Source organism: Senimuribacter intestinalis (assembly GCF_943192965.1).
GTDB lineage: Bacteria > Bacillota > Clostridia > Peptostreptococcales > Anaerovoracaceae > Senimuribacter > Senimuribacter intestinalis.
Map to the genome: position 1 here is coordinate 1 of NZ_CALPCF010000022.1, position 41,857 is coordinate 41,857.

A 41,857-nucleotide genomic window follows, 5' to 3' on the forward strand; every position below is an offset into this window, starting at 1 on the left:
AGCTTCATCAGCTTGAACATGGTTTCAAAGCTGACCTGGCGATAGCCGATATCGATGATTTCTTTGATATGAGAAGGAACCAATTGCGGCTCTGCCGGTGTGATGGCAATGTTTAAATGACTGTAAATACCGGTGTGTGCTAAGGATTCATCGAAAGCAATCATATTGATATGGCTGATGCCCACCTCGTAAAAGGAGTTAAGTGTATCAAGGGAGCTGTTATAGGAGTCATTGACGATGAGGACATCGGTTCCAGCTGGGATTTTGGAAATTTTTTTGAGCGCTTCACGCTCCGGACTTCTGGTGATTTTGATGATTTTGTTGAAATCTCTGATGTAGGCGGAGGCCTGCTGGTAAATGTATTCGTCAATGGCAAGAAAAGCATCGGCATGGAGTTTCTGTCCATCTGCCAAATCGTTTAAGTAGCAGTTGGTGAATACGATATGTTCGCCAAAGATGTCCTCCAGATTATTTTTGATAAAATCAATAGCGTTCTTGTTGTTGGACGTTCTATATATAATGATAACTCTTTTTGAATTGTTCATGAAAACACCTCGCTTGAGCAAAAAATGCACGGGATAATTTAATAAGAATAGTATAGCCTAAAACGAGCAAAAACAAAAGGGAAAATGTGGTGAAATATGATTTAATAGGATTATAACACAAAATACTGGAAGAAGCGTGATGAAAAAGGGGGAAAACAGCGATATAAAAAAATTGAATACTGTGGTAAAATTGGCATATAAATTGCTCTTTAAATTAAGACAGCCTAAAAAATAAGGAGAAGTAACAATATGGACAAAAAGATTGGAGTGTTAGGCGGCATGGGACCGATGGCATCGCAGCTCTTTTATAAACTTGTAACAGAAAAGACTGCTGCAGATTGCGACCAGGATCATGTAAGGATGGTCATTTACAGTGATTCATCTATGCCGGATCGAACTGGCGCCATTTTAAGCGGTGAATATGATAAAGTGTATTCTCAGCTTTTGGAAGACGCAAAAGTTCTTGAGAACTGCGGGTGCGAAGCGATTTGTATTACCTGCAATACAGCACATTTCTTTGGAGAAATGATGGTAGATCAACTCAAGGTTCCTTTTATTCACATGATTAAAGAAACTGTTGATGCCATTGCAAGAGAAACGCCGGGCGCAAAAGTTGCTGTCCTTGCAACGGATGGGACCATCAAAACAGGACTCTATCAAAAACATATGGAAGCGGCGGGGCTTACAGCTTATGCGCCGTCTGAGGAAATACAAAAGGAAGTCATGTATCAGATTTATGACCGAATTAAGAGTGGACTTGTCTGGGATGCAGCCTCTTGGGATAGAATTGAAGAAGCGGTAAAGAGTGCCGGCTGCCAAAAAGCAATTATGGCATGCACGGAACTGTCCGTCATCAAAGCCGATAACGGATTGTCAGATTTTTATGTAGATCCGATGGAAGTGCTTGCTGAAAAAGTGATTTTGTTCAGCGGAAGAAGATTAAAATGAGTTGAAACAGGATTTAATTATTAATGTATCCTATTATGGGGTGCATTAAGGATAGAAAATCGTTAGAAGTACGTCAGGAATTTAGATAAATAAGTTTGGCATAAAAATTGCTGTTTATATATGCAAATAATCTGTCAGATTATTTTTATAAGTTCGAATGACGTATGGACAGACAAAAGGAAAGACAATGAAACAGGATAAAGAAGTATTGAATCAGTATTTAGAGAAGCTTTTTCAGGAAAAAGGATATGCGGGCATGGCTGTATCCCTTCGCGGACCAGAGGGACCCATCTTCGAAAGAGGCTTCGGATATAGAAGTATAGAAAAGAATTTGCCGACAGACGAAAATACGGTTTTTGGCATAGCCTCTATGAGCAAATCCATGACAGCGCTGGCATGTTGTATTCTTCATGCAGAAGGCAAGCTGAGCCTGGATGATCCGATTACCAAGTATTTTCCAAGTTTACATATTCCAGGCGCACCGGATGAATGCGTGACACTGAGAGTCATCGCTATGCACAGAGCAGGTATTCCGCCTCTTCCTCCGCTGGAATGGTCCATCGCGATGAACAGTGCCGAAGAGGACAATGACTGGTATCGCCATATGGTAAAAACAGCGCCGAACAAGATGGAAACCATTGATCAGCTTGTGGATTATCTGGCACAGGGCGATTATACGCCGCTTGGTGCTCCAGGCGAATTCATGAGTTATTCCAATGACGGCTATGCACTGCTCTCCTATGTAGTGGATATGGCAGCAGGAATCACCTTGGAAGAGTTTTTGACTGAACGGATATTTAAACCTTTAGGCATGACTCGCTCTGTTCTGGATCTCGACGCAAGTGAGGCAAAGATTTTGGCACAGGGTAATATTACCAGTCTTTTTGAAAAAGACTATGAAGAAAACAAAATGTACGAGGATGACAATTGGTCGGTGCTTCCGCCTTTCCGCGGCTGCGCCTGTGTAAAGTCCACAGCAAGCGATATGACCAGGTATTACAAGATGCTGGCAGATTACGGTATGTGGGAAGGCAGCCAGGTTATCCCGAAAGAAGCAGTAGAACTGATGGTGGGAAGAGAATTCCCACTTAGGAAGGAACCCTTCTATTGTTTAGGTCTTACGAAAAATCTGATTGGAGGTATGCAGATTTGCCAGCACACCGGCGGACTTCATGGCGTATCTTCTATGGGTGGATTTACAGAAACCGGCTACAGCGGCACTGTCCTTTGCAATCAGGGCGATGTCGATGTAGAGGAATTTTTGTGGGTGTTATATAATTTTGCACTAGGACTTCCGCTGGAAACAAAACATCATTGGACCGTGCCAAATGGCAAAGAGTTCAGCCAGCCGGAAATGCTCTGCGGGGATTATTTCAGCAATGAAGGCCTGCCGGCACATACCATCGTTACTTATGAGGACGGCATATTAAAGGTGGATTATAACGGGATGAAAGGAATCCTGAAATACTGCGGCGGCTTGGCATTTGCGGTATTTGCTGAAAAGGATCCGACCCGAAGAGTCAGTTCCTTCCGCTTTTTCCTTAGAGATGGGAAAGCATGGGGCGTGAGATGCTACAACAGAATTTATCAGAGAGTGTAAGGGGAATTTTATTTAGCTCTTTGTATGTTATATTTAGCAACAAATAAAGAAGGGAGATGTAATTATCAGAAATTATACTATCAAACGAATTCTGCAGGGACTGCTTTTAGTTATCTGCGTATCTTTCCTGGTTTTCAGCTTAATGTACATGATGCCAGGTGATCCGGTAGATATGGTCGTAGACCGTAAAGTGTCGGAAGAAAGAAAAGCAGAAATTGCCCATGAAATGGGCTATGACCTGCCATTTTTTACCCAGTACAAGAACTGGGCGTCAGACATTCTCCACGGAGATTTCGGAACATCCACAAGATACAAGAGTGATGTTTGGGATTTAATGAAACAGAGGATTCCTTACAGTTTAACGCTTTGTGTATGGTCGCTGATTTTGGAGCTTGTGATTGCCTTGCCACTGGGACTGTTGTGTGCGGTAAAGAAAGACGGTTTTTTTGACCGATTTACAGTTAACTTTTCGCTGCTGCTCACCGCAGTGCCGTCGTTCTGGCTGGCAGCGCTATTCATCCTGTTCTTCAGTGTAAAGCTTGGTGTACTTCCAATTAGTGGTTATGCACAGCCTGAAAACTGGGTACTTCCAATTGCAGTAACCGTACTTACCGGTATGGGGGGGACGCTCCGTATCACTAAAACAGAAGTATTGGAAGTTTTTAACGAAAAATATGTAACCACAGCCTATGCAAAGGGACTTCCAAAGAAAACTGTTTTGATTAAGCATGTACTTAGAAATTCATTAATTCTGGTTACTACACTGGTGTTCATGTCAATTCCTTGGCTGATTTCTGGTGCCGTTATCATCGAAAAAATATTTGGTTTGCCAGGTATGGGAAACCTCCTTCTCAACTCTATTATCGTTCAGGACATGCCGGTTGTACAGGCGGTATTGCTTTTGATTGCGATTTTGACCGTAATCTGCAACTTGCTCAGTGATATCATCATGGGTATCCTGGATCCGAGAATTAGATTATCATTGAGCGGAGGTGACAACTAAGATGAACAAAAAATGGAAAGAAAGACTCTATGAGTGCTGGAAGAACAAAAACTTCATGATTGGTTTGTTCGTTCTGGTTTCCCTCATTATTATAGCAGCTTTTGCAGACGTGATTGCGCCATACGGTGTCAATGAACACGGCGTTGGCGGTCGCTATGAGGCGCCAAGTGCAAAATGCTGGTTTGGTACAGACGCACTGGGGAGAGACTTGTTTTCTCGCGTTATCTACGGAAGCAGACTGGCTCTGTGGGTAGCCTTCCTGGGCGGCAGTATTCAGCTTGTTATCGGCGTTGTTGTAGGTCTTGCCTGCGGTTTCTTTGGAAAATGGGTTGACAGAATCCTGTCCTTCCTGACAGATTTGACCTGGTGTATTCCGGGAACCATTCTGGCGCTGGCTGTAGTTACCTTAATCGGTAAAGGCTTGACCAACACTATTATCGCAATTTCCCTCGTTGCATGGGCAAGTTATGCGCGTGCAGTAAGAGCAAAGACCTTATCCCTTAGAAATATGGCGTTTGTTGAAACCGGAAAAGCTTTTGGTGAAAGCAACGCTGCTCTAATGGTCAGATACATATTGCCAAATGTAGTTCCGTCTCTGATTGTTCTGGTATCCTTAAACCTGCCGGGAACTATCATGTCGACAACTACGCTGTCTTTCCTGGGACTTGGCTCACAGCCGCCGTCACCGGACTGGGGACTTGCAATTTCTGAAGGTATCAAATCCATTACCAGAGCGCCTTGGCTCAGTTTGTACCCTGGTATTGCACTGGTATACACTACGTTTGGCTTTAATCTGCTGGGTGAAGGTCTTAGAGACCTCCTCGATCCGCATATGAAGTCACAGTAAAGCAAGAAAGGAGTATGGAAATGAGTGAAGAATTATTAAAGCTTGAACATCTGTCCATCGACTATAAAGTAAAGGATGGATACCTTTCTGCTGTCAATGATGTAAACTTTACAGTAAATAAAGGCGAGGTATTTGCAGTAGTCGGTGAATCTGGCTGCGGTAAATCCACCGTTGCCCACAGCATCATGAATCTGCTGCCGGGTGGCAACGAGGAGATGCATGGAAAAATTCTGTTCAAAGGCAAAGATCTGCGCACCTGTACACAGCAGGAAATGGAGTCTATTCGCGGAAAAGAAATCGGTATGATTTTCCAGAATCCGCTGGATTCCCTAAATCCAGTGTACACCGTAGGCGGACAGATTGCAGAAGCAATCCAGCTTGACAAAGTAGATAAAGTAGAAGCATGGAACAGAGTAACTCAATTATTTAAGGATGTTAAGATGCCGGATGCGGAGGAACGCGTAAAGAGCTTTCCCCATGAACTGTCCGGCGGTATGCGTCAGCGTGTCATGATCGCTATGATGTTATCCAGAAATCCGGAGCTGCTCATTGCAGACGAACCGACCACTGCTCTTGATGTAACGATCGAGGCGCAGATTCTGGAAATCATGAAAGAATTGAAAGATAAATATAATACGGCAATTATGCTGATTACCCATAACTTTGGTCTGGTAGCAGAAATTGCAGACAAGATTGGTATCATGTATGCCGGTGAAATGGTAGAAAGCGGAGACGTATTTGAAATCTTTGCAAACCCAACTCACCCGTACACTCGTCTTCTCATGCAGGCATTGCCTAGCAAGACCAAAGCGGAGGGGCGTTTGCAGACTATCACGGGTTCTGTTCCTCGTATTACCGAGAAGAAACCGGAATGTCGTTTTGCAAACCGCTGTCCGTTTGCAGAGGAAGTGTGCTTCAAAGAAGCACCTCCGATGAATTATGTAAGTGAAAGCCATTTCTGCCGTTGTCATTTGGCTGGAAAGGAAGAAAAGTAAGATGGAGAAAGTGATGATTAAACTGGATGGCCTAAAAAAATACTTTTCTATTTCTAAAGGCCTTGTAAAAAAGACAACTACCTACGTAAAGGCAGTAGATGATATTTCCCTGGAAATTGGAGAAGGTGAGATTGTCGGTCTGGTTGGAGAATCCGGCAGCGGAAAAACGACACTGGCGCGTGTAATTTTGAACCTGACTAAGATGACCGGCGGTAACATTACCATCAACGGAATTGACCTTGCAAATGCCAGCAGGGCTGAGATGAAGCAGCTTCGCAGCGAAATTGCTGTCGTGTTCCAGGACCCGGCTTCCAACCTGAATCCGAGACAGACTGTAGAAAGCTCCATCATGCGTCCGATGATTATTCACGGCGTGCCAAAAGCCGAAGCAAAGCAGAAGGCTAAGGAAGTACTGGAAATGGTAAAGATGGACCAGAGATATCTGGACAGCTTCCCACACCAGTTATCCGGCGGTCAGCTGCAGAGAATTGCTATCGCAAGAGCGCTGGCACTGAATCCAAAAGTGATGATTCTCGATGAGCCGACCAGTGCTCTTGACGTATCCGTGCAGGCACAGATTCTCAACCTGTTGCTTGACCTGCAGGAACAGTTGAATCTGACCTATTTGGTAATCACTCACGATTTGAACGTCATCAAGTACATTAGCGATAAAATCGCTGTCATGTATCTGGGACGTCTGGTGGAATTCGGACCAACCCTTGAAATCGCGGAACATGCAAAGCATCCGTACACAAGAGGATTGCTTAACGCAGCGCCGATTCTTGACCCGAATCTTCGTGACAGAAAGAAAGAGGTCATGGGCGGCGATCCGGGCAGCCTGATCAATATCGGAGTCGGCTGCAGATTCTGCGACAGATGTAAATATGCGACTGAGGAATGTAAGACAACGATGCCAAAGGATACGATAATCGCACCGGGACATCAGGTTTCCTGCTTCCATCCGCTTGCTGATTAAGTGGAAATTAAAGATGGTTGTAATATAAATTGCAATATATATTGCCCTCGGTAGAGAAAAAACTAGAGGGTATCCTAACCCAATGAAAAGAGGAGGACAACATGAAAAAGAAATTATTGGTATTGAGCCTGATTGCTGTATTTGTATTCAGCATGACCGCTTGCGGCGGTGGCGATGGCGGAGATGAGGCTTCTGCAAAGACTGAGCTGACCATTATTGACGGTGAATGGTACGGACTGGATACTTACCAGCTGGACAGCACTGCAGGCGGACAGGGACTGAACTCAGCTTCTTTATTCCAGTGGAACGCTGAAACAGGCGATGTAGCTGACAACGTATGCACTAACTGGAAAGTAAGCGAAGATGGAAAGACTGCTACCTTTGATGTACCGGAAGGAATGCTGTATTCCACTGGCGAACAGGTTGAACCGGAAGACGTAATCGCTTCCATCGAACACGGACAGAAAGTCAGCCCTTATAACGATGGTTATGACAACATCGAATCCATGGAATGGGAAGGCAGAACAGTTACACTGCACCTGTCCGAATTCCGTTCCGACATGCTGTATTACTTCTGTGCTGGTTTCGTAATTGTAATCGACAAAGATGAACTGGACAATATGAGTGACGAAGAGCTCATGTGGGGATGCCACCCTTACGGACTGTATGCGCTGGCTGAAGACGGATATGTATCTGGTTCTGAAGTAAATCTTGTAAGAAACGAAGGCTTCAAATGCGCAAATCCGCTGGTAAAAAACCAGGGCGCTGGTAAATTTGAAACGGTAAAGGTAAGATTTAATGTAGAAGAATTTACCCAGACAGAAGATCTGAAGGCTGGAAACGTAGACATTCTGATGTCCGTAGGCAGCGACCAGTATCTGGAACTGCAGGACAATGAAGATATCGAAATGGTTGATACTACATATCCGAACATTGCTTACTTCGAAATGAACACTGACCACGATGTATTCTCCGACATTAACGTTCGTAAAGCATTAGCGTTGGCTATCGACAGAGACGGTTTGGCAGAATCTGTTGACGGACTGATTGCGCCTGCTTATTCCATGATTTACGATACAGTACAGAACTTCAATCAGGATGCAAAAGACTGGTTCCAGAAGAATCTGGCAAACGATCCTGAACAGGCTAAGCAGCTCCTTGAAGAAGCTGGCTGGAAAGAAGGCAAAGACGGCATCCGTGAAAAGGACGGTAAGAAATTAGAGTTCACATGGTATGCTTGGACTGATGCTACCACCATTCCTGAAGCTATGGCTAAACAGCTGAGACAGGTTGGTTTCCAGATGAACATCGAAGCAATTGACTGGAACTACGTATACGAAAACATCAGTGCTGACAAGTATGACGCTGGTATCGAATGGCTGTCCTGGGCAGAACCAATGCTGGTACTGAATGCTTGCCACTATGACAAGAACGCACCAAGCAACACAGACGAATACTTTGATATGGTTAAAAAAGCAGCTCACGAAACTGACGGTGAAGAAAGAACTAAGATGGTTGGTGATATCCAGATGTATCTGTTTGAAAATGTAAACATGATTCCTATGTACGCTGAACTTTCCTTCTCCGCTATGAACAAAGATCTGAAGGGCTTCAACGTATTAGCTGACGGTTCCACTCCGCTCAATGATCTGGCATACTAATCTGTAAAATATAGAGCATTATGCTAACATGAAGTAGTGAATGAGGAGCCGCTATCTGGGCGGCTCCTTTTTTCAGAAAGGATGCTTTCTGAAATGCAGGAACAAGTTGAAACGAGATGAAATAAGATAGAAACACATCATGCAAATGGGTGAATCGCTACTCTGTGTGCTTTTACAAGCTTTTGGGCGATATGTCAATTGGCACAAAAATTGCATTAACTATGGTTTGTAAAAGGACACATAAAATAATAGAGGAGGGCAAAGAATGGGCTTGCCAAAGGATTGCAAAGTAGATTTGCAGAACAAGTTTCCGAAAGGAAAAAGAAACTTGATTAGTGATGTTCCCGGCGTAAAGGTTGGGCATGTCACGCTGAAAGACGACGAAAAATTTATACATACCGGGGTTACAGCAATCCTGCCTCACGAAGGAAACCTGTTTCAGGAGAAGGTTGCTGCCGGTGCATGTGTCATCAACGGATTCGGTAAGAGTGCGGGTCTTGTTCAAATTGAAGAACTGGGTACCATCGAGACACCGATTTTGATGACGAATACCCTCAGCGTAGGCGCTGGATTAAATGGATTAATTCAGTATATGCTGAAAGATAATGAGGATATTGGCGTATCTACGGGAACCGTAAACTGTGTTGTAACAGAGTGTAACGACGGCGAACTGAACGACATTCGCGGCATGCACGTGAAAGAAGAGCATGTGCTGAAAGCTTTGGAAAAGGCTGACGAGGAATTCACCGAAGGCGGTGTCGGCGGCGGTACAGGTATGTGCTGTATGGGGCTGAAAGGCGGAATCGGTTCCGCTTCCAGAATTATCACATGCAACGAAAAAGAATACACTCTTGGCGCAATTGTCATGTCAAACTTTGGTGTACTAGGCAATCTCAGAATTGACGGAAAGCGTATTAAGACGGAGCTTCCAAAGGAAGACAAACCTGAAAAGGGATCTATCATTATTGTACTTGGTACAGATATCCCGCTCAGCGACAGACAGCTGAAACGTATTGCAAAGAGAGCAACTGTCGGTCTTGCCAGAGTCGGTTCTTTCCTTGGAAATGGAAGCGGCGATATCGCCATCGCATTCTCCAATGGAAATAGAATTCCGCATTACAGCAAAGAAGATGTTCTGGAAACTAAGATGTTTCATGACAACGCTATGGATAAACTCTTCGACGCTACTGCAGAGGTAGTAGAAGAAGCTGTTATCAGCTCCATGTACCATGCAGAAACCACAAAGGGAATCAGAAACAAAGTTCTCTACGGACTGCGTGAATTCATCTAGGATGAGGTTATAAGATGAGAAAGATATTTATTAGTGCAGATATTGAAGGAATCACCGGAGTAACTGGCTGGTGTGAAACCCGCTATGGCGGTCAGGGCTATGACGCAGCATGCAGACAGATGAGCCTGGAAACTGCAGCAGCATGCAGGGCAGCTCTAGATGCAGGATACGAGGTTGTAGTTAAGGACGGTCATGAAGACGGGCTGAACATTGACGCTAACCTGCTGCCAAAGGGAACCCAGCTGATTCGCAGCTGGATGTCGGATCCTTACGCTATGATGGCAGGTCTTGATGAAAGTTACGATGGCGCAATTTATATCGGTTACCATGCAAAAGCGTGGTCCAATGACAGTCCTTTGACCCATACCATTGAAGATTATCTCTTCAACTGGATTAAAGTCAATGGAGAACTTGCCTCTGAGTTTTCCCTCAATGCGCTTCTTGCCGATGAAATGAGTGTACCTTCCATTTTCCTTTCTGGAGACAAAGGCATTTGCGATGATGCAAAATCTCTGTATCCATCTATGGAGACTGTGGCTGTAAAGCACGGCACAGGGAATGCGACCTGGAATATTCATCCGGAAGAAGCTATCGCACTGATTGAAGACGGTGTAAAAAAAGCCCTGGCTGCAAAGCATCAGTCGAGGTCACTGGCAAATGAGTATCGTATGGAGATTAACTTCAAGAAACATCAGAAGGCCAGACATGCTTCCTGGTATCCGGGCGCAAAGCAGATTGACTCCAATACTGTAGAAATCACCGCGAAGACACCGACCGACCTTGCCATTGCAAGAATGTTTATGACAGGGGTATAAAGGCAAAGGGTCTACAAAATAGAAATTACCATTCCAGTAATATACATTTTTCTTAACCTAAAGAACGCTGCAAGACGTGCTATCGCGCCGGTTTGCAGCGTTCCGCTTTTTTGATATTTGGTGGAGCGGCGGTTTGATGGAGTTTACTTTGGAGGTGCTGGGTATTGTGCATATTTTCGAGAAAAGGTTTCAAAATATGCACGAGGCTGTGCATAGATTTCGAAGAAACTCCAAAAATATGTACATTTCACTTGAAAATCGGGAGCCATATTCAGATAATCTGCATATATTTGCTGATTATCACGAAAATATGCATAGTTTGAAAAGGTGATGTGCATATTTTCGAGAAAAGATTTCAAAATATGCACGCAGTTGTACGTATTTTGAAAAGAAATGCTTAAAATATGCACACTCATGTGAATTGCTGCAATGGCAAAGAGCTGCAGTAAATGCAGCTCTTTGTGAATGAAAATGAAAAGATTTTAGTCTTGGTATCGCTATTTTGTTTCGGCGTTGTCAGCCAGCTCAGCTTGCTCGACAAGAGCCTTGGTGGTTCTGCGGATAAAGTCTTCGTACATAGGGACATCGACTTCGTTTGAGGCGAAGCAGACAACAAAAGGCTGTTTTGCATAGACAATGCCTACATCGTGGGCTTTATCTTCTTCGTCGCCGGTTTTGTGCGCCATAGGATAGTCCATAATCAGATGACCGCCCATCTTGTGGTTTATTTGCTGCTGCCTCATGATATCGTCCAGCCAGATGGAAGATTCCTCATTGACTAGAGTCTTATGGTATATCTTTTCCAGGAGAATGCCGATTTCTTCGGGAACAAAGTAGTTGTTGATTCCGCGGGCTTCTCTCTCTAAATCCCACAATTCTCTGTTAAACTGGGTTCCGATTAAGCCAAGTTCCAGAAAAGCTTCTCTAATCTTTGGGACGGTATAGTGACGCAGCAGTGCGTTAGTTGCTGTATTGTCACTAATGGTAATCATCAGTTTTCCCAGCGTTTCCATATCCAAAGTCACCTCACCGGTCATGTGCTGTACTGCGCCGCAGCCGGGCACTTTCTGATCCTGATGAATTAGAATTTCTTCTCGAAAGTCTGCTTCCCCACGGGAGCGGAGCAGGAGAATAGCTGCCATTAAAGGGAGCTTTACGACACTTGCCGGAAGAAATGGTTCTTTTTCGCGGTAGCCGTAAGTCTCGCCAGTGACTAAATTATGGTAGTAAAATCCAACTTTTCCCTCCATCTGAGAGAGTTCATTTAAGATTTGTTCTTTCATTATAGGGTTTCTCCTCTTTTCAAGATAGCGCCAGCTTTTGCGCCGGTGTGTCTGCCGTCTTTCGCTGTCAGCACGCCGTTTACGTAGACACGGCGAATGCCTTTGCATGGCTGCTTAGGATTATTAAAGGACGGAGTGTCTTCAATTTCATCAAAGTCAAAGAGGACTAAGTCCGCCTGCATGCCTTCCTTGATTAGACCTCTGTTGTTAATGCCCAGACGGTTTGCAGGAAGTCCGGTCATTTTGAAAATGGCAGTTTCCAGCGGGAAGAGCTTGCGCTCTCTGCAGTATTTGGAGATTACGCGCGGGAACGTACCAAACCAGCGAGGGTGCGGTTGTCCCGGATAATCCATGGAAGCAGCTTCACCGTCGGAGCCAATCATCACATATGGCTGTGGCATGATGTATTCGATATCTTCTTCGCACATGCCGTAGTTGACCTCGTTGACACGACCACGCTCTTCTAAAATCAAATCAAAGCATGCGTCTTCCGGATCAACGCCACGAATTTCTGCAATTTCTTCTATATTTTTACCTACCACCCAAGCGTTTTTTTCGCTGGCAACGTAGGAGACGCAGATGTCTCCCCATCTGCCCAGGTGACTTTGCCTGGCTTCTTCTTTTAGTTTTGCTCTAGTCTCTGGATTCCGAAGTCGTTCAAAGAGAGCTTCCATGCCGCCGTCAAATGCCCATAAGGACACATTACTGTCCAAAGTAGTGGCAGAAGCATTGTATGGATATTGATCCACTTTTACGTCAAGACCTTCGCGTCTAGCTCTGTCAATCATGGCAATAGTAGTTTTGCAGCTGACCTGCCAGCCGGATTTGCGGGTGCATTTGTGGTGAGATACCTGCAGCGGTGCGCCGGAGCGTTTTGCGATTTCCAGCGCTTCGGAAAGCGCTTCCACCAGATAGTCACCTTCGTCTCTCATATGGGTTGCGTAGAAAGAACCGAAAGGAACTAGTTCTTCTGACAAAGCTGCCAGCTCGTCTGCGTCTGCATAGCAACCCGGCGGATAAATCAGTCCGCTGGACATAAAGTATGCACCGTCTTCTAAAGCTTTGCGAAGGAGTCCGCGCATTTGTGCAAGCTCTTCGCTGGTCGGTTTGCGTGCATCGAATCCCATAGCCGCCAGTCTGATGGTGCCGTGTCCGACAGCGGTTCCAAAGTTAACGCTCAGCTTATGCTCCTTCAAAGTATCTAAATATTCTCCAACGGTTTCCCAGTTGTATGTTAAATCACCAACATAATCTTTTAACTGTTTTTTTCTTTCAGGGTCAGCGCTGACCGGAGCCACGGACATGCCGCAGTTGCCGCCGATTTCGGTGGTGACACCCTGCAGAATTCTGCTTTCTGCAAGGGGATATTTCGGAAGAGAGGTGTCGCTGTGAGAGTGAAGGTCGATAAAGCCAGGCGCAAGATATAAATCTTCTCCGTCTACGATTTCCGCTGCGTCGTTTTCTTCTTCGGCAGTACATGTACCGATTTTATGGATGCGTCCATCCTTGATGGCGACGCTGCCCCGATACCAGGGAGCGGAAGTGCCGTCAATGATACGGACGTTTTTTATGATACAGTCAAACATAAATGAGATTCCTTTCTTTTGAAATCCTGCTGAACGTTTTCTACGCATATAACTTGCAAGAATAGTGCCAGAATTTGCAGGGGAAGAAAGCAGGGAAAAAGGCTGAATTGAGAGGATTTGAGAAGTGAAAAAACAGGAGGAAATGTGGATTAATAGGTTTTAATATGATTGTTAAGGTTTTGTTGGATTTTGGTTATGGCAAATCATCAAATTAGGGTGATTTGTCATAACCGTTGTGACCGTCATGTCTGCAGAAAATAATCGCTATTTACCAGTCTGCCTTTCATGCCGAATGTGGTTTCAGGCTTGATAAAATCATAAACCAGTAAACCCTCAGAATTCAATACAGCCTCTTTCTTGATTTCGCCGTTATAATCAAAAATAGCGGTAGGAGCGGTCTGGAAACGAGAGATACTGTTGACTGAAACTATTGTCATAACATTTTCGACAGCACGCGTAATGAGATGAGATTTAATGATATTGTAGCGGTCCGGTAGAGGAGTTTCACTGGTATCCGAAAAGGATACAAAGCAAATATCTGTATTTTCTTTGTACAGTTCTCTAAAAGGTTCAGGGAATCGAACATCAAAACAGATGCGGAATCCGACCTTTATATTGTCGATTTCAAAGATACCGGGCTTTGTTCCTCTGATAAAGTGGTCTGTATCCCTGCCCCATAATGCAGTTTTGTCATAATAGCCCATCAGCGTTCCGTCATCAGCAAAGAGACCAATGGAATTAAATCTGCCTTCGGTGTCAAATCTTACAGTTCCGACAGCTACGAATATTTTATACTGTTTGGCAAGTTCAGATATGTGCAGCAGAGCTGCGTCTATTTCCTCTTTAGGAATATTGTCAATGTTTTGCTCGATAGGAGGATACCCACATAGTGCACATTCATGAAAAACAATCAGTCTGACACCCTGTTCGGCGGCAAGGCAGATGGCATTTCTTATAGTTTCTAAGTTATTTCTGATACTGTTTGTGCTTGAAAATTGATAAACGCCTATTTTCATTGGGTTGCGTACCTCCTTGATATATTTCAATCATTATATCACACTTCAGTGAGTTTCAGTATTGTTTTTTAAAATGTTTGTTAGAATCCCGTGTTTCACAGTAAATAAGACAATCGCAAAAAACTTTATCTTTATAAATGTTGAAAATAAGTTTTACAAAACTGTTTGAACTTGTTTTCAACATATGTTATAATAAGTTTGACAGTACAAAAGGAGAGTTGTTTATGAATGATTTCGCATTGTGTACAGACATTGAAATTGTAATGGAATTATTAGATATAACTGCAAAAGAACTTGCAGATGATATCGGCGTTACTGCAACAACTATTTCTCGGTGGAGAAAAAATGAGGAACAGATTTCTTCATCCAATCTGAATGCCTTTTACAACTTTGCCTTCGGTAAAGGTATCCGGCTTAACAAGATAAAAGAGCAGCTTTTTAAAGAAGATTGCAGCAGTAATTCTACCATACTTTTTCACGGCGCCAAAACATACATTGACGGGAGGGTTTCAATTGAGAGATCTAAAAATACCAATGATTTTGGCAGAGGCTTTTACTGCGGAGAAAGTTTGGAACAATCGGCTATGTTTGTTGCCAATTATCCGGAGTCCTCACTCTATGTTTTAGAGTTTAATAAAACGGCTTTGAGTTATACGCAATTAAATGTTGATAGGGATTGGATGTTGCTTATTGCCTATTTCCGAAACAAATTAACCGACTATGCGAATCACCCTATTATACAGGATTTACTTGCAAAGCTTGAAGGGGTCGACTATATTATTGCTCCGATTGCCGACAATAGAATGTTTGAGATTATCGACAACTTTATTGACGGTGAAATCACAGATGTTCAATGTCAGCATTGTCTTTCCGCAACTAATCTCGGTAATCAATATGTTTTTGTTACTGATAAAGCACTAAGTCAGTTGCGGATATTACGCCATTGTTATTTAGCATCCGATGAAAAGCGGTATTATCTTTCGTATAAGCAGGAAGAGTCACGTATCGGTAATGATAAAGTAAAAGTCGCCCGTAGGCAATACAGGGGTCAGGGCGAATATATAGAGGATATTTTGAAATGAGAAAAATTGATGAAATCGGTTTAAAGTTATGTAAAATACAAGGAGATGTTTTTTCTGCTTCGGTAAAAGAAACAGAATGCAGTTCACCAATATTTATGAGAAGGTTTATGCATTCTCAGGTGGCACAGCGTATGGATTTTGGCGGTTTTTTGTTTGAAGCCTGTGATACAAATCAGATTTTTGATGAAGTAAATATAGAATTTGGCAAAAGCTCCTATGGCAAAGAAAAATATTCCGAAGCAGAGTTGTATTGGATTGGGTATATTTATCGCTATTGGTCTTACACATATCAAAAGACAAGCAAACAGGTATACAAGTTCATCAAACCGAAAGAACTTCGAGGTCTTTACTATCCGTATCATTCTCTTGACCCCTCACAGGCGATTGAAAGAATTTTAGAGGCTAAAGGAGTAAATGAAAGAGATTTGACTGCAAGAGGCGTAAAAATTATGCGAGATATCATGAAAAACGAGAATAAGCAGTAAATCTTAAGTTCGCTTTAACGGTATTACGCTTTCAACTGGATGCTGACACTGACCAAAAACAAATTTATGAAATCTTAACTTCTTTCACTGCGGGGTGAAGCATATCTATGAAGCAAAACTGTATGATGTAATTCTTTAAGAATCTTGCGCTAGAGGAGATTTTTAAAAATGTTTTCATTGTCGAATAAGCTGGATTTAGAATTGGAAACAGCCGTCAGCTACTGATGGCTGTTTTTGTGTGGGCAAATGTTTAAATTAACTTAATCTTGACAAAAATATGTCGGGGGGGGGTATCATATTTAGGGGAAATCTCCCCAAAGATGTTAAGATTTTTTTAAGAAAAGCATAAGATTTCTTTTCGGGTTTATTTAAGAACTGTACCTTATGATAGAGATGTAAACAAACAAAGGAAGGGTAAAGATGGAGACATTAGAGAACTGTAGGGAATGGGAAAAGAGAATAGGACAGGCAGGGGCGGAAATACTTCCGTATCTTTTACTGACGGGACTTACATTTCTGCTTCTCTATTTGCCTGTCGAACAGGGAGCAATCTTTGGATCAGAAGGGGATTGGTACAGTCAACATGTAGGAGCTGCGGAGGCGCTGAGGCAGACCATGCTTTCAGCAGGGGGGATTTTCCCGCAGTTTGTCGGACTCGGCGGAGGGATTAACGCATACGATTTAGCTTACTACGGACTGCTCAGACCGGACGTGCTTTTGTCCTGTCTGCTGCCAAACGTTGAGATGAAAGAGATTATTTCCGTCTACGCGGCGGTAGGAGCAGTGGCAAGTGTTAATATCACTTATCTCTGGCTAAAGGGGAAAAATTTTACCGTTCGCTTAGCAGCTACAGGAGCAATCTTAATGGCAGCAGCCACATGCTTCTTCCATGCACATCACCAGATTATGTTCATCAATTATATGCCATTTTTGGTGCTGGCGCTGCTGGGAATCGACCGGATTTTAGCGGGAAAAAATGGTTTGCTTTTGACAATCGCCTTGTTTTTCATCTGCATACATAGTTTTTACTATGCGCCGACCTGTATGGTGGTATGTTTTCTATATTATTTACATCAGCTTGTAAATTCGGGAAATACTACGAAAGAGGCATTGAAAATGACAGGGAAAACTGCATTTGCAGTCACTCTCGCTATCTGCCTTGCTGCGGTGCTTCTGATTCCAACCGGACTTGCCATTTTATCGACGGAAAAAGATGCTGGAAGTTTTGCGCAGGAGTCCATCGAAACTATCAACTTATCTTTCAGCGGACTTTTATATCAGCCTTACAGCTGCGGCATGACCTTGATTTCTTTGTATCTGCTGCTATTGTCTCTATGGGATAAGAAAAAACGCTGGCTGACGGCAGTGGTGCTTCTGATTCTTATGGTGCCAGCTGTTTGGTACGTACTGAGCGGATTTCTCTATGCTAGAGAAAAGATTCTGATTCCGCTGGTTCCGTTGATTGTCTGGATTTGCACAGATACGCTGGCAAGGATATTAGAGGGCAAGCAGAAAGCGCTGATGTTGCCGGCGCTGCTTTGTGCCGTACCAATTGTGCTAAGAAAAGAAGACGCGTGGGCGCTGCTAATCTTGATAGATGGACTTGTGGTATTGGCATGGGTGCTCGTTCAGAGAATGGGGAAAATTCCCCAAAGAACAAAGCATGTGCTTACGGCATGTCTGCTGTTGCTTCCTCTCTGTGCCAACTTTGGGGTGAACAAAGAGTTAGAGCACTGGCTGCAGAAAGATGATATGCGACAAAGCTGGTTTTCTTTCGGAGATATTACCATGTTTGCTTCAGAGCCGTTATACCGTTTTGACTATCTCAGCAATAACTACGTCAACAGTAACGTGTTGCCGGACGGTAGTCTGAACAAGACAGCCATGTATTCTTCGGTGACAAGCAGCACCTATGGGAAATTTTATTATGATACGATGGGAAACCCAATCAGCATACGAAATCGGGTAGTTCTCATGCCAAATCAGAACAGCCTATTCAATTACTTCATGGGAATAAGGTATGTTTTGACCGGAGAACAACAGGTGCCTTACGGCTATGAGCCGATTTTCAGGCGAAACGGTTACGTCCTTGCCGAAAATCCCGATGTGCTGCCCATGTGTTACGGCACCGACAAAGTGCTTTTACAGGAGAAAGCAGAGCGTGGGGGAATTAGTGAATTTCCAAAGACTTTGGCACAGCTTTGCGGTGTGAGTGCAGAAGCGCAAAATCCAGAGGAACTCTTTGAAGAAGCATTTCCAACGGTTTACGATGAGAGTGTGCAAGGAAAACAGACGGTACACCTGAAAGAAACGCTGAAGGGCAAAGCCCTTGTCATCAGCCTTCATATAGACAGGAAGGACGACAGGCAGGTGCTCATCAATATCAATGGAATGGCGAATAATCTGTCTTCATGGTATGCGCCGTATCCTAATGAAAACTACGACTTCACTTATGTACTGTCGGATTCTGCAGGACTTTCGGAGCTGGAAATTGCGATGAGCAGGAGCCGCTACAATATCGAGGATATCAAAGTCTACACTTTGGATATTCCGACAGCAGAAGCGCAGGACATTGCGGTGCCGACTCTCGCAGAGGATTTTCAGGCAAACGGCAGCGATATATTTCAGGGAATCGTAACGATGAAGCAAGATGGCTATTTTGTTACATCTTATCCATATAAGAAGGGCTTTCAGATTTTGGTGGACGGGAAAGCGCAAAAGGCTGAAAAGGTCAATACCGCTTTCGTGGGATTTCCACTGGAGAAAGGAAAGCACAGCATTCAAATCAGTTATAAAGCGCCGGGGTTTGCAGCAGGAGCAGCACTCAGCGCAGCGGCGATGGCAATGCTGCTGTTATCACAAATTATAGTATTTTTAAGGAAAAGGAAAAGAGAGAAATGAAGAAATTGCAGGAATCACAAATTGTTCGTTACATTATGACGGGCGGCATGACAACAGGGGTTAACTATATCATTTACATCGGACTAATGGCACTTTCTGTCAACTATTTAACAGCAAACACGCTTGCATGGCTAGGCGCAGTAACTTTCGCCTACTTCGCCAACAGGAAAGTGGTCTTCCACTCCAAAGGAGATAAAAAACAGGAGTTTCTTCAGTTCTTTTCGCTTCGGGCGGCAACTTTGGTCATTGAGAATTTACTGCTGCTGCTTCTGGTAGACTGCATTGGCGCAGGAAGCTTTGTGTCAAAGGTTCTCGTCAGCGTTATCACAGTGGTACTTAATTACTTTGCTTGCAAGTACAGCATTTTTAAACAAAGGGGTGTTTCACATGAATAAGAGAGATTTAATCAGTGTTATTGTGCCTTGCTATAATGAAGAGGAGTCTTTACCTTTATTTTACATTGAAACTGGGAAAGTACTGCGTCAGATGACGGAGGTGGACTATGAGATTATCTTTGTAGATGACGGCAGCAGTGATAAAACCAGAACTATTATGAAAAATTTGGCAGAAAAAGATGAAAAGGTCCGCTATGTAGTTTTTTCCAGAAATTTTGGGAAGGAAGCTGCGATGTACGCCGGGCTCAAAGAAGCCAGAGGGGATTATAGCGTGATTATGGATGCAGATCTGCAGCATCCACCAGCGTTGCTGCCTGAGATGTACAAGGTTGTCAGCTGCGAGGACTATGACTGCTGCGGCGGGCTCCGCCTGAGCCGCGAAGGGGATGGTTTTCTGCGCAGTCTGTTTTCTAAAGCCTTTTACAAAATCAGCAAAGGGCTCACCCACATGGATATGACCGACGGACACGGCGATTTTCGTATGATGAACCGCACGGTGGTTAATGCCATTTTGGAAATGAAAGAATATAACAGGTATATGAAGGGACTTTTTTCCTTTGTAGGATTTGATACCAAGTGGATTGAGTACGAGGGTGTGGAGCGTGCAATGGGATGTACCAAGTGGAGCTTTAAGAGTTTGTTTGCTTATGCATTTGAGGGAATACTTTCCTTTTCAACGGCACCGCTGAAAGCGGCAGGTCTAATGGGAATTTTCCTCTTTCTCGCCGGTATGGTGTTCATGGGATGCAACCTGATACAGAGTATCTGGGTTCCGGGGGCGGTGAGCAGTCTGGACGTGATACTCTTTGTGGTACTGCTTCTGGGCAGCCTGCAAATGTTGTTCATCTATATTTTGGGAGCCTACCTGTCTAAGGATTACCTAGAAAACAAGAGACGCCCCATCTACATCGTAAAGGAAAAAAGCTGCTGATGCAGTAATTACAAGGATTCCAGCGCATCCAGACTGTGGACAGGGCTATAGCATACATGGTTTCGGCAGAGGTAAAAGTCGCTGCCTTCTTCCGGAATCTCATAATTTTTCAGATAAGGAGATACTTTATGCAGTGTCTCCTCTGTTTTTCTTGTTTTCAGCACTACGTCCATCTGAAGATCCCAAAGTCGGCACAGCGTGTCTGTGGATAGGTTTTCTGCGTCAGGCATAGTGCAGATGAGTTTGCCCTCTTCAAAAAGATCCTGGCTGACACTCCAAAGGTAAAAACTATTACCAAAGGGATAATCACTGCAGGCTCTGTCCATGAAAGCAGACTGCTTGTCAGCAATGTCCTCCCAAAAGCTTTCACCGGTAAGAAATGCCAGTTTTTTTGTAATATGAGCGGCGACGGCATTGCCGGAAGGCATAGCCCCATCATAAGTTTCCTTAGGGCGCAGAAAAAGTGCCTCACTGTCGGCAGCATAAAGGTAAAAGCCGCCCTCTTTAGAGTCGAAAAACAGTTTTATCATGGTGCGGCCAATCCGGTCTGCGCGTTCCAAAAAGATAGGATTGAAGGTCGTGCTGTAACATTCCAAAAGTCCCCAGATGTAGCAAGCATAATCGTCCAGCGTTCCCGAAAAGGCATAGTGACCCTGCCGCCATCTGGCAAAAAGTTTTCCCTCATCTTGGAGATGTTTCCAGATAAACTCCGCCGCGGAAAGAGCAGCTTCCAGATAATCAGCATTTTTCAGCTGTCTTGCAGCTTTTGCAAAGGCGGCGATAGCAATTCCATTCCAGCTGGTGAGAACTTTGTCGTCCTTATGGAGTTTGGTGCGTTCTAACCGGTAGTCGTATAAAATTCGCAGCACGTCTTCGTCGGGCAGAAGACCGTGGTCTTTGGTACTCAGAAGATTGGGGATATTTTTCCCCATAAAATTGCCTTGTGGTGTGATGTCGTATTGAGAACAGAAGGCTGCCGCAGGTTCCAGATGAAGAACACTGCGAATTTCCTCCGGTGTAAAGAGGTAATAGGTGCCCTCTTCACCGTCGCTGTCGGCATCTTGTCCACAGTAAAAGCCGCCTTCTGGATCTTTCAGTTCTCGCAGCATGTAGGAGGCGGTTTTATTTGCTACAGTCAGATAAAGGGGAGATTTTGTCTCATAGTAACATTGGCTGTACGCCATGAGCAACAGGGCATTGTCATAGAGCATTTTTTCAAAATGGGGAATAAGCCACTTATCGTCGGTTGCGTATCGGCAGAAGCCGCCGCCAATGTGGTCAAAAATGCCGCCCAGATACATTTGGGTTAGGGTCTTTTCTGCCATAGCCAGGTATTTGTCACCTTTTTTACTTTTCTGCGCCATGAGAAACAGTAGGTTGTGCGCTGCGGGGAATTTAGGACTGCTGCCAAAGCCGCCATACTTTCTATCGAAGTTTTTTACAAAATATGACAGGGCTTCTGCAATAGAATTTTCTGGATTCTGTTTTGTCTGAGGTGCAGCGGCTTCCTGCTTTTGAAGAAAGGCAACTATTTGACTGCCCTGAGTAAGGAGGGAGTCTCTGTCCTCGGTCCATTTTTGAGAGACTGCGGAGAGCAGTTCTAAAAGACCGATTTGACCGTATTTGGTATGTTTTGGAAAATAGGTTCCGGCGAAGAAAGGTGTCCTTTCAGGCGTCATGAAGATAGTAAGCGGCCAGCCGCCGGAACCGGTCATAGCCTGAGCAGCGCGCATGTAGACGCTGTCGATATCGGGGCGCTCTTCACGATCCACCTTGATGGAGATAAAATGGTCGTTTAAGAAAGCAGCAACCTCTTCATCCTCAAAGGATTCGTGTGCCATGACATGGCACCAGTGGCAGGTGGAGTAGCCGATACTTAAGAATATGGGAAGGTCCTTTTCTGCAGCGAGGTCAAAGGCCTCTTCACACCAGGGATACCAGTTTACCGGATTTTCAGCATGCTGAAGAAGGTAAGGAGATTTTTCGTGTTTCAGATGATTCATAATAAAAACGTCCTTTCAAAGCTTTTTATATTCCTTAGTATGACCGATTTAGGGAAATTTAGACAGGAGAATAAAGTGGAGGCTGGTTAAATGAAGACAAAAAAAGAGGCAATCAACAAGACTGCCTCTTAGTTCTTTATTAATTAGCGAATCAGTGTATAAATTCTGATTGCGAAAAGTAATGCGGATATCCACATAACCCAAGGAATATCTTTTACTTTTTTGGTGAGGACCTTCAGAATAACCCATGCCAGAATGCCGAACATGATTCCGTTGGCAATGGAGTAAGTGAATGGCATGAGTACCAGGGCGAGGAACCCGCCGACCACGTCTGCAATGTCACCGTCAAAGTGCATATTTTTCACAGCGCCAATCATCAAAAGCCCAACCCAGATGAGAGCAGGTGCTGTTGCAAATCCCGGAATTGCAAGGAAAATTGGGGAGAAGAATAGTGCAGCAATAAAGAGAACAGCAGTGGTTACTGCAGTCAGACCGGTTCTGCCGCCGTTAGCAACACCGGCACTGGATTCTACATAGCTTGTAACAGTGGAAGTGCCCAGACATGCGCCGACGATAGTACCGCAGGCATCCGCCATGAGAGCGCCTTTTACCTTAGGCAGATTTCCCTTTTCGTCCAGCAGATTGCCTTTGGAAGCAACGCCGATTAAAGTGCCGACAGTGTCAAACAGGTCAACGTAAAGGAAAGAGAATACGATGACAAGGAACTGCACCATGTTTTCGCCAATCCATGCAAAGTCAAAAGAGAAGAATGCAGGGGCAGCTGGGATAAAGCTTGCACCGGAAAAATCAGGGAACAAGGAATACACGCCAGCTTCAACATCAACTGCATACCAGCCGATTGCTTCTGCAATCATACCCAAAATCCAAGTAGCCAGAATGCCGATGAGGATATAGCCTTTAACGTTGAAGTGGAACAAAACTGCGGTCAGAATCAGACCAACAAGTGCAAGTACCACTTGCGGCGTTGCAAAGGAACCCAGGTTTACCAGAGTGGAAGCATCGCCGATGACGATTCCTGCACCTTTGAAACCGATTAAACCGATAAAAAGTCCAATACCGGCAGTAATGCCGTATTTCAGATTAGCAGGCACGTCGTTTACCAGCTTTTCTCTGAAATTGCACAGAGACAGCAGAATGAAGGCAAGACCTTCCACAAGAACCGCAGCCAGTGCGATTTTCCAAGGATCGTTGATGCCTTTTGCAGCAAGGTCATCGCAAACGGTGAATGCAAAGTATGCGTTCAGTCCCATGCCGGAAGCAAGGGCGATAGGGTAGTTGGCAAAGAATGCCATGAACAGAGTTGCAATAGCAGCGGAAACAGCTGTTGCAGTGAAAACACCTGCGCTGTCCATACCGGCTGCTGCGAGCATGCCCGGGTTTACTGCAAGAATGTAAACCATTGAGAGGAACGTAGTGGCGCCGGCGATAACTTCGGTTTTCACATCAGTGCCGTGTTCCTGTAGCTTGAATAATTTCTCCATAGTAGTACGTTTCTCCTTTGTCTTAAAAAATAAAAATAGATATGTCCATTATATATGCTAGAGGGCGCAATGTCCAAGAAAAAATTTGAATTTGGGCAGATTTTGGATAGTTTTGTCGAAATTGGTGCTTGAGTTTGTCTGTGTTCGGCAGTATGATAAAAGCATGAGAATATTAGAGTATATTGTGGGATTTGTCATGAGCCTTGCACTGGTACTGATACTATTGATTACTGCAGTGGAGGCGGTCGTTTATTGGAGTCCCGACTATTTTAAAAGTGAATACGAAAAATATGATGTGACAACGAGTGTGGAGATGGAAATGGATGATTTGCTTCATGTCACTGATGAAATGATGGCATATTTGCGTGGGGACAGGGAAGAACTGCAGGTGCCGACGATGGTTGCCGGGCAGTCCCGCGGATTTTTCAGCGCCAGGGAAATTGCGCATATGGCAGATGTGAAAGAATTGTTTTTTGGTGGTATGATGATAAGACGGTGGGCGATTGTAGTCTTTGTTGTGTGCTTTGGCTGGCTGTTTTTGCGAAAACGGCTTTTGCTGACTCCTAAGTTTTTACTTTGGGGGATTTTGGGCGTGCTTGTGGTCTGTGCTGTCTCCGGCTTGATTGTGGCGACGGATTTTCACAAATACTTTGTCATCTTCCATCATATCTTCTTCGACAACGACCTGTGGCTTTTAGATCCAAAGACGGATTTGCTCATTCGCATTGTACCGCAGCCTTTCTTTGTGGATACAACGCTGCGGATTGTGCTGACTTTTGGCGGATGGCTGGTGGCGGTGCTTATGATTTGCAGCTTTTTCGTGTGGCGGCAGCGTGTGATGCAGCGTCAGTCCCATGACACAAGACGGACTGCGGCGTGAGCAGGACATTTGCCGATTGGACCAGTGTTATAATTCTTTAGTTTTTAGATTTTTGACCGCAAAGCCTTGTTTTGGGCAGATGGCGGTCAGAGTTAAAATTTTTGTTTTTGAGGATTTGACCGTACTGATGCGTTTTATATGAAATGCGGTCAAAATTGGGAGCTCAATGATATTTGCAATTGCAGGGATATGTAAAATAATGGGAGATTCGTTGAATTTGCCTGTAAATATAATACTAAAAATTGGAAATTCGTGTGGATTTGAGGGAGTTTAAGGGGATAGGCAGCATGTTGTTAGCAGAGGAAATGGATTTTATGACCGCAAGTTGGATGATTTGAGCAAATGCGGTCATTTTTGTAAAACAAGAATTAAAAAAATGACCGCAATGTCTTAGAATTGGCATGTTGCGGTCATTTTTGCAAAAACACGAAGTTTATCGAACGTAAACTTTTGGAAGTCTCTGGCCGAAAGCGCAGCAGATTTCGTAATTGATGGTGCCAGTTGCGTCTGCAATGTCGTCGGCAAGGATTGTGTTTACGCCGTCTGTACCCATGATGATGACTTCGTCTCCAACTTTTACGTTTGGAACGTTTGATACATCAATCATGCACTGGTCCATGCAGATATTTCCGGCAATCGGGCAAACTACACCGTTTACGATGACTTTTGCCTGTGCGGAGTACGGACGAGGATAGCCGTCTGCGTAACCCAGGGCAATGGTAGCAATTTTAGATGGTTTACTGGAAATGTATTTTCTGCCGTAGCCCACAGAAAAGTTTTCCGGCACGTCTTTCAGGTGGACGATGTTAGCCTTGACGGACATAACCGGTTTCAGCGCCAGCTGGTTTTTATCTACTTCATGGGAAGGATAGCAGCCGTAAAGGATAATGCCTGGACGCACTGCATCAAAGTGAATGCTCGGCAGTTCCATGATGGAAGCGCTGTTTGCAAGGGTTCTCATCGGCACGTCAACGCCTGCTGCAACCAGTGCTTCGTAAAAACGATTGTATTTTTCTTCCTGCTGGTGGGAGTAGGTCTTGTCGTATGCGTCAGCGGTGGACATGTGGGAAAACAGACCTTTGATTTTGAAACCTGCCAGCATAGCGATTTTCTTAATATCAAAAATTGCGTTATCAATGTCATCTGCAAGATAACCGATTCTGCCCATGCCGGTATCAACAGCGATTAGACCGGAAACAGTTTTGCCTGCTTTGAGAGCGGCGTCGCTGATGGCTTTAGCATTGGAAGCGCTGCAGACCACCGGTGTGATGTCGTATTCTACGATGGTGTCTGCATACATGTCCGGCGTCAGTCCCAGCATGATGATTTCTTCTGTTGCGCCAGCTTGGCGAAGCACGATGGCTTCCTGCAGTGTGGCGATGGCAAAGGTTTTTACGCCGTTGGCACGCAGCACGTTTGCGCACATTACTGCACCGTGGCCGTAAGCGTCAGCTTTGATGACGCCAATCATCTCTTTATCTGCGCCGACTTTTGCTCTGATATTTTTAATGTTGTAATCTAAATTGGTTAAATTGATTTCAGCCCATGCGGGTCTGATTGCGTCCTTATACATAATCTCAAAATCCTTTCTTCGTAATAGGAACTGTGTTTTTAGAAAGGGAAAGGCACTGCCTGTTTCCCCTTTCTACGATTGTCGTATTTGTTAAGCCTGGTGCCAAAGATTGCAGCAAAACCAAATTACAGCTGCGGGGTTCTGTGAATGATATCGTCTCTGCCAGGCCCATTCGATACTAGTGTAATTGGGAATCCAATCTGACGTTCGATTTCGTTGACATATTCCTGGCAGGCTTTCGGCAGATCTTCCCAATTGCGAATGCCGCTTACATCGCTTTTCCAGCCAGGCATTGTTTTCAGTACCGGTTTGGCGGTTTCCAGATAAGTGGTATTCGGGAAATCCTGATGGATTTCTCCATCGATTTCGTAGCCGACACAGATTGGAATTTCATCCAAATATCCGAGCGGATCGATAACGGTTAAGGCAACTTCTGTAGTTCCCTGCATTCTGCATCCATATCTGGTAGCAACCGCATCGAACCAACCAACCCTGCGCGGGCGCCCGGTGGTGGCGCCGAATTCGCCGCCGTCGCCGCCGCGGCGGCGAAGTTCGTCAGCTTCTTCTCCGAAGATTTCGCTGACGAAGGCGCCCGCGCCAACTGCGGATGAGTAAGCTTTTACGACGGTGGTAACTTCTTTGATTTCATATGGCGGGATACCTGCGCCTACAGCGCCGAATGCCGCCAACGTAGAGGATGAAGTAACCATTGGATAAATGCCGTGGTCTGTATCTTTCAGCGCACCCAGCTGTCCTTCCAGAAGGATGTTTTTTCCTTCGGAAATAGCCTGGTGAAGGAAAGCGGAAGTGTTGGCAACATATGGTTTTATCATCTCTTTATATTGCTTCATGGTTTCCATGAGATCGTCAACTTTGAGTGCAGGTTTGCCGTACAAATTGACAATCATCACATTCTTTAATGTGCAGACGTTTTCCAGTTTCTCACGAAGTTTATCCTCCGGCATGAAGAGCTCGTTCACCTGGAAGCCGATTTTGGCGTATTTGTCGGAGTAACAAGGTGCGATACCGCTTTTTGTGGAGCCGAAGGATTTTCCGCCAAGGCGTTCTTCCTCGTATTCGTCCAGCAAGATGTGATACGGCATGACGATGTGGGCGCGATCTGAAACCAGAACTTTTGGCGCAGGGACGTCCCGGTCTGTCAAGGATTTGATTTCCTCAATCAGCTTCGGAATGTTCAGTGCTACGCCGTTGCCCAGAATGCTGGTGGTGTGTCCGTAAAAGACGCCCGATGGCAACATGTGCAGGGCGAACTTACCGTAATTGTTTTTGATGGTGTGTCCTGCGTTGCTTCCACCCTGAAATCTGACGATGATGTCGCAGTTTTCAGCCAGTGTGTCTGTGATTTTACCTTTTCCCTCGTCGCCCCAATTGGCGCCGACAATTGCTTTGATCATAGTGTAACCTCCTATTCGTTCACGTTTAGACGGGTTTTGCCTTACAGATGCGCTCCCCGATTAAACGTTAATTTCAGCAGTGAGACCAAGCAGCGCCTCATTTGCTGATAGAATAGGCTTTATGACCCCGCTGAGAAACTCTGTTGTCTGCTGTGGGGCTCTGCCCACATAGTTTTCCGGTTTCAAAGCCTTCTGTAAAGCCTCTTTTGTTATATGAAAGGCTGGGTCTGCCGCAATACGATCTAAAAGATCATTTGGCTTACCCTGCTCTTTGACAACTTTGCCCGCTTCCATGGAATGTACGCGGATTCGCTCGTGCAGTTCCTGACGGTCTCCGCCGGCTTTTACGGCATCCATCATAATGTTCTCTGTAGCCATAAAAGGAAGTTCTGCCATCAAGTGCGCTTCGATGACTTTCGGATAGACCACAAGACCGTTGGAAACGTTGATATATAATTCTAGGATTCCGTCCACTGCAAGAAATGCTTCGCTGACGGAAATTCTCTTGTTTGCTGAATCGTCCAGAGTTCTTTCAAACCACTGGGTTGCAGCTGTCAGCTGCGGGTTCATGGCATCACTCATGACGTAGTTGGCAAGGGCTGCCATACGCTCTGAACGCATAGGGTTTCTCTTGTATGCCATGGCAGAGGAGCCAATCTGGTGCTTTTCAAAAGGCTCTTCAACTTCTTTCATGTGCTGCAGCAGACGAATGTCGTTGGAAAATTTGTGTGCGGACTGGGCAATACCTGCCAGCACGTTCAGCACTCTGCTGTCAATTTTTCTGGAATAGGTCTGGCCGGAAACCGGATAGCAGCCGGGAAATCCCATTTTGTCAGCAATTTTCTGGTCTAAGGCTTTGCATTTTTCGTGGTCGCCTTCGAAGAGTTCCATGAAGGAAGCCTGACTTCCGGTAGTTCCTTTGGAACCGAGCAGTTTGAGACTGTCCAGAACGTATTCCAGATCCTGCAGGTCCATGACCAGATCATTGAGCCAAAGGGTTGTGCGCTTGCCGACAGTGGTAGGCTGCGCTGCCTGATAGTGAGTATATGCCAGCGTTGGAAGGTCTTTGTAGGTATCTGCAAATTTAGCTAAAGAAGCAATGGTGTTGATGATTTTCTTTTTTACCAGCGTTAAAGCTTCGCGCATGATAATCAGGTCTGTGTTATCGCCAACATAGCAGCTGGTTGCGCCAAGGTGAATGATTCCCTTTGCATCCGGGCACTGCTGACCATAAGCGTACACGTGGCTCATGACATCATGTCTGACTTCTTTTTCTCTCGCCTTTGCGACATCGTAGTTGATGTCATCGGCGTGAGCCTTTAATTGGTCGATCTGCTCCTGCGTGATGGCAAGCCCCAGTTCTTTCTCAGCTTCTGCCAGTGCAATCCAAAGTTTTCTCCAGGTGCGGAATTTCATGTCCGGCGAAAAAAGATACTGCATTTCCTTACTCGGGTATCTTTCTGAAAGCGGACTGGTGTAATTGTTTGTTGACATACGAAAACCTCCCTACGTAATCTATAAAAATAACATATTATTATAGCATTTTACACGGGGAATTTCAAGAGCAGGACTATCGTATTTTTGCAATCATGAAGGATTAACTTAAAACGGTTGTTTTTGGAAAAAGTGTATAAGAAAAAGGCTGAATCTTAACCGAGAATTAGAAAATGTTAAAATAATGTATAAAAGTAATCGGTCAGATTCTCATTATAGTTATGGAAGGCTCATCTATTACTGTTCTCCACCCTAAAAACTTGCGTTTTATGCAAGTTTTGCGTGAAATTGTTTGAATGATTACAAAAAATGCAAGATACGAGAAAGGTCAAGATGAATTATTTATACACTTTTTTTAGAAATTCGCAATATAGGTTGAATCTCTTTACTTTCATAGGTCGTTCGCATATAATTTCTGACAATAAGCGTCAGTTCTTTAAGGCAAACATAATTGGTCTGATTGGTTCCTTGACCAGTGCAATTACATCATTTTTCTTAAAAGCGCCTACATCAGATGCGTGCAAATCAGAAAAGGTTGAGATGGTGCTGACCTTGTATGAGACGCTATCAGATAGAGAAAAGGAGCTTTTTCGAAATAGAATAAGCTAGTGTTGACCAATCCTGCCAGATAACATATAATCAAGGTATATTAATTCAAGGAGGATGAAAGATGAGTTCAAAGGTTTATTTTACAGACATGCATGTAGGCATGGGCGATAGTTTGCTGGACAAGTTTGAACGTTTAATCACAAAAGCAGGCATCGATCAGATTGACTTTCAGGATAAATTCGTAGCAGTGAAACTCCACTTCGGTGAGTTTGGAAATATGGCATTTCTGCGTCAGCAGTATGCTAAGGTGCTTTGTGACCATATCAAGGCGAAGGGCGGCAAGCCGTTCCTGACAGACTGCAATACCTTGTATGTGGGTTATCGCAACAATGCACTGAATCATTTGGATGCAGCATATATGAACGGCTATAACCCGCTGGCAACAGGTGTACATACCATTATTGCCGACGGTCTGCGAGGAACTGATGAACGTGAAATTCCGGTAGAGGGCGGCGAATATGTAAAAACCGCAAAGATTGGTGCTGCCATTGCAGAGGCAGATGTGATTATTTCTTTAACCCATTTTAAAGGGCACGTTGGTGCTGGCTTTGGCGGCGCTATCAAAAATATCGGCATGGGAGCCGGTTCAAAGAAAGGTAAGATGGAAATGCACAGCAGCGGCACTCCGATGATTAACACAGGGGATTGTATTGGCTGCAGCATGTGCGTGAAGAACTGTGCCAACGATGGTGTCCATGTGATCGATGGAAAAGCAGTGATTGATGAAGATAAATGTCTGGGATGCGGCTACTGCATCGCTTACTGTCCAAAGGGCGCTATTGCAACGAAGTGGGACGAAGCAAAGCCGGTGATGAATAGAAAGATTGCAGAATACACCAAGGCAGCCTTAGCCGGAAAAGAAGCATTCCACATCAATATGCTGATAAACGTATCTCCTGACTGCGACTGCGAGGGCGGAAATGATGTTGCGGTAATTCCTGATGTAGGCATGTTCGCTTCCTTTGATCCCATTGCCATCGACCAGGCTTGTGTGGATGCAGCCAACAAGCAGCCAGTGATTGCTGGCAGTGCGGCTGATAAGTGTGCCTGTCATGATCATGGACACGACTACGTACACGGTCACGACGTGTTCAAAATCATGCACCCTGATACTGACTGGGAAGCGGGACTGATTCACGGCGAAAAGCTAGGCATCGGCACCAGAGAATATGAACTGATAGACGTAAAATAATTTTTAAAACAGACAGACAGCAGATGAATCCGCTGTCTGTTTTTTGTGCAGAAGTAGTGCAGGGGTGCTGCGGAAGTCGGCGCCCCAACCTTTCTTACATTTTCCTTACATTTCTTAAATTTTCTCCAAAGTTATAGACGGTTGTGAGATTGTCGTGATATAGTAGTGGAAGAATTAGGAAAGGGGAGAAATATGTTAAGATTAGAACGAGTATCGAAATTCTACTCAAGCGGCGGACTGGTTTCTACAGGGTTCAACAAGATTGACCTAAATTTTGAAATGGGTGAGTTTGTCGCAATTACCGGAGAAAGCGGGAGCGGAAAGTCTACACTGCTCAACGTGATTTCTGGGCTGGATTCCTTTGAGGAAGGCGAAATGTATATCATGGGTCAGCCGACCAGCGGATTTTCCAAAGAGGATTTAGAAGAATACAGAAAGAAATATATTGGGAATATCTTCCAGACGTTTCATTTAATCAACAGCTATACTGTGTATCAGAACGTAGAGCTGGTACTTTTGATGAGCGGATATGACAAGTCAGAAATTCCGGAGCGGGTACGAGAAATTATAGCGAAGGTCGGACTTTCCTCCTACGAGAAAACCAAGGCCTCCAAACTTTCCGGCGGACAAAAGCAGCGCGTTGCCATTGCCAGAGCGCTGGCGAAAGAAACACCGATTATCGTAGCTGATGAGCCGACTGGAAATCTGGACAGTAAGTCAGCGGCGGAAATTATAGAGTTGCTGCACCAGCTTTCTAAAGATAAGCTGATCATCATCGTAACCCATAATTATGAGCAGGTTGAGCCTTACGTGACCAGAAAAATCACTATGCACGATGGAAAAGTGGCAGAAGATAAACGGATAGCAGTGACCATCGGCAGCTGCGGTGATGCGGAGGAGTCTGTCGAAACTGCGAAGGCAGACGGTCTTACCTTAGGAAGTATGGGACGGCTTGGTGTGCGCAATACCTTTAATATTCCTGCAAAATTTTTCCTGCTGCTGACGGTTTTTCTGTTCCTGTGCATGAGTGTAATCAGCCAGTACACATCCTTTAAGAACATGGGGGATATGGATACAGGCGGCTATAACTACTATTTCATGGATACTGACAGAAATAGAATTCTCTTTACTAAAGAGGATAGAAGCGAGTTGACCGAGGACGATTATGAAAAGATTGGAAAAATAGATAATGTAGAGCGAATTATCAAAAATGATCTCATGCTGGATTTAATCACCGATGTATCGGACGATTTTGAAAATGGAGATTTTTACATTACTTCTAAAATAGAAGAAGCAAAGGTTATGGAAGGACAGCTTGTGGAGGGCAGAATGCCGAAATCGTATAACGAAGCAGTCCTGATGATTCCGGAAGGCGGCTATGCTGAGGCGGTTATCGATATGGTGATGAAAGCCGACAAGGTCGATGCGCGCAATCAAAATACAGGAAACAGTATTTTGCGTAAAAAAATGAAAGTCGTTGGCTACGGTTATCTGACCAAAGAACAACAGGAGACTTTAGATGAATCAGATATTTTATATGAAGCTTTATATTGTGTCGGTGAAGAGACTTTGGATGATATCAGATTGACAGTGCTGGAGCACCAGTGCAGCCAGGAGATTGTCTTTGCGGATAACATTTTAAGTGGGGACTCCGGTGCAGGCGTTTTACCAATCAAAGCAAGCGACAAAGTGCCTAAGGGTGAAATTTACGTGCCTGCAGACATTGCTGCGCTCAGTACGGAAAGCGCAGTAGGCAAAACTTTGAAACTGATCAATAAGAGCTTGTATTTTGAAAGCGAAATCAACTTCAGTGTGGGTGCGGTTTACAACCAGAGTAATCTGAAAACTCTCCTTGAAATCGAGAATTTTGAAGAGGTCAGCGGCAGTCTCTTTATCAATCCGAAGGACTATGCAGCCCTGTTTGACAAAGGGAATTTCCAGTCCTCCGTCCGTGTAAAAGACGATAAGCTGACTAAAGAAACAGCGGCGGAAATTGAAAAGGCGGGTTACCACACTTTCTGTGTACATGACGGATATGTGAGCTACGCCGGTGGTTTTGGAGTCATTCTCACTACATTTTACACCATCATGCTGGCGGCAGTGCTGATTGTGCTGTTCTTCATCACTTATTTCATCATTAAGCTAATCTTGAAGTCGAGGAACATCTATTTTTCGACTATCCGTATGCTGGGTGCAAGCAAAGAAAACTGCAGCAGTCTGCTGAAAGTAGAACTTTTTGCAGTGTTCAATATTGCTTACTTTATTTGCATGGGGCTTTTGGCGCTGGTAAAGTTGGAAGTGGTGAAAGTCGCTTATCTGCAGCAGTTGGTGTCTTTCCTTTCTATCGGGGATGTAGTGATTCTGTATGTAGTGCTCTGCCTGATGTCGGTACTTCTGGCGGGCAGATATGCCAGACAGCTATTTAAAAAGACAGCGATGAATGCGTATAAAGAGGAGGTGTAAGAGATGATTCGATTAACAAATGTAAACAAGTATTTTAATAGGAAGAAAAACAACGAAATCAGAGCCATTGACCACACCTCTATAGAACTTGCCGATAAGGGTCTCGTCACTTTTTTGGGAAATTCCGGCTGCGGAAAGACGACTCTGCTCAATGCAATCGGAGGTCTCGACAAAGTTGACAGCGGTGAAATTTACATCGGCGAGGAGAGACTGACCGGTCGTTCTGACGGGAAGAAAGACGAAATCAGGAATGCAAATATTGGATATATTTTCCAAAACTATAATCTCATTGAGGATGATACAGTTTTTAACAACGTAGCGCTGGTTTTGCGCATGATGGGGATTAAAGATAAGAGAGAAATCGAAGAGCGGGTCATGTATATCCTAAAGCGTGTAGGCATTGATCGATACAAAAACCGCCCGGCGAAAATGCTTTCCGGCGGAGAGCGGCAGCGTGTGGGGATTGCCCGTGCCATCGTAAAAAATCCAAAGATTATCATTGCTGATGAGCCGACAGGTAATCTGGACAGTAAAAATACGCTGGAGATTATGAATATTATTAAGGCAATTTCCCGGGAAAAGCTGGTGATTCTCGTCACCCACGAGAGAGAAATCGCGGAATTTTACGCATCCCGTATTGTGGAAATTGTGGATGGAAAAATCGTCAGTGACAGAGAAAATGCCCACAATAGCGAACTGGATTATCGGCTGGAAAACAAAATCTATCTTCAGGATATGCAGGTGCAGCAGGAGCTGGAATTAGAAAATGTGAAGTTAAAATTTTACAGTGATAAGAAGGACCAGCAGCTGGAAATCAAGGTAGTTCTCAAAAACAACAATCTATATATCGAAACTCCCGCTGGAATAGGAGAAGGTTCAGAAGCGGTGGAACTGGTCGATGACCATTACCGGAAAATTTCCAAAGACGTTTACGAGGCGTATGAATTTGACTATGCAAATATGCTGGATCAGAATTTTACGCCAAAGTACACCTCCATTTTTAATCCGGTGACTATGATTGCAGGTGGATACAAGAAAATTTTTTCTTATTCCCTCATTAAGAAAATTTTGCTTGTAGGGTTCATCATGGCGTCTATGTTTGCCGTTTATGCGGTAAGCAGTATTGCTGGAATTACCAATATTACAGACGATAAATTTGTCCAGGTTAATCAGAACTACTTGACGGTGAACGGGGCAAAGGTGACACCGCAGAACTTTAAAAAATACGAAAATATGGATGGCATTGATTATGCGCTTCCGGGCAATTCCCAGGTGAATTTCGCCTTTCCTCTGGATGATTATTACCAGACCAAAGGTGCGCAGGTCAGCTTAGCAGGATCCCTGACAGCTTTGGATATGGTAGAGGAAGAAAAACTGTTGGAGGGCAGAAATGCAAAGGACAGTTCGGAGATTGTCATCGATAGAATCACGGCGGATAGCTTTCTTTCTAACGATATGCCGAAAATGATTGGCCTGCTTTCAAAAGAACAGATTATTGGAAGAAAGGTAACGCTACCGCGTCTGGGAGAATTCACGATTGTGGGAATTACTGATCAGGGAAGCCCTTCAATTTACGCAGACAGAGAGTTTTTTATGGATATTCTGATGGTGCAGGCAGAAATGCGTACGGAAGAAGATTCCGGATACACTGAAGAAAGCGAGGAGGCGATGCCGTTGGTGCTGTCCTACGGACTTCGTGACCGGGAAACGGTGACGCTTGTCGAAGGAGCGGCACCAAAGAAAACCGGGGAAGTGTTGATTCATGAAATGCATCGATACGAGTCAGCTATCGGAAGTAAGCTCGATGTGAAGGTGAATGGTAAGAAGCTGACTGTCTGCGGTTATTACAACGATAAACGCGGTACAGACGCACTTTATGTCAGCAAGAATACAGCCATAGATTATCTGATGGAGGACCAGACAGAGATAGTGCTTTCTCCAAAGGATAAGGAAGCCACCTATCAAAACCTATCGGCGCAAAATGTCAAGGTCACAGATAATTATACTGCCGACAGGGAGTCTTATATCGATAGCTGCAAAAAAAAGATTATCGCAACAATTTTGGTGTCCGGCATTATCTTGCTCGTTTCTCTTCTGGAAATGTATCTCATGTTGAGATCTTCTTTCCTCTCGAGAATTAAAGAGGTCGGCGTGCTTCGTGCAATCGGTCTAAAAAAGAAAGATATTTACAAAATGTTTGTCGGCGAAATCATCGCAATGACTACATTGACTACGATTCCGGGCATGGCGGTGATGGCATACATCTTAAATGGAATTTCAAAGATTCCAATGATCGGAGAACAGTATCTGATGAATCCGCTGGTATTGCTCATCAGCTTTGGCCTTGTGTTTGGATTTAATCTGGTGGCGGGACTACTGCCTGTATTTAACACCATGCGCAAAACGCCGGCAGCAATTTTGTCAAGAAACGACGTGAATTAAGATACACGAAAAAATATGAAAAAGTGGGTTGCCCCTTTTGGGTCAACCCACTTCTTCTTAAGATTGAGATATATTTGGATTAGAATGTACACTTGCTTGTATTTTTCCATATACCGTTCTTTTCAGCTGCTTTGATAAGGTCTTCTCTGAAGTCAGGGTGGGAGATGTTGATTAACATTTCGGCTCTTTCCCAAGTAGATTTTCCTTTCAAGTTAGCAGCGCCGTACTCGGTTACGATATAGTTGGTTGCAGTTCTCGGAGTGGTGACAATTGCACCTGGCGTCAAAATTGGGGAGATCAGTGATTCTTTGCTTCCGTCTTTCAGTGTTCTGGTCGACGGTGTGCAGATGAAACTCTTTCCTCCTTTTGACAGGAATGCGCCCATTACGAAGTCCACCTGTCCGCCTGTGCCGCTAATTTGCTGATGACCTGCAGACTCGGAACATACCTGTCCGTAAAGGTCAACCTGGATGCAGCTGTTGACGGAGATGAAATTGTCGATGCTGGAAATAACGTTAACATTATTTACGTAGTTTACCGGCGCACTGCAGCAAATCGGGTTATTGTCGATGAAATCATATAATTTTTTTGTGCCGCCTGCAAAGGTATAAAGGGCTTTGCCTTTATCTACCGGCTTATTTCCAGTTAATTTTCCTGCGTCAAATAAGTCCACATAAGCGTCCACAAACATTTCAGTGTGAGCGTTGATATTTCTTACATCGGAGTCTGCCAGCATCTGACCGATACAGTTTGGAAGACTGCCGATGCCCAGCTGCAGGGTGCTGTGGCTGTTGATCAGTTCCACTACGTGGGCGGCAATCTGTTTGTCGATGTCTGAAGCGGGCTTTGTTCCAAGTTCTGCCAAAGGTGCATTGGACCCTTCCACGATATGGTCGATTCCGTAAAGGTTTAGCTGTGTCTGATGACCGTGAGCGATTGGCATGTTCTGGTTGACTTCTACGATGATTTTCTTTGCACTTTTAATAACGCCCCACATGTCAGCAACCTGCGGTCCCAGATTGAAGTTACCGTGGCTGTCCATTGGCGCAACTTGGAAGAATGCGATGTCAATGTCGTTTTCATTGTTGACCCAGTAGTACGGCAGTTCATTGAACAGCATTGGGATGTACCAGCATCGCCCTTCTTTGTTCATTTGTCTGTCAAATGCGCTGAAATGGGCTGAGGCAAATCTTACCTGTTCGTTGGAAGAAGTTGCCTGATAAAGCTTAAATGGTTCTTTTCTGAGGGCTACCGTGCTGAGCACTTCAATGCCCTTTAGTTCATCTGCGCGCCTTGCAAGAGCTTCGTCGATATCATTGACAACACCGCAGCCTGTTCCATAGTGGATACGAGTGTTATTATGAACCATTGCGGCTGCTTCGTCCGCAGTAATTAGTTTCTTCTGGTATTCTTCTGCAAGTGAAGATACTTTGTACATAATGTTCCTCCCTTATATAAAAACGTCCTAATTCAATGACCAGCAAACTTTTCGGTGCACAGGCACGGTGACTCAGCATGGCATCGTTATTTCGTCTGTTAAAGTTTGTCTAGTTTTTAACAAATCCTTCCTCTATTCTACTACATTGTCAAATAATTATCAACCCCTAAATTACAAGTAAAGAGAAAACGATGGTGAAATCAGCAAAATAAAAATGACTATGCCTGTAAATTTAAGGGGGATTAAGTCAAACTGAGCGGATTTTACAATAAAATTTTTCCTGTGTATTTATTCCAGTTTTCAATCTTACATAGACTGATTACCAAATCTGTCTTTCTTACGAAAAAAGAGATCTGTTTTTGCAGAGTTTGAAATCTTTTTGTGAAAGCGTGCAATCTTCCATAAAATAACATTAACTTTGTAGAACTTTGAAAAGACATTGAATTTCTGTCAAAAAAGTGGTATGATAAAAAAGTGTTCGTTAAGGACACTTCTTTAAACTGAATACGCCTCCGTAGTTAAATGGATATAACAGTGCTCTCCTAAAGCATAGTTGTGGGTTCGATTCCCGCCGGGGGTACCACTAGAAAAGCTGAAAACCTTGAATTATCTGGGGTTTCGGCTTTCTTCTTTTTGCCTTTACTCTTTTGGAAAACGAACGACCATTATATTCAAATTTTAGTTTTGATGTCAAGATAAAGACTTTTGAGGGGGATTGCGTGCTAACATTTGTGAAATGTTTGCTTTAAGAGCTGTCTGGTGATAGGGGGCTTTAATTAACTTCGATACTTGTATGTCGCTGTCTTCTATAATTTGCATCTTCTAGCAGTTTAACAGCAGCGGGGTTGCCGGAAAGTAATGCAAAATAAAGTGCCTTGTCCGCAGGAACGGGGTGTAGTATAATACATATAGTCAAGAGGACGAAGGTTTAAAGCGGTTACCCCTCAGAGAGGGGGTGTTACAATGACGGATTATGAAATCTTAATGGTTGTATTTACAGTCTTAGGAATAGTAGTATCACTAATCATTGCTTACATAAAAAAATAGCCGCTCCCATCGATCAAAATGTAGCGGCTAAGTCGTAAAACTTTGGTAACCGTTTTTTCCGGTTTCCTCTTGACACCAATATACCACGAATGAAAAGATTATGCAATAGTCAATTCACCCTGCCATGTGCGGGCTTTTTATTTTTAAGGTCAGAACATCAGAAGTACTACAAAAAAACCTTAAATGCCTTAATTTTTCAGAGGTTTTAAGGTTTTTGCGCAAAGTGCTATCTTACTATAAAGTGTTATTATGATTATATATCCTCGGACATATCATTCCAGTAGTCAGTATCAAAAAATTCTGATGGTGTTAAACCAAAGTAATCAATAATATCAAACAAACCTGTTACTGACGGTAACGATCTGCCAGATGTAATTGCTCTAATATAGTTTTTATTATGCCCAAGGTCGTAAGACATTTGATATTCAGAGACCTTCATTTTTAGTCTCAATTCTGTGATGCGTTCACCAATATATTTTGCTTTCATTACTGCCACCTCCATTTTCATTATGATAACTTTTTTAAAAAATATGATATCGGGCTGAAATGTGGCTTTTTTGTAAATAAGCCGGTAATAATTCTCTATTTTTGTGTTTTATATATGGAATAAGGAGATTTAAACTACCAAAATGATCTTTAGTCAGATTGTTTTCTTTTTTGGCAAATTAGCTGCATGATATTCAGCAGTATTACCATGTCTTCTTCATCAAGTTGTTCCATATATTCCATCGCTTTTCTAATCATTTGCGGTCGTTCATTGTCAAAAAACTCTGATGGCGTTAGTCCGAAGTATTCGATGATATTAAATAATCCTGTTACTGATGGCAATGAGCGACCGGAAGTGATTGCTCTGATGTAATTTTTGTTGTGTCCTAAATCATAGGACATTTGATATTCAGAGACGTTCTTTTTTAGACGTAACTCCGTTATGCGTTCACCGATAAAACTTACATTCATATTCGTACCTCCCTGTGATATAGAATAACTTTTTTATAAGCCTTGTTATCGGGCTGAAATGTTGAATTTATTTTGAAATATCTAGTAAAAATTGTTTTTTATCGGGCTTAAATGTGGTATAATTCTTTTTAAGATTCTTATAAACTCATAACAACGTCAATACGGTATTGAATTGCAGTAATTTGTGCACAGGATAGTGAAAAGTCAAATTGTAATAGGAGAATATTATGAGAAAAGAAGCAGATTTTCTAACGCAACATCGGCAAAGAACGCTGGGATTAAAACAAATGGAAAAAATTTCAATGACGGACTATGGAAAAGAAGAATTTCAGTTGTTGGCAACATTATTAGAAGCAAAAGAATCGCAATTTCTGAAAAAAAGAAATAACGAGCGATATCGAGTGCTTACAGAAGTATTATACCCGTTACTTTATGAAATTGCGTGGATACAAGGCGGGCATATCATATTAAATGTTGACGAGCAAGAATTTATTGGGACTCTGACTTATATAGGTGACGAACTTATATTGGATAATGATATGGGTTTGTCAGATTTTGTTGCAATTATATCTTCTGCAGATGATATTTCTATTTCTATGGGAGATAAGGGATTGGAAATTAATTTGATGTTCAAATTGTATGACAAGGTACAAGTTACGGATTGTTCAGAGGAAATTTCAAACATAGAAGAAAAAATTCGGCAGCATAGACTAAAAAAAGCTGAATTGCAAATTTGCCATACAGAAGAGCAGTAATAGTGAAATGAATTTTTCTATTGACAGGGGGTGAAAATTGTAGTATAGTTAGTCAGAACTAACTATACTAACTAACTAACGCCGAGAGAAACGAGAGGCGGTTTTATTTTTAGAGATGGGTTAGTTGAAACTAACCAATGACGAAGAACAACAGGAGTTGATACAGGAGAACGGAAAATGGAGAACTATTTGATCGAGCACTGCTCACCAACGCTGGCATCACTAAAAACAGCAAATTTATTTAACTATAGATTTGAATCGGAACAGGCATTATACGGTTACATTAGAACTTTAAATAGTGAGTTATCGTTGAAAGGCGTTTCTGTTGCAATTCTTCGAAAGTTTGATCATAGCGCACTGATCTATGTCTATCGTGAGAAAAAACTGCAGGAAGACCTTAACCGCCCTGGAGCAGCAGAATTTTTGCGGGAGCAGGGATATGAGGCATTTACGCCGAGCAGCGCCATTGCAAAGCTGCGCCAAAGATTCATAGAAGAAGGAGACTTTCCTCATGAGATTGGATTGTTTTTAGGTTATCCGCTGGGTGATGTGGTCGGTTTTATAGAAAATGCAGGCAGAAACAGTAAATGCAGTGGCTGCTGGAAGGTTTACTGCAACGAGTGCGAGGCTGTGAAACTGTTTGCAAAGTTTGATAAATGTAAAATGGTCTATAAACGGCTTTTTTATGAAGGCAAGTCTTTGCTGCAGCTCACTGTGGCTGTGTAAATATATAAAATGAAAGAAAAGAGGTATAAAACATGAGTAAGATTGCAGTCGTATATTGGAGTGGAACAGGAAATACTGAAAAGATGGCAGAGCAGGTTGTTGCCGGAGCAGTAGAAGCTGGCGCAGATGCAACGCTTTATCGTGCATCAAAGTTTTCTGCAGATTTGATGGATCAGTATGAGGCTGTCGCCTTCGGCTGCCCGTCTATGGGAGCAGAGGAACTGGAAGACAGCGAATTTTTACCGATGTTTGAACGGTGCGAGAAGAAGCTTGCAGGAAAGAAGATTGCACTGTTTGGCTCATACGGATGGGGCGATGGAGAATGGATGCGCAGCTGGGAAGATCGCTGTATTGAAGATGAAGCTGTCATTGCGTGCTCTTGTGTAATTTGCAATGAAGCGCCAGATGCAGATGCGGAGGCTGATTGCAGAGCTCTTGGCAAAAGCTTGGCTTAGTTATTTCTGCTGATATATATGACGGGGCTGTCTCAAATAAAACGAGACAGCTTTTTTCGGCTTTAGGTCAGCGAACTGGCTTGAAGCAGTCAGTCAGTCAGGTTTGGGTATGGGAGTAAGCTTAGCAGACCGAAAAATAAGATATGCCGGTGATTTGCCCGCGCCAATTTTGAGCTTGATCTCTGTATACATGGCGCGGACCTATGAGAAAGTGCCAGATACAAAAGCTTTTTAAGAAAAAATGGCGGCGGCAGAACAGAATGCAGACAGATAGTCGGAAAAAATTTAGCACCCTACAACAAAATATCAAAAAAGTAAGTACCAGGCGGCAGGCGCGCGCCAGTTTTTTAGAAAATGAATCCCAATATGGCGTTTGGCGGATGGCTGACGCCATGTATACAAAAAAACGCTTAGAAGATGGCATTTTTCATGGGGTGAACGCCGGATATCCAAAAAAATCTTGAGACTATTGTTCTGGTCAAGCAAAGTTGTAATAGCAATGTGGCATTTACATAACTTTTGCTGGCGGCAGACCATCGTTGTAGG

The 41,857-nt window shown here is 43.8% G+C and carries 34 protein-coding genes and 1 tRNA gene; 23 read left to right on the forward strand and 12 right to left on the reverse strand.

Features of this window, described 5'->3' with window-relative positions; translation table 11 throughout:
- Nucleotides 1-545 (reverse strand): hypothetical protein (locus NFR88_RS13990; protein ID WP_465250590.1); only part of this gene is annotated, 545 nt, incomplete at its 3' end.
- Nucleotides 546-794: 249 nt separating this feature from the next.
- Here NFR88_RS13990 and cuyB point away from each other — a divergent pair.
- The 9 genes from cuyB to NFR88_RS14035 all read left to right on the forward strand — a co-directional run bounded on the left by cuyB (nt 795) and on the right by NFR88_RS14035 (nt 10,681).
- Nucleotides 795-1,493 (forward strand): cysteate racemase, encoded by a 699-nt coding sequence (gene cuyB, locus NFR88_RS13995; protein WP_160201917.1) that lies wholly within the window; start codon nt 795-797, stop codon nt 1,491-1,493.
- 187 nt (nt 1,494-1,680) lie between these two features.
- Entirely contained in the window at nt 1,681-3,093 is a 1,413-nt protein-coding gene (locus NFR88_RS14000) for a serine hydrolase domain-containing protein (RefSeq protein WP_251616912.1), read from the forward strand.
- A 79-nt stretch (nt 3,094-3,172) separates the two neighbouring features.
- Nucleotides 3,173-4,096, forward strand: coding sequence for an ABC transporter permease (locus tag NFR88_RS14005; RefSeq protein WP_285813902.1), 924 nt, complete (start codon nt 3,173-3,175; stop codon nt 4,094-4,096).
- A 1-nt stretch (nt 4,097) separates the two neighbouring features.
- A complete protein-coding gene (locus NFR88_RS14010; RefSeq protein ID WP_160201915.1) occupies nt 4,098-4,943 on the forward strand; it encodes an ABC transporter permease in 846 nt (281 codons plus the stop codon).
- Nucleotides 4,944-4,963: 20 nt separating this feature from the next.
- Nucleotides 4,964-5,938: an ABC transporter ATP-binding protein gene (locus NFR88_RS14015; RefSeq protein ID WP_160201914.1), complete on the forward strand. Its 975-nt coding sequence runs from the start codon at nt 4,964-4,966 to the stop codon at nt 5,936-5,938.
- A gap of 13 nt (nt 5,939-5,951) precedes the next feature.
- Nucleotides 5,952-6,914 (forward strand): ABC transporter ATP-binding protein, encoded by a 963-nt coding sequence (locus NFR88_RS14020; RefSeq protein ID WP_251616915.1) that lies wholly within the window; start codon nt 5,952-5,954, stop codon nt 6,912-6,914.
- Between the two features lie 101 nt (nt 6,915-7,015).
- On the forward strand, nt 7,016-8,575 hold the full coding sequence (locus NFR88_RS14025) for an ABC transporter substrate-binding protein (protein ID WP_251616918.1): 1,560 nt from the start codon (nt 7,016-7,018) through the stop codon (nt 8,573-8,575).
- A 265-nt stretch (nt 8,576-8,840) separates the two neighbouring features.
- On the forward strand, nt 8,841-9,866 hold the full coding sequence (locus NFR88_RS14030; RefSeq protein WP_160201911.1) for a P1 family peptidase: 1,026 nt from the start codon (nt 8,841-8,843) through the stop codon (nt 9,864-9,866).
- 14 nt (nt 9,867-9,880) lie between these two features.
- Nucleotides 9,881-10,681, forward strand: coding sequence for a M55 family metallopeptidase (locus tag NFR88_RS14035; RefSeq protein ID WP_251616921.1), 801 nt, complete (start codon nt 9,881-9,883; stop codon nt 10,679-10,681).
- A gap of 497 nt (nt 10,682-11,178) precedes the next feature.
- On the opposite strand, the gene NFR88_RS14040 is transcribed toward NFR88_RS14035, so the two are convergent.
- The 3 genes from NFR88_RS14040 to NFR88_RS14050 form a co-directional block, all read right to left on the reverse strand.
- Nucleotides 11,179-11,964: a serine hydrolase gene (locus NFR88_RS14040; protein ID WP_161909471.1), complete on the reverse strand. Its 786-nt coding sequence runs from the start codon at nt 11,962-11,964 to the stop codon at nt 11,179-11,181.
- Nucleotides 11,964-13,550, reverse strand: a complete 1,587-nt coding sequence (locus NFR88_RS14045) for an N-acyl-D-amino-acid deacylase family protein (protein ID WP_251616924.1) — start codon at nt 13,548-13,550, stop codon at nt 11,964-11,966. The genes NFR88_RS14040 and NFR88_RS14045 overlap by 1 nt, the downstream gene beginning before the upstream one ends.
- 242 nt (nt 13,551-13,792) lie before the next feature.
- A complete protein-coding gene (locus NFR88_RS14050; RefSeq protein ID WP_251616926.1) occupies nt 13,793-14,566 on the reverse strand; it encodes a carbon-nitrogen hydrolase family protein in 774 nt (257 codons plus the stop codon).
- Nucleotides 14,567-14,790: 224 nt separating this feature from the next.
- Between NFR88_RS14050 and NFR88_RS14055 the strand changes: the two genes are divergently transcribed.
- The 5 genes from NFR88_RS14055 to NFR88_RS14075 all read left to right on the forward strand — a co-directional run bounded on the left by NFR88_RS14055 (nt 14,791) and on the right by NFR88_RS14075 (nt 20,360).
- Nucleotides 14,791-15,648: a DUF3990 domain-containing protein gene (locus tag NFR88_RS14055; protein WP_161909468.1), complete on the forward strand. Its 858-nt coding sequence runs from the start codon at nt 14,791-14,793 to the stop codon at nt 15,646-15,648.
- Between the two features lie 95 nt (nt 15,649-15,743).
- Complete coding sequence (locus NFR88_RS14060; protein WP_251616928.1) at nt 15,744-16,133, forward strand: antitoxin; 390 nt, start codon at nt 15,744-15,746, stop codon at nt 16,131-16,133.
- A gap of 420 nt (nt 16,134-16,553) precedes the next feature.
- Nucleotides 16,554-19,034 carry a YfhO family protein gene (locus tag NFR88_RS14065; RefSeq protein ID WP_251616936.1) on the forward strand — a complete coding sequence of 827 codons (2,481 nt, stop codon included), beginning with the start codon at nt 16,554-16,556 and terminating at the stop codon, nt 19,032-19,034.
- Nucleotides 19,031-19,429 (forward strand): GtrA family protein, encoded by a 399-nt coding sequence (locus tag NFR88_RS14070; RefSeq protein WP_160201906.1) that lies wholly within the window; start codon nt 19,031-19,033, stop codon nt 19,427-19,429. Before NFR88_RS14065 ends, NFR88_RS14070 begins: the two co-directional genes overlap by 4 nt.
- Nucleotides 19,422-20,360, forward strand: coding sequence for a glycosyltransferase family 2 protein (locus NFR88_RS14075; RefSeq protein WP_160201905.1), 939 nt, complete (start codon nt 19,422-19,424; stop codon nt 20,358-20,360). The genes NFR88_RS14070 and NFR88_RS14075 overlap by 8 nt, the downstream gene beginning before the upstream one ends.
- Before the next feature lie 8 nt (nt 20,361-20,368).
- Here NFR88_RS14075 and NFR88_RS14080 read toward each other — a convergent pair whose 3' ends face one another.
- Both NFR88_RS14080 and NFR88_RS14085 read right to left on the reverse strand, forming a co-directional pair.
- The gene (locus tag NFR88_RS14080; RefSeq protein ID WP_251616938.1) at nt 20,369-22,363 is read right to left on the reverse strand and encodes a thioredoxin domain-containing protein; all 1,995 of its coding nucleotides are present in this window, start codon (nt 22,361-22,363) and stop codon (nt 20,369-20,371) included.
- A 143-nt stretch (nt 22,364-22,506) separates the two neighbouring features.
- Entirely contained in the window at nt 22,507-23,865 is a 1,359-nt protein-coding gene (locus NFR88_RS14085; RefSeq protein WP_160201903.1) for an NCS2 family permease, read from the reverse strand.
- Between the two features lie 163 nt (nt 23,866-24,028).
- Between NFR88_RS14085 and NFR88_RS14090 the strand changes: the two genes are divergently transcribed.
- Entirely contained in the window at nt 24,029-24,745 is a 717-nt protein-coding gene (locus tag NFR88_RS14090; RefSeq protein ID WP_160201902.1) for a TIGR01906 family membrane protein, read from the forward strand.
- Nucleotides 24,746-25,178: 433 nt separating this feature from the next.
- Here NFR88_RS14090 and alr read toward each other — a convergent pair whose 3' ends face one another.
- From alr to purB, 3 genes are all read right to left on the reverse strand, one after another.
- Nucleotides 25,179-26,318, reverse strand: a complete 1,140-nt coding sequence (gene alr, locus NFR88_RS14095) for an alanine racemase (protein ID WP_251616941.1) — start codon at nt 26,316-26,318, stop codon at nt 25,179-25,181.
- Nucleotides 26,319-26,443: 125 nt separating this feature from the next.
- The gene (locus tag NFR88_RS14100; protein WP_160201900.1) at nt 26,444-27,733 is read right to left on the reverse strand and encodes an adenylosuccinate synthase; all 1,290 of its coding nucleotides are present in this window, start codon (nt 27,731-27,733) and stop codon (nt 26,444-26,446) included.
- Nucleotides 27,734-27,793: 60 nt separating this feature from the next.
- Entirely contained in the window at nt 27,794-29,227 is a 1,434-nt protein-coding gene (gene purB / locus NFR88_RS14105) for an adenylosuccinate lyase (RefSeq protein WP_251616948.1), read from the reverse strand.
- A gap of 670 nt (nt 29,228-29,897) precedes the next feature.
- Here purB and NFR88_RS14110 point away from each other — a divergent pair.
- From NFR88_RS14110 to NFR88_RS14120, 3 genes are all read left to right on the forward strand, one after another.
- Nucleotides 29,898-31,028, forward strand: a complete 1,131-nt coding sequence (locus tag NFR88_RS14110; protein WP_251616949.1) for a DUF362 domain-containing protein — start codon at nt 29,898-29,900, stop codon at nt 31,026-31,028.
- Between the two features lie 192 nt (nt 31,029-31,220).
- Entirely contained in the window at nt 31,221-33,491 is a 2,271-nt protein-coding gene (locus NFR88_RS14115; RefSeq protein WP_251616953.1) for an ABC transporter ATP-binding protein, read from the forward strand.
- 3 nt (nt 33,492-33,494) lie between these two features.
- Complete coding sequence (locus NFR88_RS14120) at nt 33,495-35,933, forward strand: ABC transporter ATP-binding protein/permease (protein WP_251616956.1); 2,439 nt, start codon at nt 33,495-33,497, stop codon at nt 35,931-35,933.
- Between the two features lie 79 nt (nt 35,934-36,012).
- Here NFR88_RS14120 and NFR88_RS14125 read toward each other — a convergent pair whose 3' ends face one another.
- The gene (locus NFR88_RS14125) at nt 36,013-37,371 is read right to left on the reverse strand and encodes an acetyl-CoA hydrolase/transferase family protein (protein ID WP_160201894.1); all 1,359 of its coding nucleotides are present in this window, start codon (nt 37,369-37,371) and stop codon (nt 36,013-36,015) included.
- Nucleotides 37,372-37,879: 508 nt separating this feature from the next.
- Here NFR88_RS14125 and NFR88_RS14130 point away from each other — a divergent pair.
- A tRNA-Arg gene (locus NFR88_RS14130) sits at nt 37,880-37,954 on the forward strand.
- A 717-nt stretch (nt 37,955-38,671) separates the two neighbouring features.
- On the opposite strand, the gene NFR88_RS14135 is transcribed toward NFR88_RS14130, so the two are convergent.
- Together NFR88_RS14135 and NFR88_RS14140 are read right to left on the reverse strand one after the other, a co-directional pair.
- Complete coding sequence (locus NFR88_RS14135) at nt 38,672-38,905, reverse strand: helix-turn-helix domain-containing protein (protein ID WP_251616959.1); 234 nt, start codon at nt 38,903-38,905, stop codon at nt 38,672-38,674.
- Between the two features lie 149 nt (nt 38,906-39,054).
- Nucleotides 39,055-39,375 (reverse strand): helix-turn-helix domain-containing protein, encoded by a 321-nt coding sequence (locus tag NFR88_RS14140; protein WP_160201892.1) that lies wholly within the window; start codon nt 39,373-39,375, stop codon nt 39,055-39,057.
- A 227-nt stretch (nt 39,376-39,602) separates the two neighbouring features.
- On the opposite strand from NFR88_RS14140, the gene NFR88_RS14145 reads away from it, so the two are divergent.
- From NFR88_RS14145 to NFR88_RS14160, 4 genes are all read left to right on the forward strand, one after another.
- Nucleotides 39,603-40,130: a hypothetical protein gene (locus NFR88_RS14145; protein WP_251616962.1), complete on the forward strand. Its 528-nt coding sequence runs from the start codon at nt 39,603-39,605 to the stop codon at nt 40,128-40,130.
- Between the two features lie 177 nt (nt 40,131-40,307).
- Nucleotides 40,308-40,856 (forward strand): DUF3793 family protein, encoded by a 549-nt coding sequence (locus NFR88_RS14150; protein WP_161909161.1) that lies wholly within the window; start codon nt 40,308-40,310, stop codon nt 40,854-40,856.
- Between the two features lie 32 nt (nt 40,857-40,888).
- Nucleotides 40,889-41,311 carry a flavodoxin gene (locus NFR88_RS14155; protein WP_251616965.1) on the forward strand — a complete coding sequence of 141 codons (423 nt, stop codon included), beginning with the start codon at nt 40,889-40,891 and terminating at the stop codon, nt 41,309-41,311.
- 203 nt (nt 41,312-41,514) lie between these two features.
- Nucleotides 41,515-41,775, forward strand: a complete 261-nt coding sequence (locus tag NFR88_RS14160; RefSeq protein WP_251616968.1) for a hypothetical protein — start codon at nt 41,515-41,517, stop codon at nt 41,773-41,775.
- Nucleotides 41,776-41,857 lie beyond the last annotated feature (82 nt).

Coding starts and splice junctions, on each gene's coding strand:
- cuyB (WP_160201917.1), top strand. CDS start 795: ATGGACAAAAAGATTGGAGTGTTAGGCGGCATGGGACCGATGGCATCG.
- NFR88_RS14000 (WP_251616912.1), top strand. CDS start 1,681: ATGAAACAGGATAAAGAAGTATTGAATCAGTATTTAGAGAAGCTTTTT.
- NFR88_RS14010 (WP_160201915.1), top strand. CDS start 4,098: ATGAACAAAAAATGGAAAGAAAGACTCTATGAGTGCTGGAAGAACAAA.
- NFR88_RS14015 (WP_160201914.1), top strand. CDS start 4,964: ATGAGTGAAGAATTATTAAAGCTTGAACATCTGTCCATCGACTATAAA.
- NFR88_RS14020 (WP_251616915.1), top strand. CDS start 5,952: ATGATTAAACTGGATGGCCTAAAAAAATACTTTTCTATTTCTAAAGGC.
- NFR88_RS14025 (WP_251616918.1), top strand. CDS start 7,016: ATGAAAAAGAAATTATTGGTATTGAGCCTGATTGCTGTATTTGTATTC.
- NFR88_RS14030 (WP_160201911.1), top strand. CDS start 8,841: ATGGGCTTGCCAAAGGATTGCAAAGTAGATTTGCAGAACAAGTTTCCG.
- NFR88_RS14035 (WP_251616921.1), top strand. CDS start 9,881: ATGAGAAAGATATTTATTAGTGCAGATATTGAAGGAATCACCGGAGTA.
- NFR88_RS14040 (WP_161909471.1), bottom strand. CDS start 11,964: ATGAAAGAACAAATCTTAAATGAACTCTCTCAGATGGAGGGAAAAGTT.
- NFR88_RS14045 (WP_251616924.1), bottom strand. CDS start 13,550: ATGTTTGACTGTATCATAAAAAACGTCCGTATCATTGACGGCACTTCC.
- NFR88_RS14050 (WP_251616926.1), bottom strand. CDS start 14,566: ATGAAAATAGGCGTTTATCAATTTTCAAGCACAAACAGTATCAGAAAT.
- NFR88_RS14055 (WP_161909468.1), top strand. CDS start 14,791: ATGAATGATTTCGCATTGTGTACAGACATTGAAATTGTAATGGAATTA.
- NFR88_RS14060 (WP_251616928.1), top strand. CDS start 15,744: ATGAGAAGGTTTATGCATTCTCAGGTGGCACAGCGTATGGATTTTGGC.
- NFR88_RS14065 (WP_251616936.1), top strand. CDS start 16,554: ATGGAGACATTAGAGAACTGTAGGGAATGGGAAAAGAGAATAGGACAG.
- NFR88_RS14070 (WP_160201906.1), top strand. CDS start 19,031: ATGAAGAAATTGCAGGAATCACAAATTGTTCGTTACATTATGACGGGC.
- NFR88_RS14075 (WP_160201905.1), top strand. CDS start 19,422: ATGAATAAGAGAGATTTAATCAGTGTTATTGTGCCTTGCTATAATGAA.
- NFR88_RS14080 (WP_251616938.1), bottom strand. CDS start 22,363: ATGAATCATCTGAAACACGAAAAATCTCCTTACCTTCTTCAGCATGCT.
- NFR88_RS14085 (WP_160201903.1), bottom strand. CDS start 23,865: ATGGAGAAATTATTCAAGCTACAGGAACACGGCACTGATGTGAAAACC.
- NFR88_RS14090 (WP_160201902.1), top strand. CDS start 24,029: ATGAGAATATTAGAGTATATTGTGGGATTTGTCATGAGCCTTGCACTG.
- alr (WP_251616941.1), bottom strand. CDS start 26,318: ATGTATAAGGACGCAATCAGACCCGCATGGGCTGAAATCAATTTAACC.
- NFR88_RS14100 (WP_160201900.1), bottom strand. CDS start 27,733: ATGATCAAAGCAATTGTCGGCGCCAATTGGGGCGACGAGGGAAAAGGT.
- purB (WP_251616948.1), bottom strand. CDS start 29,227: ATGTCAACAAACAATTACACCAGTCCGCTTTCAGAAAGATACCCGAGT.
- NFR88_RS14110 (WP_251616949.1), top strand. CDS start 29,898: ATGAGTTCAAAGGTTTATTTTACAGACATGCATGTAGGCATGGGCGAT.
- NFR88_RS14115 (WP_251616953.1), top strand. CDS start 31,221: ATGTTAAGATTAGAACGAGTATCGAAATTCTACTCAAGCGGCGGACTG.
- NFR88_RS14120 (WP_251616956.1), top strand. CDS start 33,495: ATGATTCGATTAACAAATGTAAACAAGTATTTTAATAGGAAGAAAAAC.
- NFR88_RS14125 (WP_160201894.1), bottom strand. CDS start 37,371: ATGTACAAAGTATCTTCACTTGCAGAAGAATACCAGAAGAAACTAATT.
- NFR88_RS14135 (WP_251616959.1), bottom strand. CDS start 38,905: ATGAAAGCAAAATATATTGGTGAACGCATCACAGAATTGAGACTAAAA.
- NFR88_RS14140 (WP_160201892.1), bottom strand. CDS start 39,375: ATGAATGTAAGTTTTATCGGTGAACGCATAACGGAGTTACGTCTAAAA.
- NFR88_RS14145 (WP_251616962.1), top strand. CDS start 39,603: ATGAGAAAAGAAGCAGATTTTCTAACGCAACATCGGCAAAGAACGCTG.
- NFR88_RS14150 (WP_161909161.1), top strand. CDS start 40,308: ATGGAGAACTATTTGATCGAGCACTGCTCACCAACGCTGGCATCACTA.
- NFR88_RS14155 (WP_251616965.1), top strand. CDS start 40,889: ATGAGTAAGATTGCAGTCGTATATTGGAGTGGAACAGGAAATACTGAA.
- NFR88_RS14160 (WP_251616968.1), top strand. CDS start 41,515: ATGAGAAAGTGCCAGATACAAAAGCTTTTTAAGAAAAAATGGCGGCGG.